This window comes from Cyanobacterium sp. T60_A2020_053, assembly GCA_015272165.1.
GTDB lineage: Bacteria > Cyanobacteriota > Cyanobacteriia > Cyanobacteriales > Cyanobacteriaceae > Cyanobacterium.
The window spans coordinates 1-43,709 of sequence record JACYMF010000056.1; the positions used below are offsets into that span (position 1 = coordinate 1).

Annotated in this window: 43 protein-coding genes and 1 pseudogene; 20 read left to right on the top strand and 24 right to left on the bottom strand. The window is 36.8% G+C overall.

The window, feature by feature from the left end:
- Positions 1–78 precede the first annotated feature (78 nt).
- Positions 79–996 (top strand): glycosyltransferase family 2 protein, encoded by a 918-nt coding sequence (locus IGQ45_07540; protein MBF2057065.1) that lies wholly within the window; start codon positions 79–81, stop codon positions 994–996.
- Between the two features lie 368 nt (positions 997–1,364).
- Here the strand turns inward: IGQ45_07540 and IGQ45_07545 are convergent, their stop codons facing one another.
- From IGQ45_07545 to IGQ45_07560, 4 genes are all read right to left on the bottom strand, one after another.
- Positions 1,365–2,087, bottom strand: coding sequence for a DUF502 domain-containing protein (locus IGQ45_07545; protein MBF2057066.1), 723 nt, complete (start codon positions 2,085–2,087; stop codon positions 1,365–1,367).
- Positions 2,088–2,169: 82 nt separating this feature from the next.
- Positions 2,170–3,360, bottom strand: coding sequence for an amidohydrolase (locus tag IGQ45_07550; protein ID MBF2057067.1), 1,191 nt, complete (start codon positions 3,358–3,360; stop codon positions 2,170–2,172).
- An 89-nt stretch (positions 3,361–3,449) separates the two neighbouring features.
- Positions 3,450–3,629 carry a hypothetical protein gene (locus IGQ45_07555; protein ID MBF2057068.1) on the bottom strand — a complete coding sequence of 60 codons (180 nt, stop codon included), beginning with the start codon at positions 3,627–3,629 and terminating at the stop codon, positions 3,450–3,452.
- Positions 3,590–10,081 (bottom strand): hypothetical protein, encoded by a 6,492-nt coding sequence (locus tag IGQ45_07560; protein ID MBF2057069.1) that lies wholly within the window; start codon positions 10,079–10,081, stop codon positions 3,590–3,592. Before IGQ45_07560 ends, IGQ45_07555 begins: the two co-directional genes overlap by 40 nt.
- 255 nt (positions 10,082–10,336) lie before the next feature.
- On the opposite strand from IGQ45_07560, the gene IGQ45_07565 reads away from it, so the two are divergent.
- Positions 10,337–11,101, top strand: coding sequence for a hypothetical protein (locus tag IGQ45_07565; protein MBF2057070.1), 765 nt, complete (start codon positions 10,337–10,339; stop codon positions 11,099–11,101).
- A 290-nt stretch (positions 11,102–11,391) separates the two neighbouring features.
- Here the strand turns inward: IGQ45_07565 and IGQ45_07570 are convergent, their stop codons facing one another.
- The 5 genes from IGQ45_07570 to thiS all read right to left on the bottom strand — a co-directional run bounded on the left by IGQ45_07570 (position 11,392) and on the right by thiS (position 14,205).
- Positions 11,392–12,801, bottom strand: a complete 1,410-nt coding sequence (locus IGQ45_07570) for a collagen-like protein (GenBank protein MBF2057071.1) — start codon at positions 12,799–12,801, stop codon at positions 11,392–11,394.
- A gap of 63 nt (positions 12,802–12,864) precedes the next feature.
- Positions 12,865–13,176, bottom strand: a complete 312-nt coding sequence (locus IGQ45_07575) for a LapA family protein (GenBank protein ID MBF2057072.1) — start codon at positions 13,174–13,176, stop codon at positions 12,865–12,867.
- A gap of 78 nt (positions 13,177–13,254) precedes the next feature.
- Positions 13,255–13,554: a TatA/E family twin arginine-targeting protein translocase gene (locus IGQ45_07580; GenBank protein MBF2057073.1), complete on the bottom strand. Its 300-nt coding sequence runs from the start codon at positions 13,552–13,554 to the stop codon at positions 13,255–13,257.
- A 115-nt stretch (positions 13,555–13,669) separates the two neighbouring features.
- Positions 13,670–13,873 carry a photosystem II reaction center protein PsbH gene (psbH, locus tag IGQ45_07585; protein ID MBF2057074.1) on the bottom strand — a complete coding sequence of 68 codons (204 nt, stop codon included), beginning with the start codon at positions 13,871–13,873 and terminating at the stop codon, positions 13,670–13,672.
- A gap of 116 nt (positions 13,874–13,989) precedes the next feature.
- Positions 13,990–14,205 carry a thiamine biosynthesis protein ThiS gene (gene thiS, locus IGQ45_07590; GenBank protein ID MBF2057075.1) on the bottom strand — a complete coding sequence of 72 codons (216 nt, stop codon included), beginning with the start codon at positions 14,203–14,205 and terminating at the stop codon, positions 13,990–13,992.
- Positions 14,206–14,508: 303 nt separating this feature from the next.
- On the opposite strand from thiS, the gene IGQ45_07595 reads away from it, so the two are divergent.
- Together IGQ45_07595 and IGQ45_07600 are read left to right on the top strand one after the other, a co-directional pair.
- Positions 14,509–15,591 (top strand): PIN/TRAM domain-containing protein, encoded by a 1,083-nt coding sequence (locus IGQ45_07595; GenBank protein MBF2057076.1) that lies wholly within the window; start codon positions 14,509–14,511, stop codon positions 15,589–15,591.
- 10 nt (positions 15,592–15,601) lie between these two features.
- Positions 15,602–15,892 (top strand): hypothetical protein, encoded by a 291-nt coding sequence (locus IGQ45_07600; GenBank protein ID MBF2057077.1) that lies wholly within the window; start codon positions 15,602–15,604, stop codon positions 15,890–15,892.
- A gap of 107 nt (positions 15,893–15,999) precedes the next feature.
- Here IGQ45_07600 and IGQ45_07605 read toward each other — a convergent pair whose 3' ends face one another.
- Positions 16,000–17,193 carry a tetratricopeptide repeat protein gene (locus IGQ45_07605; GenBank protein ID MBF2057078.1) on the bottom strand — a complete coding sequence of 398 codons (1,194 nt, stop codon included), beginning with the start codon at positions 17,191–17,193 and terminating at the stop codon, positions 16,000–16,002.
- Between the two features lie 77 nt (positions 17,194–17,270).
- Here IGQ45_07605 and pstB point away from each other — a divergent pair, with 77 nt between their 5' ends.
- Entirely contained in the window at positions 17,271–18,077 is an 807-nt protein-coding gene (gene pstB / locus IGQ45_07610; GenBank protein MBF2057079.1) for a phosphate ABC transporter ATP-binding protein, read from the top strand.
- 442 nt (positions 18,078–18,519) lie between these two features.
- Here the strand turns inward: pstB and proC are convergent, their stop codons facing one another.
- Positions 18,520–19,323 carry a pyrroline-5-carboxylate reductase gene (proC, locus tag IGQ45_07615; GenBank protein MBF2057080.1) on the bottom strand — a complete coding sequence of 268 codons (804 nt, stop codon included), beginning with the start codon at positions 19,321–19,323 and terminating at the stop codon, positions 18,520–18,522.
- A gap of 207 nt (positions 19,324–19,530) precedes the next feature.
- Between proC and IGQ45_07620 the strand changes: the two genes are divergently transcribed.
- The 4 genes from IGQ45_07620 (at position 19,531) to IGQ45_07635 (ending at position 23,526) form a co-directional block, all read left to right on the top strand.
- A complete protein-coding gene (locus IGQ45_07620) occupies positions 19,531–20,271 on the top strand; it encodes a hypothetical protein (GenBank protein ID MBF2057081.1) in 741 nt (246 codons plus the stop codon).
- Positions 20,272–20,409: 138 nt separating this feature from the next.
- On the top strand, positions 20,410–21,696 hold the full coding sequence (locus tag IGQ45_07625; protein MBF2057082.1) for a serine/threonine protein kinase: 1,287 nt from the start codon (positions 20,410–20,412) through the stop codon (positions 21,694–21,696).
- A gap of 62 nt (positions 21,697–21,758) precedes the next feature.
- Entirely contained in the window at positions 21,759–23,138 is a 1,380-nt protein-coding gene (locus tag IGQ45_07630; protein MBF2057083.1) for a 16S rRNA (cytosine(967)-C(5))-methyltransferase, read from the top strand.
- Positions 23,116–23,526, top strand: a complete 411-nt coding sequence (locus IGQ45_07635) for a TerB family tellurite resistance protein (protein MBF2057084.1) — start codon at positions 23,116–23,118, stop codon at positions 23,524–23,526. Before IGQ45_07630 ends, IGQ45_07635 begins: the two co-directional genes overlap by 23 nt.
- Positions 23,527–23,772: 246 nt before the next feature.
- Here the strand turns inward: IGQ45_07635 and IGQ45_07640 are convergent.
- Positions 23,773–25,242, bottom strand: a pseudogene (locus IGQ45_07640) (efflux RND transporter permease subunit).
- Complete coding sequence (locus IGQ45_07645) at positions 25,209–25,487, bottom strand: efflux RND transporter permease subunit (protein ID MBF2057085.1); 279 nt, start codon at positions 25,485–25,487, stop codon at positions 25,209–25,211. Before IGQ45_07645 ends, IGQ45_07640 begins: the two are co-directional and overlap by 34 nt.
- 359 nt (positions 25,488–25,846) lie before the next feature.
- Here IGQ45_07645 and IGQ45_07650 point away from each other — a divergent pair, with 359 nt between their 5' ends.
- A complete protein-coding gene (locus IGQ45_07650) occupies positions 25,847–26,482 on the top strand; it encodes a hypothetical protein (protein ID MBF2057086.1) in 636 nt (211 codons plus the stop codon).
- 6 nt (positions 26,483–26,488) lie between these two features.
- Positions 26,489–26,635: a hypothetical protein gene (locus IGQ45_07655; protein ID MBF2057087.1), complete on the top strand. Its 147-nt coding sequence runs from the start codon at positions 26,489–26,491 to the stop codon at positions 26,633–26,635.
- Here IGQ45_07655 and IGQ45_07660 read toward each other — a convergent pair.
- From IGQ45_07660 to IGQ45_07670, 3 genes are all read right to left on the bottom strand, one after another.
- Entirely contained in the window at positions 26,632–26,895 is a 264-nt protein-coding gene (locus IGQ45_07660; GenBank protein ID MBF2057088.1) for a hypothetical protein, read from the bottom strand. The genes IGQ45_07655 and IGQ45_07660 overlap by 4 nt on opposite strands.
- A 207-nt stretch (positions 26,896–27,102) precedes the next feature.
- Positions 27,103–28,122, bottom strand: coding sequence for a WD40 repeat domain-containing protein (locus IGQ45_07665; protein MBF2057089.1), 1,020 nt, complete (start codon positions 28,120–28,122; stop codon positions 27,103–27,105).
- Between the two features lie 157 nt (positions 28,123–28,279).
- Complete coding sequence (locus tag IGQ45_07670; GenBank protein ID MBF2057090.1) at positions 28,280–29,755, bottom strand: TonB family protein; 1,476 nt, start codon at positions 29,753–29,755, stop codon at positions 28,280–28,282.
- A 603-nt stretch (positions 29,756–30,358) separates the two neighbouring features.
- Between IGQ45_07670 and IGQ45_07675 the strand changes: the two genes are divergently transcribed.
- The 5 genes from IGQ45_07675 to IGQ45_07695 all read left to right on the top strand — a co-directional run bounded on the left by IGQ45_07675 (position 30,359) and on the right by IGQ45_07695 (position 34,536).
- A complete protein-coding gene (locus tag IGQ45_07675) occupies positions 30,359–31,714 on the top strand; it encodes an ABC transporter substrate-binding protein (GenBank protein MBF2057091.1) in 1,356 nt (451 codons plus the stop codon).
- 36 nt (positions 31,715–31,750) lie between these two features.
- Complete coding sequence (locus tag IGQ45_07680; GenBank protein MBF2057092.1) at positions 31,751–31,942, top strand: hypothetical protein; 192 nt, start codon at positions 31,751–31,753, stop codon at positions 31,940–31,942.
- Positions 31,943–32,215: 273 nt separating this feature from the next.
- Positions 32,216–33,664 carry a F0F1 ATP synthase subunit beta gene (atpD, locus tag IGQ45_07685; GenBank protein ID MBF2057093.1) on the top strand — a complete coding sequence of 483 codons (1,449 nt, stop codon included), beginning with the start codon at positions 32,216–32,218 and terminating at the stop codon, positions 33,662–33,664.
- A gap of 85 nt (positions 33,665–33,749) precedes the next feature.
- Positions 33,750–34,154: a F0F1 ATP synthase subunit epsilon gene (locus tag IGQ45_07690; protein MBF2057094.1), complete on the top strand. Its 405-nt coding sequence runs from the start codon at positions 33,750–33,752 to the stop codon at positions 34,152–34,154.
- 64 nt (positions 34,155–34,218) lie between these two features.
- Positions 34,219–34,536: a hypothetical protein gene (locus IGQ45_07695; GenBank protein MBF2057095.1), complete on the top strand. Its 318-nt coding sequence runs from the start codon at positions 34,219–34,221 to the stop codon at positions 34,534–34,536.
- 14 nt (positions 34,537–34,550) lie between these two features.
- Here IGQ45_07695 and IGQ45_07700 read toward each other — a convergent pair whose 3' ends face one another.
- Genes IGQ45_07700 through IGQ45_07710 form a run of 3 tightly spaced genes read right to left on the bottom strand, consistent with a single transcriptional unit; the run spans position 34,551 to position 36,341 of the window.
- Entirely contained in the window at positions 34,551–34,940 is a 390-nt protein-coding gene (locus IGQ45_07700; GenBank protein MBF2057096.1) for a HEPN domain-containing protein, read from the bottom strand.
- Positions 34,930–35,568 carry a hypothetical protein gene (locus tag IGQ45_07705; protein ID MBF2057097.1) on the bottom strand — a complete coding sequence of 213 codons (639 nt, stop codon included), beginning with the start codon at positions 35,566–35,568 and terminating at the stop codon, positions 34,930–34,932. Before IGQ45_07705 ends, IGQ45_07700 begins: the two co-directional genes overlap by 11 nt.
- Complete coding sequence (locus IGQ45_07710) at positions 35,568–36,341, bottom strand: TIGR04255 family protein (GenBank protein MBF2057098.1); 774 nt, start codon at positions 36,339–36,341, stop codon at positions 35,568–35,570. The genes IGQ45_07705 and IGQ45_07710 overlap by 1 nt, the downstream gene beginning before the upstream one ends.
- A gap of 98 nt (positions 36,342–36,439) precedes the next feature.
- Here IGQ45_07710 and IGQ45_07715 point away from each other — a divergent pair, with 98 nt between their 5' ends.
- Positions 36,440–37,003, top strand: coding sequence for a DUF4340 domain-containing protein (locus tag IGQ45_07715; protein MBF2057099.1), 564 nt, complete (start codon positions 36,440–36,442; stop codon positions 37,001–37,003).
- A gap of 25 nt (positions 37,004–37,028) precedes the next feature.
- On the opposite strand, the gene IGQ45_07720 is transcribed toward IGQ45_07715, so the two are convergent.
- Positions 37,029–37,367: a DUF86 domain-containing protein gene (locus IGQ45_07720; protein MBF2057100.1), complete on the bottom strand. Its 339-nt coding sequence runs from the start codon at positions 37,365–37,367 to the stop codon at positions 37,029–37,031.
- A complete protein-coding gene (locus IGQ45_07725; GenBank protein MBF2057101.1) occupies positions 37,364–37,654 on the bottom strand; it encodes a nucleotidyltransferase domain-containing protein in 291 nt (96 codons plus the stop codon). Before IGQ45_07725 ends, IGQ45_07720 begins: the two co-directional genes overlap by 4 nt.
- 233 nt (positions 37,655–37,887) lie before the next feature.
- On the opposite strand from IGQ45_07725, the gene dusB reads away from it, so the two are divergent.
- Both dusB and IGQ45_07735 read left to right on the top strand, forming a co-directional pair.
- Positions 37,888–38,886 carry a tRNA dihydrouridine synthase DusB gene (gene dusB / locus IGQ45_07730; GenBank protein ID MBF2057102.1) on the top strand — a complete coding sequence of 333 codons (999 nt, stop codon included), beginning with the start codon at positions 37,888–37,890 and terminating at the stop codon, positions 38,884–38,886.
- Between the two features lie 567 nt (positions 38,887–39,453).
- Complete coding sequence (locus IGQ45_07735) at positions 39,454–40,458, top strand: pentapeptide repeat-containing protein (protein MBF2057103.1); 1,005 nt, start codon at positions 39,454–39,456, stop codon at positions 40,456–40,458.
- A gap of 115 nt (positions 40,459–40,573) precedes the next feature.
- Here the strand turns inward: IGQ45_07735 and IGQ45_07740 are convergent, their stop codons facing one another.
- From IGQ45_07740 to IGQ45_07750, 3 genes are all read right to left on the bottom strand, one after another.
- Entirely contained in the window at positions 40,574–41,998 is a 1,425-nt protein-coding gene (locus IGQ45_07740; GenBank protein ID MBF2057104.1) for a hypothetical protein, read from the bottom strand.
- Between the two features lie 207 nt (positions 41,999–42,205).
- Positions 42,206–42,793: a rhomboid family intramembrane serine protease gene (locus tag IGQ45_07745; GenBank protein ID MBF2057105.1), complete on the bottom strand. Its 588-nt coding sequence runs from the start codon at positions 42,791–42,793 to the stop codon at positions 42,206–42,208.
- Positions 42,790–43,260, bottom strand: coding sequence for a GNAT family N-acetyltransferase (locus IGQ45_07750; GenBank protein ID MBF2057106.1), 471 nt, complete (start codon positions 43,258–43,260; stop codon positions 42,790–42,792). Before IGQ45_07750 ends, IGQ45_07745 begins: the two co-directional genes overlap by 4 nt.
- A 274-nt stretch (positions 43,261–43,534) precedes the next feature.
- On the opposite strand from IGQ45_07750, the gene IGQ45_07755 reads away from it, so the two are divergent.
- Positions 43,535–43,709, top strand: a 175-nt coding sequence (locus IGQ45_07755; protein ID MBF2057107.1) for a transposase, incomplete at its 3' end; no start/stop codon positions are given.

Here is a 43,709-nt window from a genome sequence, read left to right on the forward strand (position 1 = left end):
CTCTGCTTCCCTTTCTCCCTCTGCTTCCCTTTCTCCCTCTGCTTCCCTTTCTCCCCTGTCACCAATACTAAAAAAACCATGACAAATCTTTCCATCAGTGCGGTAATTTGTACATACAACCGAGAAGAATATTTGCGAGGGGCGCTGGATAGTTTACTCCATCAAGATTTGGCTAATTATGAAATTATTGTGGTGGATAATGCTTCAACTGATGGCACTGCCGATATAGTGAAATCTTATTCAGATAATCCCAAAGTAAAATATGTTTATGAGCCAAAATTAGGGTTATCCGTGGCACGAAATACGGGGGTAATTAATGCTACTGGTGAGATAGTGGCTTATCTCGATGATGATGCCATAGCGCCCTCCCACTGGTTACCAACATTATTAGAGGTATTTGAAAATGATTCTGATGTAGTTATTGCTGGAGGTAAAGTTAAATTAATACTACCTGAACCTTATACTGAACTACCAGCATGGATTTCAGAGCAAATGGCAGGGGCGCTGGGTCTTTATGACTTAGGTGATGAAATGATAGCCATTCATGATGCCAGTTTCACACCTAGGGGCTTAAACTACGGTTTTCGTCGTAGTTTTTGGCAAGAAGTGGGCGGTTTTGATGTGAAATTTGACCGAGTTGGAAATAACTTATTATCCAATGGTGACTTAGTCTTTACCGAATTAGCCTTAAAGATGGAAAGAAAAGTTATGTATATCCCCACCGCTGAGGTAGGGCATAATGTACAACCAGAAAGATTAACGAAAGAATGGTTCAAAAGTCGTAGTTGGTGGCAAGGTATCAGCGAATATTATCGCCAACAAGGTAAGAATGTAACTAAAAACAAGCAATTTTTAGGCTCTTTAGAAAGAATTATACGAGGTTCATATAAAAGTATAAAATATATTAATAATCCTAGCACCAGATTTGAAAACATCTTGTATGTTTATGGTCAATTTGGTTATCTTAGTAAACTGTTAAAGATAGGCAAAAGATAAGAGTGAAAAGACAACAGTTAAATTTTTAACTTGTAAGGCAAAGGTTTTAAACCCCTTGTTAACAAAAATGCAAGTTGTTCAATGCGCCTTAACTTTGAACTGTAGTTTAGACTAAATGTAAAGAGGGCGTTGCTGATTTTGAGTATGATTCATATTTATTGGAAATCACTAAACTATTAAATAGTAAGTATTCCAGATTGTTGAGTTTTTATTTTCATACCTTGATTCAGCAATGCCTGATTTTTTTTTCTTTTTTTAATTCCATTTTTATGAAACTCTCGGAGCCTAACTCTGGACATTTGATGTTGTTTTCTATTCCACTTCCTACTCAATGCAAATCATATCTTAATTCAGCAAAGCCCTAAAAATTAGCTTAAATGTTGTTCTCCCTCTGTAACAGTTTTAATGGGAATCAAGTCAAGGGGAGACTTAATTTTTTTAGGAGTAGTGGCATTAGGATTTGGATTATCAGGGTTAACAATACCTCCCGAAATTAAAACTCGAAAAGCATCCTCAATGGATAAATCTACATTAGTAACACCATCTTCAGGTACAATTACATACCAACCAGAGGTAGGATTAGGAGTAGTTGGCACAAAAACACTTAACATCGGTTGTTCAAAACTACCTTGAATTACCGTACTAACTTTACCCGTCACAAATCCCATCGTCCATAAACCCTCTCTAGGATACTCGATAACTACTACCCGACGAAATTTAGTTTGAGAGTCTTGGAAAAGAGTTTCTAAAATTTGCTTGAGAGTCTTATAAACCGCACCAGCAAGAGGAATTGCCTGTAATATTCTTTCGCCAACATCCAACAACCAGCGCCCGACAATATTGCGCGCCATCAAACCGATAAGGAGAATAAATGCTAAAGGCACAGTTAAACCCACCACAAAATTAAGAAAATTAGTGAGAAGGGGATTGAGTCCGTCAAAAGGGTTAATTTGTTTAGGTATTTTAGTTAAAAATTTAATTGCCCAGTTAGCGATAACATAGCTTAACCAAATGGTTGTCGCTAAAGGAATCACTACTAATAACCCAGCAATTAAATCATTTTTTAAATTTTGTTTTAGGCGTTCTAACACAAACTGCTTACTCTATCTTTATTAGTATTAATTACTGTTATTTTACCTCTTCCCTACCAAAAAAATAATTATTCAGCAAACCTTAATTGAATTTTTCCACACAGCGCGCGAAAATTTCTGCACCCATACTAAGGGCAGTTTCATCAAAATCAAAACGGGGATGATGATGGGGAAAATCAAGACTTTTATCAGGATTTGCCGACCCTAAAAAGAAGTAACAACCGGGAATTTCCTGTAAGAAAAAAGACATATCTTCTCCCCCCATGGTTTGACATTCCGGCACAATTCCCAAGGGAGTTTCTACCACCTCCAGCGCCCCTCGCCGTACCAATTCTGCCATGTCAGGATCATTAATGACGGGGGGATATAACTGCCAATAATCGAGGTCATAATCAGCGCCGTGGCTATGGCAAATGCCCTTAATAATCGCCTCAATTCTTTTGCCGATATAACCTTGATAAAGAGGATTAAAATAGCGCACCGTGCCACTCATTTTAGCGGTATCAGCAATGACATTAAGCGCCCTTCCCCCTTCAAAAGTGCCGACAGTTACTACTGCCGAATCAGTGGGTTTAATGTTGCGACTGACGATGGTTTGTAAAGCATTGATAATTTGAGCGCCCACCACAATGGAATCGATGGTTTGATCAGGCATAGCACCGTGGCCACCTTTACCCTTAATTTCACACTTAAAACATTCTACCGCCGCCATGAGCGCCCCTGCCCTTACGCCCACAGTGCCGAGGGGGAGGTTATTCCAGAGATGTAAACCAATAATGGCATCCACCTCTGGATTATGTAAAACCCCAGCTTCAATCATGGGTTTAGCGCCCCCTGGACCTTCTTCGGCTGGTTGGAAGATAATTTTTACCGTGCCACGCCAATCATGGGGGTGATGGTGTAAATAATGGGCAATACCTAAGGCAATGGCAGTATGTCCATCATGACCACAGGCGTGCATAATGCCCTCATGGTGGGAACGATAGGATACTTTATTTAACTCTAACACAGGCAGGGCATCCATATCAGCACGAATGGCTAAAACTTTGCCGGGGTGGGCGCTATGAATAGTAGCAACGATACCAGTTTGAGCAACCCCTGTTTGATGTTTAATACCCCATTCATTGAGTTGAGAGGAAATAAATTGGGCAGTTAAATGTTCTCGAAAACCTAATTCTGGATATTGATGTAAACGGCGCCGCCATGATACTAATTGAGGTTGTAAATCGGCAATAGCTGGTCTAAGGTGACGGGCGCTGAGGGTAACTGACATGAGATTTTTAAATTTTCTTTCTATATTAACAAACTAAACAATGGACCATTGATAATGGGAGGAATGTAGAATGCAGAAGTAATTGTTTTCTAAATTCTAACTTTTCTTCCCCTGCTACCCTTTCTTCCTCTGCTACCCTTTCTTCCTCTGCTACCCTTTCTTCCTCTGCTACCCTTTCTTCCCCTGCTACCCTTTCTTCCCCTGCTACCCTTTCTTCCTCTGCTACCCTTTACCCCATCCCAGCAATCATCAGCGCAGCTTCCTTCCAGCGCCCTTGTTTACGCAAAATATTAGCAGCTTTTACCTTACTACCAGCCTGTAACCAAGCCTCAATAGCTAAATCCCACTTTTCTTGTGCCTCACAGCAAATCGCTACTTGTGGCCAATCACCAAGACGGCGCCAACAATCTTCAGCCAAATCCCATTGTAGCGCCCGTTGATAATTAAACCCAGCGCCCTTCAACCCCTCATCATTATTTAGTTTTAACCATACCTGCGCCCCTTGAGAATAATCCCCTAACTTTTCTAAACATACCGCACCCCGTGACCAATTTTCTAGTTTTTGCCAACATTGCCAAGCCTGTTGCCAACATTCCCCCTTTTCATAAGCCAAACCTGCTTTTTGCCATTGCTCAATTTTACGCCAATTATCTCCCGATTCCTGCCAATTACTCTCATTTTCTGCCATTTCTGCCACTTTATCCCATTGTTGCAATTGAATGTAGCATTTTTTGGCTTCTGTATAGTCTTTTATTTTTTCGCTAATTACCGCCGAATTTAGCCATTTATTAGCCTGTTGATATGCTTTAGATGCTTTTTGCCATTTTTCTTGTTTTTCAAGGTTATACGCTAATTTTAGATAATTTTTATCCTCAGACCAGATTTTTTCAGCATCAGCCCAAAAACTACCATTTTCAAAACATTCAGCCGACTTTGCCCTTTCTCCTGCTTTAAACCAATTTTCTGCCGAATTTAACCAAATTTGCTCATTTTCCCAGATTTTTGCCGCCTCTTGCCAATTTTTTTCCCCCTCATAACATCTTGCAATGCCTGAACGTATGTTCAGATGTACCCAGACTTGTCTTGCTTTTTGCCAAAGTTGCGCCTTTTCGTAACATAGCGCCGCTTTTTCTCTTTCCTCAGCTTTCAGCCAAGCATCACCAGCGAGGGAATAATTAGCGAGATTTTCCGCGCAAATTGCCACTTGAGAGAAATTACCGAGAAATTGCCAACAATCTAAAGCATTTTGCCAAAGTTGCGCCTTTTCGTAACATAGCGCCGCCTTTTCCCTTTCCTCAACTTTCAGCCAAGCATCACCAGCGAGGGAGTAATTAGAGACATTTTCCGCACAAATTGCCACTTGAGAGAAATTACCGAGAAATTGCCAACAGTCTAAAGCATTTTGCCAAAGTTGTGCCTTTTCATAACATAGCGCCGCCTTTTCTCTTTCCTCAACTTTCAGCCAAGCATCACCAGCGAGGGAGTAATTAGAGACATTTTCCGCACAAATTGCCACTTGAGAGAAATTACCGAGAAATTGCCAACAGTCTAAAGCATTTTGCCAAAGTTGTGCCTTTTCATAACATAGCGCTGCTTCCTTATGACAGTTTATTTTAAGCCAGAAGGGCGCTGATTTTTCCCACTCCTCCAAATCTTGCCAAATTTGTGCCGTTTCCTGCCATTTTTCCTGTTGCTGACACACCAAGACTAAACGAGGATAATTTTGTAACTCACGCCAACAATTTTCCGCTTCCGATAACATTGACGCTTTTTCAAAACAAAGCGCTGCTGATTCTAACTGACTTATTTTAAGCCAAATATAACCAGCTTTATCCCAGCGCCCCAATTCCTGCCAAATCTCACCGGCTTTATCCCATTCTTCTAGCTTTTCCCAGAGAGTAGCAACCTTTTCATAATTTTTCAGTTGTTGCCATATATTTATAGCTTTTTCCCATTGTTGTGATTTTTCATAAGCAAAAACAGATTTAAGTAAAGGATTAACTTGTTGCCAACTTTCACCAGCTTCTAACCATTTCCCTTCCCTTTCATAGCAAATAGCCACGGAAGCAAATTGTTTGATTTCTAGCCAACCTTCCCTCGCTTTTTCCCATTCCCTTGCCAATTCATAACAAAGGGAAGCATGAGAAATTTTACCGAGATTTCGCCAAAGATTTCCAGCTTCTAACCATTTTGATTGCTTTTCGCAAAGTTTAGCGACTTGAGTATAATCTTCTAAATCTCGATAGATATTTTCTGCCAGTTGCCAATGTTTACCTTTCTGATACATTTCTCCTGCCTTGATTTTTTCTCCCAGTTGTAAATAAATTTCGGCTACTTTTTCCCATTGTTGTAATTTTTTATAAGTTTCAATAGCAAGGGAATAATTTTTTGACTGGTAAGCAATTTCGGCTACTTTCTCCAAATTATTTAACTCTAACCATATATCTATAGCTTTCTCCCATTGTTGACAAGATTCAAAAGCCAAAGCAGATTTTTCTTTCTCCCCTATAGATAAGTAAAGAATAGCTAAATCAAAAAAGCGCCCTTCACCGTTATAAAATTCTATTAACTTTGACTTATTATCTAACCTCTCCCATAATTGGATTGCCTTCTCATAATCACCCGATTGAAAAGCAACATCTCCAGCCTTTTCAAAATTATTTAACTCTAACCATATATCTATAGCTTTCTCCCATTGTTGACAAGATTCAAAAGCCAAAGCAGATTTTTCTTTCTCCCCTATAGATAAGTAAAGAATAGCTAAATCAAAAAAGCGCCCTTCACCGTTATAAAATTCTATTAACTTTGACTTATTATCTAACCTCTCCCATAATTGGATTGCCTTCTCATAATCACCCGATTGAAAAGCAACATCTCCAGCCTTTTCAAAATTATTTAACTCTAACCATATATCTATAGCTTTCTCCCATTGTTGACAAGATTCAAAAGCCAAAGCAGATTTTTCTTTCTCCCCTATAGATAAGTAAAGAATAGCTAAATCAAAAAAGCGCCCTTCACCGTTATAAAATTCTATTAACTTTGACTTATTATCTAACCTCTCCCATAATTGGATTGCCTTCTCATAATCACCCGATTGAAAAGCAACATCTCCAGCCTTTTCAAAATTATTTAACTCTAACCATATATCTATAGCTTTCTCCCATTGTTGACAAGATTCAAAAGCCAAAGCAGATTTTTCTTTCTCCCCTATAGATAAGTAAAGAATAGCTAAATCAAAAAAGCGCCCTTCACCGTTATAAAATTCTATTAACTTTGACTTATTATCTAACCTCTCCCATAATTGGATTGCCTTCTCATAATCACCCGATTGAAAAGCAACATCTCCAGCCTTTTCAAAATTATTTAACTCTAACCATATATCTATAGCTTTCTCCCATTGTTGACAAGATTCAAAAGCCAACGCAGATTTTTCCTTCTCTCCTATAGATAGATAAAGATTAGCAAGTTGAGAAAAATTTTCCCGTTGAGAATAAAAACGAATCAACTGCGACTTATCATTTAATAATAGCCAACACTTTTCAGCCTTATGCCACTGCTGACATCTTTCATAAGCCAAAGCCGACTTTTCATATTGCTTAACTTGTTGCCAAGCAAAACCACATCTTAACCACTCCTGTAACTTATGCCAAATTAAAGCAGATTCTTGCCACTTATTTTGACACTCACAACATAAAGCAACTTGAGAGAAATTCCGTAACTGTCGCCAACACTTTTCAGCCTTGCGCCAATTTTGTTGCCTTTGATAACAAAGCGCCGCCTTTTTAATTTCCCCTGCTTGTAAAAAACAATCCCCTGCTTGCTGCCATCGCTGTAACTGTTGCCATAACGGCGCTGCCTCTTGCCATTTCTCTTGTTTTTCACAAACATCAGCAACCTTTGCCGTTTGATGTAATTGTCGCCAATAAATTTCTGCCTTTTGCCACTGTTGCGCCTTTTGATAACACAAGGCAACTTTTTCTAACTCTCGAATTTGTAACCAATTTTCCGCAGCGCTTTCCCATTTACCAATACCTTCCCAAACTTCTGCTGACTTTTGCCATTGTTTTAACCTTTGCCACATTAAAGCAAGGGGTTGTAATCTTTCTTCTTGTCGATAAACTTCCTCAGCGAGAAGATAGTATTTTTGCGCGAGGGAATTTTGTTGACTATTTCTATATATATCCCCAATAGTTTCCCATTGTTGATTTTTTTCCAGACAACGAATATAACCTTCTCTATCTTCTGCTTTTTGATAACAAATTCCAGCGAGAGAGTAATAACCTTTTTTTTCTAAATAGTTACCTCTTTGTTGCCATTGCGGAGGAGTTAAATGTTGCCATTTTTTCTGCCATAGATTGGTTTCTACTTCCTGCCATGCCAAGATAGCTTTTTCCCATTGTTGTTGTTGATGCCATAAATCGCCACTTTCTTCCCAGTTACCGCTTAATTCAGCAAGATAACTATTAATGTATGGAGTTGATTTTTTCTCGCCAATAGTTTGATACATTTCCAGCGCCATTTGCCATGCGCCTTGTTGTTGATACTTTTTGGCGAGGTTAATAATTTCTTCTCGGTTGTGTTGATTAAGGAGGGGGTTAAGAGTTTTGATGCCTGTTTTTTTGATGTAATTGTCTAGGGATGGGTAATGTTGATAGATGTCGAAATTGTTTTCATAGAAAAATAGTTTCCCTGTAATACTATTCAAGCTAGGAATTAAATATTGATTGATAAGGTGATGACGAAATTCTTTATCTATTGTCTGTAGGTTGCTAAAGAAATTCCAGATGATAACATTCTCGAATTGATAGTTATGATTTTCGTCTAGGGTAATGATTCGACTGGATTTGGTTTGAGTTGTGGTGAGTTTTATTTTTTCTTCTTTGTCAGTGACAATAATAATAGTATCCCAACCCAAATTTTCTAGTTGAGTGATAATTTTATCTTCTTCTCCTATCAACCAGTAACATTTTTCGATGGTGTTAATAATGGCTTCGGGATTCTGTTGATTTTCGGTAATGTTTTTTAGTTGATTTTGTAAGTTAATAATTTCAGCATCATTGACTAAGTTAACTGTTAATTGATAATGGTGGAGGGCGCTGGGATATTTTTCGCTATTATCATCTTTATTATTACCATTCCCCTGTTTATCTTTGTGATGTTGATAAATTAATAAATCATCTGCTTCTATTTCTTTCTTTAATCCAGTGTCTTGATTATGTAATAATTCTTGTGGTTGTTTATCCAAATCTATTGCCTGTTGCCTGTTGCCTATTGCCTCACTTTGTAATACATCCCCAAAATTATTTTTTATATCAGTTGTCAAAGAATTATCTAACCCTTCCTCTTGATTAATTGATAAACTCTTATGCTTAGTAACCAATAACTTCCCTTGCCGATATAAATTAACTGGGGAAAATTGCTGAATTAAACTGTCAAAAAAGAATCCTTTGCGTCCTTTGCGCCTTTGCGAGATATAATCAAAATCTAATTCTCTGTAACTATAACCAATAGCAGGTAAACCATCATTACCTAATTTAACTAAAGAAAAAAGTAAAAGCGCCCCTCGCCGAGACAAATTATCTAAATCATCCACCAAAAGATAATCATAATAACCAGCGAAATTTTTTGGTAACTGAGACAAAAAGTCGGTAGTAATATCATTTACATCCCAATAACTATTACTAGCTAACCACTGCTGATATTTTTGTGCCAAAATATATATCTGCTGATTATCCACTGAAAATCGCTGATTAACCTCCCTCTCGTAATCAGGGAAACTAATTAAACCCTCATCAGTAAAAGAATAATTAATACATCCCTTGAGAGTGAAAAAGATTTCCTGCCAAAGATAGCGCGCTTCCACTGCTGTCAAATCATAACTAGATAAAAATTCCTCTCGAAAACGCCGATAATCCACAAAATGCCGTTGACGATAATCACTATCCCTAAAAATACCCAATTCCTGCGCCGTGTTTCTAAGGAAATTAATATAACCAGCAATGTCAAGATAATCTCTCGTTGAAGCGGTGATTTTTTGCGCCAAATTACTCAGACGATAATGACTAATTTTATCTGTCGTCACCAAAGCAATTTTACTGTCTGCATTTTCCACAGCAGTCAAAAAACTCTTATATAGTAGTGTCTTACTCTTTCCCGTCTGATTATCTCCCGTCAAAGCCAAGGGAAATTTACTGGTTAATACCTCTCGCTGTTGCGCTGAAACTAAGGGAAAAAAGTTTACTTGTCGTTTTTCATCTCTTATGTTATAATAGAATTGGTCTGAATTTTTGATAGTGAAGTGGAGGGCGCTGAGTCGTAAATTGTTATTCGCCCTAAATAAACTAATAACATGGCTAGGTAGCTTAAACTTATCCTGCTCAAAATTAATGTCAATATCAATAATCTGATGGGGTAAATTATCCCTAACAACAATAGGTTGTTTTAACTTTGTTTTATCAGTAATACTTAAAAATTTAATCAATTTAGTTTCTTTTACCGCTACGGCGATAAACTCTAAACGATAATTATAATTAAGACGGTAAATATTGCATATACTGTCATTACTTTTTTTCTCAATCCCCTTAATAAATAGCTGATGACTAATGATATTGTTAAAATAACTAAACAACTCCTCACGATAACTTTTCTCTAAGGGGTAAATTTTCTGATATAGAGATAAATCTATAGTGTAGGCTAATGCTTGATTTTGATAGTTCATCATTATTGTAGTGTCAGCAATATAAAAGAGCAAAGGGAATTATTATTATAAATGAGAAAATTTTTATTTTTAAGATAATATAGACCTTATCAAATGAAGATTTGGACAATGATTTTCTATCAAATTTACTAGAAAATACTATTTTCTCACTGTATTTCGGATTTCTAGCCCTATTTTTAGAGGGGACTTAATTAATCTATCATAACTACGGTAGAAGCTATATAATATAAGTGAAATAGTTAAGATTAAATTAGAACTATGAACAGGATTAATAAATTAGTTTTTAGCCTGTTAATCGCTTCAGCATCTATAGCAGGAATCATCAAACTACAATTACCCTATATTAGTGATAGTGAAGGTGCAATCAGCGCTGAAGAATATCAAAGACTGGAAAAAAAAGAATCTTTACAAGTATTATTACTGAATAAATTACCCGATTTTGGTTACAATAACCTAACGGCTAATCTAGTTTACCTTAATTTTATTCAATATTATGGGGATGCAGAGGCTAGGGAAGTTACGGGTTATCGATTATCCCCTGACTACTTTAAGACGGTAGTGGCGAAAGACCCTCGTTTTGTGACTTCATATTATATCATGGAACCGGCGACAACATTGTTTGCTGGTGAACCAAAAATTAGTCATGATTTGATAGTAGAAGGGTTAAAAATCATCCAACCGACACAACCTTTAGCCCATCAACTATGGATTTATAAAGGCATTTTAGAAATTTTATTTTTAGGAGATTTAAAGGAAGCCCAAAAATCCTATCAAATGGCAGCCAAGTGGGCTAAAATAGAAAACACCGAGGAGAGTCTAAGTGTAGCACAAGTTGCGGAGGGAACAGCAAAATTCTTGGCAACTGAGCCTGATAACCGTAAAATTGCCGGTTCTTCTTGGTTAACTATTGCCCTTAATGCAAGGGATGAAGCTACAAGGGAAAGGGCGCTGGCAGAAATTGACAAGTTGGGGGGGAAAGTAATGGTGGAAGGTAATCGGGTTTTCGTGCGCTATGACAATTAGGTTGTGCTGAAAAAGTATTTTGGTGAGGAGAGGTGTCAGGTTTCGGGTGTCGGGGTGTCGCGGTGAAATGCTTATAAATTAAAGAGTTAAGCCAAATAGTTATGTTTAATAAGTTACTCATTTGTCTCAATAATTTTCGATTGGGGTAAAGAAAAGAGGGCATTTTTTGGGAAAAAAGGCTATTTTTGGCACTTTTTAAATATTTTATTGTACTTAAAACCTTCGTTTTAAAAGAGTTTTGAATAGACTTCTCCAAACATTGGGCTAGAAGCCCGATATACGATAAAAAATCAGCGAGAAGGTCTGAGAATTGTTCTTTCTGTCATCGTTTGAGTAGCGCTACGGTCTCCTAAACTCCGAATTACCTCTAAATCAACCTTAATGGCAGAATCACCTTGTAAATGACGCTCAGGGATGGGCAATTCTCCAATATTAACTACAAAACGGTTATTTTCATAGCGGACAAATTGAGGGGGAATTTCCGCGCTGTAGCGCTCGGTGTAGTCATTGACTTCTCTAAAGCGCGCTTCAGCGGATAACGATGTACTATAGCGAAGGCGAAAACGAGTGTCAATTAAATCAGATTTTTGAGCCTCATCGACAATTTCCCATTTAACATCTTTGCCCACTCCCCTAATACCTTGACTTTTTAGCTGGGTAGCTTGGGAGGCTTGGAGGGCATTAAATACAAATATTTCTGTAATGCCGTTTCGGCGGTTGATGGTTTGCTGAAACCATAAATCATTGGGGGTATTGACGGCAACTTGTCCATTTTCATCTAAGCTAAGGGTGACAGTGCGCCCTCCAAACGGTTGAAAAGGCTGAGGTGCATTCCAAATCAACACTACCGCATTTTGTAACCTCTCAGCGAGGGCTAAATACTCATCATTAATTATTGAACCTTGAGCAAATAACGCCCCAGCGCCCTTCCTCGTTGCCCAAATATTCTTAGAGAGGCTAAAACCACGCTCTTTTAATTCTGTCATGGTAACAGATGCCGATAAACGGTCGGGCGCTAAAGGTTGATTACTATTAATAAGTGTTAATTGCCCTAAATTACCATCGCGCCCATTTCTACCATTGCGCCCTCCCTGTCCCGTTTCGCCATTAGTACACTTATATTCTTGAGTAGTACAATTATAATTAGCACTGCCGGGGCTACCGCTACAGGTTTGCACAGTCCAAAATGGTTGTAAACAGTCACAACCCTTGCCTCCAGCGCCCCCCGCCCCACCCATACCGCCTTTACCACCACCGGCATTAACGGTAATAGCTTGTAAATAATTAGGATCAGTGGCATAAATGGTAAGATTACCACCTTTACCCCCATCACCCCCATCACCGCCATCGCCACCGTTACCACCCGTGGCACCCATTAAATTTTGGGGTTGTTGGTTAGGTTGGGGTTGACAATTGGCACGGCGCCCATCTTCCCCAGCTTCACCACTACTACCATTTTGCCCCACCAGAGTTAAATTAAGGGGGGAGCCATCGGCAAAAATGGTTATACTTTCACTATCACGCCCTGATGTGCCGTTATTACCGTTACCGCCATTACTACCGTTATCGCCAAACCTGACTAAGCTAGAGGCAAGGGCGCTGAGGTTACACCAATTAATATTATTAGTAATACTGGGATAAATAATATCGGGAATTAGTAAAAAAGCGAGGGTAAAAGAAGTATTTTTCAGCCAACCCATGTCTATTTGTGGTTAATTTTACTCAATTTCTCTCACAGATTATCACAATTTGTTAATGGTGGATCAATCCCAATCAAAAATTGGGTCTTTTTCGTCTTTTTCCCAATCCCTGACAAAAGTAGTTGACTTAGATTTTCTTTTTTGAGCGGTTTTTTTAGATGGGGGAGTATTTCTTTTCGTGAAATTTAGCAAAGCGCCCACCACAAAACCCAAAGCTACAGCAAAGGATATTAACACCCCAGAGGGAATAGGAATGGATTGCCATACAAAAAAATTGAGGCTAACACTTACCACATTTTGAATGGATAAAACTGGTATTAATACTAGCCAAAATGCAAAAATTAGGGCAATTAGTAAGTTACTAAATAAATTCATTTTTAGCCTTTTTAAAAAATTAATAAAAATGTAACTTATTATTACGGTACAATTAAAATATTTATTACATTAAAATTTTTAATTATTGTCATTGAAGTTTTCATTATTATCCTCCTTAGAAACATTATTATTGTTAGCATTACTAACTTTTTCTAATTGTGGAGGTGCTTCAATTTGTGCCTTCATCGACACTGATTCTTCTAACTGCTGTGCTTCTTTTTTAAACTCCTCTTGAAATTCCCGTGAAGCCTCCTGAAAACCTTTTAAAGTCTTGCCCACAGTCCTACCTATTTCTGGTAATTTTTTTGGTCCAAAAACCAATAAAGCTACTACAAAAATTACCGCCATTTCGGGAAGTCCAATGCCAAAAACATTCATAGTTTAAATAAGTAAATTAGTAATTTTTTCATGGTAATATGGGAAAGTCAAGGGGATTAAATTAAGCCCCTTGTTCGTCAGATTACAACTTTTAACTTGCTGACTTAGGTAATAATTATCGACCTAAACTAGACCAATCTACCACAATGCCATCAAGTAAGAGAGAAGAGTTGTAAATTTGTAAGATAATCAAGAGGAAAACGAGGAATAAAATCATAAACACACCCATCAAAGGGGTGGTACTCCAACCGGGGGCAACTTTGCCGTATTCGGAGTTTAAGGGTTTTAGTAAATCACCTAAAGGGGTACGCTGTGACATAATTTATTTTATATTTTTTTACTTATGTTTAATTTGGTGTTAGTTTTTTTGATTATACCAAAGTTAAGGAAAGTATGAATTATGAATTAATGGTTAGGTGAAGAACTAATTATCAATTATCCTCCGCCGACAATAGTAACGACTTCTAATTTATCTCCAGCTTTGACCATGGTAGTATCCCAATATTGACGATGCAAAATTTCACCGTTGTATTCCACGGCGATTAATCTGAGTTGAAAGTTTAAATTCGTTAAGGTTTGGCTGAGGGTGAAGGGCGCTGAGATTATTTTTTCTTCTCCATTAACGCTAATAGTTATAGTTTTTTGATTCATTTTCTCTGGTTTTAATAGTAATTTTTGATCAGACTCTTTCAAAAAATAGCATTTTTTATGGTATCTCGTTCTTCTAGTCTAATTAGCCAGTATATGTATTGAGAATACGTTTGAAGAAAAGGGCAAGGGGCGCACATCTAGGGTGTTTATGGTAGATTTAATCAATTTTATTCGAGAACTTATCGTAAAAACTCTCCCCGTCATCTAATCAAACAGACGTTAAAATAAATTAAGAATTAGTATATCTATCACTGCAAAAAAATGATAGAGAGATATAATTAATTATTCAGTATTATTATTATTATGATTGACGCTATTATTATTCTAATATTTGTCTTAGCCTGTGCCGGAATCGGCTTTGACGTGATTCAAGTATTGCCTAACGATATTCAAGGGCAAATTTCTAATATTCAAGCATTGCAATGGTTAATTGCTGGTTTTGCTTCTGTTATCGGTTTAGCTTTGGGTTTGGTTGCCCAAACTACTTATCGCCGTTTAGAGCAAAGAATCAGAAAAACTCCAATTGAAGTTATTATCACTAGGGCAATCGGTTTGGTAATTGGTCTTTTATTAGCTAACTTAATGTTAGCGCCCATCTTCCTGTTACCCATTCCCTCCGAATTTGGCTTCCTCAAACCCATGTTAGCTATCTTGGGTAGTGTGATTTTTGCCGTGTTGGGAGTATCCCTGGCTGATACCCACGGGCGCACTTTTTTACGCCTTATCAACCCTAACAGTATCGAGTCTATGTTAGTGGCGGAAGGCACTCTTAAACCTGTTGCTACCAAAATTTTAGATACCAGTTGTATTATTGACGGGCGCATTCAACAACTTTTAGATACAGGTTTTATTGAGGGGCAGATTTTAATTCCTCAGTTTATCTTAAATGAATTGCAACAGTTAGCGGATGCCACCAATGATCAAAAACGGGTGCGCGGGCGCCGAGGGTTAGATATTCTTAATCAAATGCAGGAAAGATACCCCCACATAATCGTCATTCACCCCGAAGAATATGAAAATGTTATCACTGTTGATGCGAAGTTACTTCATCTAGCGCACGACATCAATGCCACTTTAATCACTAATGATTTTAACCTCAGTAAGGTAGCCAGTTTACAAAAAATCCTCATTCTCAATATCAATGATTTAGCCCAAGCTATTCGCCCTATTTATCTACCCGGAGATTATATCGATCTCAAAATCCTCAAAAATGGCAAAGAACCTAGTCAAGGTATTGGTTACTTAGATGATGGTACTATGGTGGTAGTAGAGGATGCTAATGATCATGTAGGTGAAGAGTTGAGAGTAACTGTCACCTCAGCCCTTCAAACTTCTGCTGGGCGCATGATTTTTGCTAAGACTAACAATTCTATGGTAAATTACTAAATCTGAATTTATGAAAGTAAAGTTATTTCGTTCTCTAAAGTCAATGTACCGTCAGGAATCAATTTCAGCTTTTATCTTTATTTTCGGGGCTGTAGATGCTTTGATGGGGGGTTTTAGTCATCATTGGACTTTACTTTCTTTTGGGGTATTTATCTTCTTAACTGGGGTGATGGTGCGCTGGTTACAAGAAGAAAAACAGAAAAAAATCAAAAACCTCAATTCTCCTCGTCGTTATCTTCCTTCCAGCGCCCCTCCCCAACCTCTTCCCGTCTTGTATCGTAAAAGAGATTATCGCCCTTAATTTTATGGGAGAAAGGGTGAAAGGGTGAAGGGGGAGATTATAACTCATAATTCATAATTCATAATTCATAACTCATAATTCATAATTCATAATTCATAATTCATAACTCATAATTCATAACCCAGCGCCCTCAACTGTTGCTCAAATTTTTGGGCATAATCGGGACTTTGCTGTTGATGTAATATTAAGGCTTGTTGCAAATACTTGAAACTATCTTCATATTGTGCTAGATGATATAAGAGTAAACCTAAATTTTGATAAGCTAAGGCATAATCGGGTTTAAGTTGAATGGCTTGTTGATAAGCGCCCTTCGCCTCGGCAAATTTGCCCGTAGCTTTGTAACAAATACCAAGATTATAATAAGCCACCGCAAAGTTAGGCATAATCTTAATACATTCATGGAATAAAACCAGCGCCCGTGACCATTCCTGTACTTGAGAGGATAGGCTACCATAATTAAAATATGCACCTATTTTCAAAATGGGCAAAATCGGCGCTTTGATAGCTTTTTGATAATGTTTTTCTGCACCTTCGGCATTTCCCTGAGTTACCAAAGCATTGGCAAGATGATAATGCAATTCATAAGTAACGGCAGGGGCGCTACCATGTAATTTTAAGCCCTTAGTGAGTAATTTAAAACCCTTTTTCGTTTCTCTTAACTGTAGATACAAAGCCCCCAATTTACTACACACATAACTATCATTGGGGTGATGTTGCAAATAACCCTCCATAGCTGTTTTTGCCCGTTGTGCCTTATTTTGAGCTTCAATTACTTGCGGTTGATAGCCATAATGATTAATTGCCACCTGCGGTAAATCCACGATGCGCCAATGGGATTCCTGTTGACAAATTTCTAACACCGCATCATCAATTAAGGCATGGTAAGGGCGAGAAAATTTGATGTTATGGTGGCGCCGAAATAATCTCGATAGCTGAGAGTAAGGGGAAGATACCGTGCCAATTTCCTGACGTAATAAATTAATTACTAGAGTATTATCATCTTCCACCGCTTCCTTGATGAGGGGAATTATTTTGTTATCTAATACCTCATCAGCATCTAATACCAATATCCAATCACCGCTAACTTTTGTCAAAGCAAAATTACGGGCGCTGGCAAAGTCATCTTGCCACCCATAATCAAAAACCAGCGCCCCCAGCCCCTCCGCTATTTCTTTTGTGTTATCCTGAGAGCCAGTATCCACCACGACTACTTCATCCACAAGGGGAAGGGCGCTGGTAACACAAGCCGATAAATTTTGCGCTTCATCTTTGACAATCATACAGAGGGAAATTTTAGCCATACTTTTGTTAAATTGTTCTTAACCTACAATCGCTGGACTCGCATTATAATGACTTTAACCCAAAAGTAACTAAAAAAATGAACCCTGAATTAGAAAAAAACACCACAGAAGCAGTGGTAAAAATTGAAAATGTTGACGTTTATTATGGTACTCATAAAGCCGTAGCTGGAGTAAATATCGACATCCCCAAAAATAACGCTGTTGCCTTCATTGGACCTTCAGGATGTGGTAAAAGTACCATTCTGCGATGTATTAACCGTATGAATGACTTGGTTGCCAGCGCCCGTGTCGAAGGTAAAATAACCTTCAAAGACAAAGATATTTACGCTAAAGGAGTTGATCCTGTGGGCTTGAGATGTAAAATTGGCATGGTATTTCAAAAACCAAATCCCTTCCCAAAATCCATCTATGAAAATATCGCTTGGGGCGCTCGGCTCAATGGCTATCAAGGTAACATGGATGAATTAGTAGAACAATCTTTGCGTAAATCTGCGTTATGGGATGAAGTCAAAGACAAACTAAAACAAAGCGGTTTAGCTTTATCTGGGGGGCAACAACAGCGCCTTTGTATCGCGCGCACCATCGCCGTACAACCTGATGTTATCTTGATGGATGAACCCTGTTCAGCATTAGACCCTATTTCTACCCTCAAAGTGGAGGAGTCTATCCATGAATTGAAAGAAAACTACACCATTGTAATCGTTACCCACAATATGCAACAAGCCTCAAGGGTATCTGACTTAACTGCTTTTTTTAATGCTAAAGCGGTAGAAGGAAAAGGGGGTAAATTAGGTTATTTAGTGGAGTATGACAAAACAGAAAAAATCTTCCAAAATCCTGCCGAAGAAGCCACTCAACAGTATGTTAGCGGGCGCTTTGGCTAATGGTGAAGGGCAAAGGTGTCAGGTATCAGGTGTTAGGTATTAGGTTAAAGAAAGGTTTAAAGTCTGTTCTACATAACAAAAAGTGTCATAAATTGACTTTTTTTTCTAAAAATACTCTATTTTTTCTATCCCAATCAAAAATTATGGTGAAGGGCAAAGGTGTCAGGTATCAGGTGCTAGGTATTAGGTTAAAGAAAGGTTTAAAGTCTATTCTACATAACAAAAAGTGTCATAAATTGACTTTTTTTTCTAAAAATACTCTATTTTTTCTATCCCAATCAAAAATTATCGAGACAAATGAGCAATTTATGAAAAATAACTATTTGGCTAAACTCTTTAATTTGTGAGAATTTCACCTGAAGCCTGACACCTGAAGCCTGACACCGCGACACCCGAAGCCTGACACCTTTCCTCACCAAAATACTTTTTCAACACTGCCTAATTAGGATAACTCAACCGAGCGCCCGTGAGCCGCCTTGACAGCTTCGAGGAGGGCGCTACGAAACCCGTTAGCTTCCAAAGTCGCTACCCCTGCAATGGTTGTACCGCCGGGGCTAGTAACTTGATCTTTTAATACTGCTGGGTGTAAATTCTTCGTTTTAATTAACTCAGCCGTGCCTAAAACTGTTTGTATTGCTAAACGTTGGGCAATGGCACGGGGTAAACCCACCGCTACTCCTCCATCACTTAGCGCCTCAATCATCATAGCCACAAAAGCAGGACCTGATCCTGATAATCCCGTCACCGCATCCATCAAATTTTCTGGCACTTGTACCACTTCCCCAATACAATTAAAGATTTTTTCGGCTATAGCCAAAGACTCTAAGCTAACATGATCATTGGGAGTAATAGCCGTCATGCCTTGTCCGACGAGCGCTGGAGTATTGGGCATTACTCGAATAATACCAGCGCCCTCCAACACTGCTTCTAATTTGTATAGGGGAGTACCAGCCAAAATAGAAAGTATCAAAGCAGGATAATTCCCCATATAACTTGCCAACTGAGAAGCAATGAGAGAAAAAATTTGCGGTTTAATGGCTAATAATAGCACTTCACAATTACCGAATACCTCCAGATTATTTTCCGTTGTAGCGACTTGGTAAGTGTTGCGCCAAAACTCCCGACGACTGCTTTGAGGCTCACTAATTTGCACTTGTGAAGGTTGATATAAATTTTCTGCCAGTAAACGAGATACAATCGCCTCTGCCATCACCCCACCACCAATAATACCTAATGAAAATGACACAATGTTTGACCAAAATAGACAACAACACTATTTTACAATCAAGTAGCAGTTGATTAAAAAATGAACAACGGATTAAAAGAGCAAAGGAAATTATTAATTCATAATTCATAATTCATAATTCATAATTCTTATCTCACCATTGATAATTGAAGACTTTTAAGCTAACCTGAGAGAGAAATCTTAGAACAATGTATTATTTTTAACAAAATGGTAGCAACACCCAGCGCCCCTAGCCCCACTCAAAACCTCAAGGAAATCGAAGAATTAACCATTTCCATCGGTATCAAAGGCTTAAATCCCACCATGTTAAGTGCCGAATATTTATCCATGAGTGGTATTGTGCCCAGTGATTGGGAATTAGCCAAACAACCTGTTTTAAATCCCCGTGGCTCTCAAGTTAATTACAAAAATGGTGTTAATATTGTGGCACAACCCAACGTCATTAATTTTGTCGAGGGAGTTGGCACAAAACAACTTAATGAACTTAGTTTTGCTAATCTTGCCTTACAATATATTGATAAATTAGCTAACGCTGAATATCAAGGCTTAAGCATTAATCCTAAAATTATCGTACCTTTTCAAGGAGATGAAAGCGTTGGAAAAAACTTTATTAATCAAGAATTATTAAAGCCGGGTAATTGGAGTACGTTTGAGGGCGCTAGTCCTCAATCTGCCATTAATTTATTTTATCAACTAACTGACTATAATCTTGGTATTAATATTAATCCTGCTCGATTACAGCAACCAGATAATCAAGTTATTCCTGCTGTACTTTTTGCAGGTAGTTTTACTTATAATTTGACGGTATTAGAAGGAGTAAATAGATTAAATAATCTTAAAGAAAAAATTAATAAATGGCAAGACAATTTAACAACTTTTAGAAGTCTAATTAATGAGAAGTTTTTGAAAAAAGCAGTTTCTCAGCAAGAAAGTTTATTTGATAACTAAGTTTAAAATATTTTTGAAGATATTTCGGGCTTCCAGCCCGAATTTGGTCAAATCTTTCACGCCATTTTAGTCTCTTAGTTATCCTAATTGATTTAATATTGCTATATACTGATAATACTTATTTTGACATTGTGATCCATGCCTATCCCAGAAAAAAATAACGAATCATCAGCGCCCTCCCCCTCACAAGAAATTCCCCTAGAAAATTTTACCAATAGAGAATTTCAGCGCCCTTCTAGTGCAGATAGTTATATTGGTGAAAGATGTGGAGAAAATGATCGTTATCAAATAGTCAAATTATTAGGAAAAGGTGGCATGGGTAAAGTGTATTTAGCCGTCACTGAAACCCCTGAAGGTCAAGATCAATTAGTAGCAATTAAATTTCTTAATAAAGAATGTTTAACTGCTGAAAATAAAGAGGAAATTAAGCAACGTTTTAACAGAGAAATAGGCTTTTTAATTGAATTAAATCATCCTCATATTGTACGGTTTTTAGATAAAGGAATTTATTCTGTAGCACATCAAGGAGAAGTTTATTTAATTCCTTTTTATGTAATGGAATATTTACAAGGAAAAACTCTCACTCAATACCTAATAGAGAAAGGAAAAATAAGTTTTGAAGAAGCATTACCCTTGATGATACAAGTGTTAGGGGCGCTTAGACAAACTCATAAACATGGCATTATACACCGAGACCTAAAACCAGATAATATATTTTTAGTTCCTACTTTTAATAACAAAAATATTGTTAAAATATTAGACTTTGGGATTGCTAGAAATCTTAATACCATGAGTATGGTTAGACTAACTAATGTTGCGGATTATTTCGGTAGCCCATATTACATTTCTCCTGAACATATTAAAGGAGTTTTTGAATTAGACACGCGCACTGATATTTATACATTAGGACTGATTTTTTATGAAATGTTAAGTGGAGAAAAACCTTTTGAGAATTATGAGGATATGCTTTTAACAAAAGGATGGTTAGGTGTTCATAATAATAAAATACCTAAACCTTTAATCACCCGTCAAGGTTGTGAAAATTTACCTATTTTAGTTAACGATATGATTATGAAATGTTTAGAAAAAAATCCTAATCATCGTTATCAACAGGCAGAAGATTTACTAGCAGATTTAATCACATTAAACCCAAAAAACTCCCCAGTTGTTTCCAATCAATCTCCTATGTCAGTATCATCAACTATTCTTGTCAATCCCTCCTTAACAACAATATCAGAAGAAAAAATTATTAGTAATAAAAATAATATTTACTGGCTAATTTTGACGTTTATTTTAGGGATAATAACAGGTTTTTTAATTAGTCTTACTATTCAATCTATCTCATCCGATAATCAAGAAAAAGCTCAACTTAATATAGGTGAAACAGGCATCTTGCCTGTGTTTGTAGAGAGGAAAGTACGGTAAAACAGGCATATTGCTTGTTTTAATGTACAATGAAAAATCTTGAATATCATATTAACTAATTAATGAAAAAAAATATATCAGCTAGACAAGGAGCATTTTTAGCCTTACAAAATATTTATAAAAATAAAGCCTATACAGATATAGCTATTGAAAAGATTTTTAAGCAATATCCCGATATTAAAAATATAGATAAAGGATTAATGTCAGAATTAGTTTATGGCATAATTAGAAGAAAAAGAACCCTCAATAGTTTAATTAATCAATTAGCCACAAAAAAAGCCAATCAACAACCTTTAGGCTTACAAATTATTTTACAAATTGGCTTGTATCAAGTGCGTTACTTAGATAAAATTCCTCCTTCTGCTAGTGTTAATACCAGCGTAGAGTTAGCCAAAAATAATAACTTAGGTAAATTATCAGGAGTAGTTAATGGAGTATTGCGCAATTATATACGTTTAGCAGAAATAGAAGACCCTTTAATTTTACCATCAGAAATTATCCCTAAACTAGGAGTAAAATATAGCTTTTCTGACTGGATAGTCGAACTTTTTTTACAACAATTAAATCTCAAAGAAACTAAAAAATTATTGCAGTGGTTTAATGAAACTCCTACCCTAGATTTAAGAATTAATCCTCTCAAAACTAACCAAGAAAATGTCCAAAAAAGTCTCAGTGATGCAGACATAAAAAGTCAATCTATCCCTCATTTACCCCAAGCCCTAAGAATAGCCCAAGCCGTAGGTAATATTAATAATTTGAGTGGATTTAACGATGGTTTATTTACAATTCAAGATAGTAGTGCCCAATTAGTAACCCATTTCCTTAATCCTCAACCCCATGAAACTATTATTGATGCTTGTGCTGCTCCCGGGGGCAAAACTACTCACATCGCTGAATTAATGAAAGATACAGGGACAATTTTTGCTTGTGATGATACTCCTAGCCGACTAACTAAAATTACTGAGAACATTAATAGACTGGGTTTAAAATCAGTACAGGTAATCAACTTAGATACTAGCACCAGCGCCCCTCACCCCAATAGTAAATATGATCGTATTTTAATAGATGCGCCTTGCTCTGGATTAGGCACATTACATAAACGCCCGGATATAAGATGGCATCAAAAACCAGAGCGTATTAAAGAATTAGCCGAATTACAATTTAAAATATTAAGTAATATGTCGCAATATGTCAAAGAAAATGGCATTTTAGTTTATGCGACTTGTACCCTCAATCCCTTGGAAAATGAAGAAATAATCGATAAATTTTTAGCAAACAATCCGCAGTGGTATGTAGTCACAGAAAAAAATGATCTTACGGAGAATTTTCCGATAACATCAAAGGGGGCGATCAAAATATTTCCCCATCGTCATAATATGGACGGTTTCTTTATGATTAAATTAGCGCAAGGAGTGCAAAATGAATCAAGCAGACAAAACTAAACAGCTAATGAAAATTGTCATTGGTGCCGCTTGGATAGATGGCATTATCCAAGAAGAAGAAAGAGAATATCTCAAAAAAATGGCACAAGAAAAGGGCTTAAATGATGACCCAGAAATTAAAAGTTTACTATCAGAAATTAAATCTGTTTCTCACCAAGAATGTTACACATGGTTAGAGGAATATTTAGGTCAAAATCATCAAAAAAAAGACTATCAAAATTTATTAGAAGCGATTAGTGGTCTAGTCTATAGCGATGGTAATATTGATGTTCAAGAAGCAAGATTATTAAATCAAATTGAAAATTTTGACCCTGAAAATCAAACACCACAATCTATTTTTACTTATCTATTAAGTTCTGTGAAAAAAATTTACCGTAAAGCTCTTTAAATGGGGTTTAATCAACAATAAAGTCGTGAGGGCAAATTCACAATTGACAATTCTGAGGCTTTATCACCTCATATTACTATCTTTAATATCAAGTAATTTACCCACCGTGTAATGAATTACACGGCTAACAAGATTACGTTCAATAAATTGAACTAAGATTATTTTTAATTGATTTATAGGTATTTGAGACTTTCCCCTTTTTCCTACTTCAACGACACCACTTTTTCAGTAACCCCTAATTGTCAATTATCCATTGTCAATTGTCAATTTTGTTTCACGATTCCACTTTTTCAGCAACACTGAAATACTTTCTGCTTCATCTCCAATCAAATTATCCTCACTGATTTGACGAGAATCAAGCCAAGAAAAATTAAAGGGCTCATGAAGGATAAGATAAAGGCAAGGAATCAAAAATAAAGTTAACAGAGTTGCCAAGGATAAACCCCAAAATACTACAATACCAAGAGGTTGGAGAAATTCACCACCATCTCCAGCGCCCCTCGCCAAAGGATACATCCCCAAAACTGTCGTAATAGTCGTCATCAAAATTGGGCGCAATCTTTGCGCCGCCGCTTGAATCATACAATCACGGCGAGACGGTTGTAAAACTTGCGGATTTTCCTGTTGCTCTTGATATAATTGATTAGCTAACTCCACCATAACAATAGCATTATTAACCACAATCCCCACCAATAACACAGCGCCCACAATCACAGTAGCGCCCACCGGCGTTTCCGTGAAGTATAAACCATAAATCCCCCCCGACAAAGCCAAAGGTAAAGTAAACATAATTACCAGAGGATCAATTAAAGAATTATACTGCACTGCCATCACCACGAACACCAAAAATCCCGCTAAACCGCCTAAAATCGGCAAAGACGATTGTAACTCATCATTACTTTGACGGGCATAACTAGGTAAAATTCTGACTCCACTGGGTAAATCAACATCTTTTAAAATTGTCTCAATTTCAGCTAAAGCGCCCCCCAAATTGGCATCTTCCGCTAAATCTCCCGTGATAATATAGACTTGACGCTGATTAATTCGCTTAATTTCGGAGGGCGCTGCACCTTTGGTAATGGTTGCCACTTCTCGTAAACGAATAGGTAATATTAACCGAACCTCTTAACACATTTTCGTTGGTATTTGCACCAAATAAAAATCCTCCCGCCGTAGTAAATGCGTACTCTGTTTCCGTTGTTCTAAAATCACCTCATCAATAATGCCTAAAACTCGCCGATTCGTAGCGAGGGTAGTTTGCGGGGGAAAACGCACAAAAACATTAACTTGTCCCGTATTAATAGATGGTAAAATTTCTTGAGGTAAACCTTGGGCAATATTAAAGCTAATACTACCGACAATTAAAAAGATTCCCACCACAAAAAACCAACGAATTTTCATTAAAAACGTTAGGGTTGATTTATAACCCTCATTAACTTTCAAAAAGCCTTTATTAAACCAATAAATCGGGAAAAAACGATCCACTCGACTACGCCAAGGAATAGCCAACAAGCGAGAAGTTAACATGGGTATCAAGGTTAAAGCTACCACAATGGAAGCACCGATGGCAAAACTGATGGTTAACACCAATTCACTGAAAAGCAGAGATAGTAAGCCACCAATTAATAAAAATGGTAACACTGCTACTAAATTGGTGCTGGTAGAAGCAATTAACGCTGATTCTACACTACGGGCGCTGTTGACAGATTCGTTAATGCCTCTTCGATAGGGCGCGTAATTTCTTCTACGGCAATTTCTGGGGCAATACCATTAGTATTAAGTCTCACACCAATACGAGGATAAGTAATCGACGGCAATAAATCCACCGAGATATTATTAACAAAAAATACCCCAATGACTATTACTGCTAACGTTAACATCATCGTAGCGATATGACGACGGATAGCAGTACCACTGATACTAAAAGGGTGGAGGGCGCTATTTTTTGTTTCTGCTGACATAACCTTATGAAGTGGAGATTTTCAGCACTACCTTAACATATCTTAATGGTGGAGTGCGCTGGTTCATCAAGTAAGAAGTAAAAAGTAATATCAAGTTCAGATAATTAGTTATTAAAAAATGGTATCTTCGCAATTTCCTCACCGTGTAATCAATTACACGGCTAATATATCTCGTTCAATAAATTGAACTAAGATTATTTTTAATTGATTTATAGGGTTTTTCATCATGATGAGGTACATTTTTTTATTGCTGCCTTTCAACGAAAATTTTTGTACCTCACCAAAACGGAAATTGCTATGTCAGTGATTAAACGAACTTGATATAATACCAAGATAATATTAATCAAGTATTAAAAATTATGGCAACTACTGCGGATGATGTTTGGAGAATACTAGCAGAATTAAGTACGGCTCAAAAAGAAACCGAAAGACGTTTTCAAGAAACAGAAAGACGCTTTCAAGAAACAGAGCGTATATTGAAAGCGCAATCCTCAGAAACAGATCGACAAATTAAAGAAGTCAGTCAAGAAATTAAACAGGTTAGTAAGCAAATCAAACAAGTTAACAAACAAATTGGGGAATTAGGTAATCGCTTGGGGGAGTTTGTGGAGTATAAACTGAGCCCCTCGGCGGTAAAATTATTTCGTCAATGGGGAATTAATGTCCATGAATTACATCCGGGAGTGACGGTGCAAAGGATAGACGGCGGTTTGGAAATTGATTTATTAGTTGTCAATGATACAAAAGTGGTAGTAATTGAAGTCAAAAGTAAATTAACTCAAACCGATATAGATGAACATTTAGAGCGTTTAGATAAGTTTAAAAGATTCATGCCTCGCTATCAAGATAATAGCGTTTATGGGGCGGTGGGCGCTATGGTGGTGAGTGATAAAGTTGCCCGTTATGCTTATCAGAAAGGTTTATTTGTTTTAGCACCCAATGGAGAAGATGTGATAATTACTAATAACTCAGAATTTAAACCTCACATTTGGTAAAACAAAATGGATAATCAGCAAAAATCTACACCTCAAAGCAAGTCACAAAACTCAACAGAAAATCAAGAAGAAATCCTTTGCCCTCATTGCAAACGCACCGCCACTAACGGCATCAAATGTAAGGGGATATGTGTTGCAGACAGTGATTATTAAACCTCACCCATGCGCTTGAGTAAATGTGCTAGTAACATTAACCCTGCATTGCCAACAGTTAGGATAATTACCCCAGCGACTCCCATCATCCCATCATCACGAAATACAGAGATAACTAAAATCAAAAGTGCTGTTTTGGTAGAGATACTCGCCACTGCTAACATTTTTTGCCACACATTTTCATCTCGCCACGCTTGATACATGGGTATAACTAATGCGCCAATCATCAAAAGAATTATTGTATCGGTAAGAGAAATCATAGTTAGGGTTTGCACTTATGAATGGTATCGTTAAGGGAATTTAGAATTAATAATTTTTGATAGGGAAGAAAAAAATATGGTATTTTTAGAGAAAAAAAGTTATTTTTGGCACTAATTTAAGATTTTATCGTCTTTAAAACCTTTGTTCTAAAAAGGTGTTAATTTTCTTATCTTTGCGCCTTTGCGCCTTTGCGAGAGACAAAAATTTTATTCATTGACAATATTTTTTTGCCATAAGTAAATATCTGTGTTGAAACCAGCCGTAGCTAAAATATTGCCATCTGCACTGAAAGCGAGAGATTGCACCCAATCGTGATGATAGGGAATAAAAGCTATTTGTTGGCGGCTATTATAATCCCAAATTCTCACGCCGTCATTACCGCCACTGGCAAGGGTATTGCCATCAGGAGATAAAGCCATAGTGCGTAAACGGTCACTATGTTGTCCAAAGTTAGCAAGGGGTTGCAAGGTTTGACTATTCCATACTTTTACTTGTCTTTCTTCGGCGCTGGTAAGTAGTTGTTTCCCGTCAGGGGTGAAAATTAATCCATTAATCTTACTTTGATGAGGTGTAAATTGTCTAATTTTTTGACCTGTGGTTAAATCCCAGAGGGTGACTTTGCCACTCAAGCTACCACTGGCTAAAATGCGCCCGTCGGGATGAATGGCAAGGGCGCTGGTAGCTTCACCAATGCCTGTTAAATTATAGGCAAGGCGTTTAAATTCTAAATTCCAAACTTTAATACCATCCAGCGCCCCACTCACCAATATTTTACTATCGGGGGAAACAGCTAACGCTAAAACATTATTTTGATGGATGAAAAAACTTGATTCTAAAGCGCCCGTCTCCCCATGCCAAATGCGTATATCGGAGGCTTGACCGGCTGTAATGATTTTTGTGCCGTCGGGGGTATAAATAAGGGCGTTAACGGCTGAACCATGCGCCCTCTGCTGTTTAATTTCTGTGCCTTGCTGTACTTGCCAAAACCTCATTCTAGGGTCACTATAACTACCGACACTGACAAGGTTATTATTAATGGGGTTAAAGGCTACTCCATAAACGGGGGATTGGTGTTTAGCGAGGGTATGAGTTAATTTTAGGTTGCCCCAACTATTGAAGGTAGTTTGATTTTGATTGTTGACGGTGACGGGCGCATTTTGAGCTAAAATAGCTGTCGGTGCGGACAGTATTAGAGTTAAACTGAGGTAAATTGGTCTTAATTTCATTGATCCCACAAAGGCTTTGCTCTTTTAATAGTTTAATATAGTAATTCTCTATGAATTATAATCTCCCCGTCTCCCTTTCTTCCTCTGCTTCCCTTTCTCTTCTATTTCCCCTTTGCCTCTTGAACTTTTTCCTTCCCCTCAACTCCCTCAACAACCCCTAATTAGTTTGCAATAACTCTCTAGGGGAAGGAGTGGAATCTTCCTCAATGGAAAGAGGGGGAATTATCTCTGTTACTGGCGTCTCCGTAGATGGGGTAATTACAGGTAATGACTCTTCTAAGGTTGGCGGTTGTTTAACTTCCACTTCCTTTGGAGTAGGGGTAGCAGATGGAGTAGCAGGGGGTGACGGGGTGGTAGAGGGTGACGGAGTGGCAGGGGGTGACGGAGTAGCAGGGGGTGACGGGGTGGTAGAGGGGGATGGAGTGACAGGGGGTGACGGGGTGGTAGAGGGGGATGGAGTGGCAGAGGTAGGAGAGGTTTGAGGGGATGTGGTTTGATTGTTGGTTGTTTCACCTACATTAGATATGGAAAGGGAGGGGCAAATATCGGGATTGTAGGCAAAGTTTATATAAACATGATAAGGTTGATTATTGCCTGTGGTGTTGGTAAAACCATAGGTTTTAACTTGTTGTAGCGCCCGACTATTCAATAAAGGATAACCGGCACTTTTAATTAAAGCGGTGTTAACAATTTCCCCTTGAGGATTAACACTAACTCCATAGGTAGCAGTGCCTTCCAGTTTTGCTATACAAGCATCTTGGGGATAATTTCCCGTCAGAGTGATTTCTTGAGGGCTAGGGTTTTCTACTTCTTGTAGCCATGCGACATAATTTTGTGTGGCTTCTTCTGCTGTAGTATTGGCAGTTTCTGCGGTTAAACTTTGTCTTAATTGTGTCACTCGTTGCTGTAAATTTTCATTAACTGGGGTGGAGGGCGCTGGATTCACTGCTATTTGACTGGGAGGGCGGTTATTAAATACATCCCTAGCATCAGGAATGTCAATATTGTTATTGCCCTGAAAAAGATTACGGCGAATCTCGGCTTCTTCTTCTGGGGTTTTGGGGGTAATTTCAATCACCCTACCCCTCGATGTGATCATTTCTTGAAAAGGATCAAAATTAGAGTTATCCTCTGGCAACGTTTCCATAGGTAAGCGAGGCGGAGGAGTGATGCTACTTAAATCCATGGGAGGAGGTGCCGTAAGATTCAGCGCCCCTCCCCCCGGATTATACTCTGGGATATTGGTATAAGCATCATAATCAGGTAAAGCGGGAGGAGTTGGTAAATTTACCCAAAAATTATCTCCCGTTGGTAGTGACGGTAAAGTATTCAAATCTGCCATGGCAAAATCAGGCGCAGCAAAATTGGGTAACTGAATGGGGTTAATGTTATCCCAACCACTAAAACTTTGGGGTTGAGGGTTCAAATCTGGTAGTCTTGTTTGCTCCAACGCCCCCAACTCAATAATTTGCGTATCTCCCCTATCAACATTATTGCTACTATTCAAACTCAATTGCGGTAACAATAAAATAAAAAAACCGCCGTGAAGCGCCACGGAAACTAATAACGGTAAATTTAGTTTACTCACCAAGTTATTTAGCCACGGTGAAGGGCGCTGGATTGTCGTTACCATATTCTCCTCAAAACTTAACCTTACAATGTCAGTATTTTAGCTTAATCAATTTTAAATTGCTTTTCCCTTCGACTACCAATAACCAAAAATTATTTTAAGTATATGAAAAAAGAACTTTAATTTATCGACAATGCCTCACACTCAGAGATTTACTAAATCTTAGATTTTCTATATAAACGGATATAAAATGACATAAAAGGACAAATAAATAAAAAGTTTGTGAAAGTATTCGATTTCGGTTTCAGAAAAGTAATATTTGATGTACGATAAAGGGAGATTTTGGTTGCCCCTTTTGGGGAAGTACCTTACAAAAATAGGATAGTAATACTATTAACGCTTCCGTGGGTGAAGCAGTCTGTTAAATCAGATAACATAAGTGTCTTAAAAATATTTTTTAAGGCTTTGAGGGATACCTCCTTTTGAGTATTTTACTCAAATGCTATTGCAGTTTATTACGGTATATGCCGTTTTATTCTGCATAAACGTATCAGATATACTGTCTAGAATGGACAAAAAGCAATTAGTTTCATATTATAAATAGTTTTAAGGCTATGCTTTATCTATTTGATGGAAAACTATTCATACACTAAGTAAAAGTATTAAATGTCTTACTTATCTCGTCGTAAATTTATTTTAACTAGCAGTATTTCCGCCACTGGCGTATTACTAAAGGGATGTTTGGGTGATAAACCAGAATCCAACAACGAAAATACCACGCAGATAACACCTTTATCTCAAACAGCAGACATCAGCCCTGAAATGATGCCCGAAATCAATAGCATAAGATTAGGTTATTTTCCTATTGTGGAGAGCGCTGCTATGATTGTTGCCCAAGAAAAAGGGTTTTTTGCTAAATATGGCATGACCAAAATAGAATTGGTTAAACAACCAAGTTGGGCATTTGCGAGAGATCAAGTAGTCAAAGGTGGAGTACAAGGTGGGATTGACGGTGGGCAATGGCAAATGCCCATGCCTCACCTAATTACGGAAGGAATTATCACCAGAGGTGAAAAAATCCCCATGTATGTTTTGGCAGAACTGAATACCCAAGGTAACGGTATTGCCATTGCAGGAACTCATGCCGGAAAAGGCTTACACTTAGACATTACGAAAGCAAGAGACTACATCAAAAGTTTTCCCCGTAATGAAGGAAGAAAATTTAAAGCCGCCCACACCTTTGCTAATGCGAATCAAGACTTTTGGATACGTTACTGGTTTGCTTCTGGGGGAATAAATCCTGATACTGATATTGATTTATTAGCCATACCTCCTGTAAATACCGTACAGGGAATGCTTGATGGTACAATGGATGCTTTTAGTACAGGTGATCCTTGGCCTTATCGCATCATTGCCGAAAATATTGGACATATGGGCGCCCTCACCTCACAGATATGGAAATTTCATCCCGAAGAATATCTTGCCATTCGTGCCGACTGGGTGGATAAATACCCCAAAGCTACCAAAGCTATTTTAAAAGGTCTTATGGAAGCCCAACAGTGGTGCGATGATGTCAATAATCAAACGGAATTAATTAGTATTCTCGCCCAAAAAATTTATTTTGATGTACCTGTAGATATTCTCAAACCTCCTTTTAATGGTAACTATGCCATGGGAGACGGGCAAGCAAGTATTAACGATTTAACCATGAGACCCTTATATTGGAAAGATGATCTCGGTAGTGTTTCCTATCCCTATAAAAGTCATGATTTATGGTTTTTAACAGAAACATTAAGATGGGGATTTCATCGAGCAAAACTTAATGATTTTGAACAAATTAAACAGCTTATTGACAGAGTAAATCGGGAAGACTTATGGCGAGAAGCTGCCACAGAAGCTGGATTTAATAGTGATATTCCTGCTGGTACTTCAAGGGGTATAGAAACATTTTTTGATGGCAAAATCTTTGATCCTGAAAATCCTCAAGCATATCTTGATAGTTTAACAATTAAAAATATATAGCAATAAAAAACAAATTACTAAAATTAACTAAAAATTATGTTTAAAAGATTCACTTTCAATCAATTTGTAAAATTAATCAAAAATGAAATTAATAATCTCGCTGATCAGATAATGAATAATCAAACTTCTAACTGGCTTGATAACTTTATTCTCTCCAACTCTGAGGAAGAATTTTTTTTACAAGCAATTAAAGATCAAAAGGGCAATGGGAAAATTGACAATGGATAATTGACAATTATGAGGTTTTAATATTCCCGTGTAGTATATGTAATCTTGTATTTTAACTGCATTTTTATTAAAGAAAGCGTGATTTTGCGTATTTTTTGATGCTTGTAGTATGTCTTAACCCTTATGAATCAACACTTCTGAGTTTATTCAGCAAACCCTAATTAATTACTGAGAAAAGTAGTAGAAGATTGATCCACACCGTGATAATCTTGAAAGTGGCAAATCTTATTATAAATTAAACTTTACGAAAGTAAATAACACAAAATAATCAGCATGGTAGCAACACAAGAAAAAACAAACGTTGGTAAAATTACCCAAGTAATCGGGCCAGTGGTTGATGCTGAATTCCCTAGCGGCAATCTTCCCCGTATTTATAATGCTTTACGCATCGAAGGCACAAACGAAGCAGGTCAATCCGTAGCCGTTACCTGTGAAGTACAACAACTTTTAGGGGATAACCAAGTGCGCGCGGTATCCATGACTACCACGGATGGTTTAGTTAGAGGTATGGAAATTGTTGACCTCGGTAAACCTATTAGTGTTCCCGTCGGTAAAGCCACTTTAGGACGAATTTTCAACGTTTTAGGTGAACCTGTCGATAACAAGGGACCCGTTAATGCAGAAGAAACTTTCCCTATTCACCGCAAAGCGCCCGCCTTCACAGATTTAGTTACTCAACCTACGGTATTTGAAACTGGTATTAAAGTAGTTGACCTTTTAACTCCTTATCGTCAAGGTGGTAAAATTGGTTTGTTTGGGGGCGCTGGTGTTGGTAAAACCGTTATTATGATGGAATTAATTAACAACATCGCTATTCAACACGGAGGTGTATCTGTGTTTGGTGGTGTGGGTGAGCGCACCCGTGAAGGTAATGACCTTTACAACGAAATGATCGAATCTAACGTAATCGATGCGGAAAACCCTGAAAACTCTAAAATTGCTCTCGTTTATGGTCAGATGAATGAGCCACCCGGAGCGAGAATGCGTGTGGGTTTATCGGCTTTGACTATGGCGGAGTATTTCCGTGATGTGAACAAACAAGACGTATTGTTATTCATTGATAACATCTTCCGTTTCGTTCAAGCCGGTTCAGAAGTATCAGCGTTACTTGGTAGAATGCCCTCTGCGGTAGGTTATCAACCCACTCTCGGTACTGATATGGGTGATTTACAAGAGCGTATCACTTCCACCAAAGAAGGTTCTATCACCTCTATTCAAGCGGTTTACGTTCCTGCGGATGACTTAACTGACCCAGCGCCCGCCACCACTTTTGCTCACTTAGATGGTACAACTGTATTGTCTCGTGGTTTAGCATCCAAAGGTATTTATCCTGCGGTTGATCCGTTAGGTTCTACCAGCACCATGTTACAGCCCCATATCGTAGGGGAAGAACACTACAACACGGCGCGCGCTGTGCAATCTACTTTACAACGCTACAAAGAGTTACAAGACATTATCGCTATTCTCGGTTTGGATGAATTATCCGAAGAAGATCGTTTAGTGGTGGATCGCGCTCGTAAAATTGAGCGTTTCTTGTCTCAACCTTTCTTCGTAGCAGAAGTATTCACTGGTAGCCCCGGTAAATATGTATCTTTAGAAGATACGATCAAAGGTTTCCAAAAAATTCTTGCCGGTGAATTAGACCATTTACCTGAACAAGCCTTCTATTTAGTTGGTAACATTGACGAAGCCATCGCTAAAGGTGAAAAACTCAAAGGCTAAATCCAAATGTCCCTCTCCCAAAGGAGAGGGGTTGGGGTGAGGGTCAAAAAAATTACAATTTAAAATTAAATTTGCATTTATTATTATGACTTTAACAGTAAGAGTAATTACGCCCGATCGCACCGTTTGGGATCAAAATGCCCAAGAGGTAATTTTACCTAGTGGCACTGGACAGTTAGGGATTTTAACCGATCACGCTCCTTTATTAACTAACCTTGATATTGGGGTGTTGCGGGTGCGCACGGAGAAAGAATGGCAATCCATCGCCGTTATGGGTGGTTTTGCTGAGGTAGAAAATAATGAGGTTAAAGTATTGGTGAATGGTGCTGAATTAGCTAGTGCCATTGATCGTGAAGAAGCCCAAAATCTCTTTAATGAAGCTCAAGCTCAGTTAAATGAGGCTAATGGTAAAGGTGATCGTTTATCCATACTCAAGGCTAATACTAATTTTAAGAAAGCTAGAGCTAGACTTCAAGCTACCAATAAATAATGATGATATATTTTCCCCTCTCCTGTGGGAGAGGGGTTAGGGGTGAGGGTAAAAATAGGAAATCATGACGAAATCTGAGCTTGTGAAGGTAATGGGGAAGGGTGAAGGGCGCTTTCAAGAGGAAAGAAAAAGAGATTTATATTTATTGTTAGAAAACTTGACGTTACAGGAAGAAGCTACCATTAAATTAATTATCGAATGTCTTTATGACATCGGCATGATTAATATGATTAATCGCAAAATCCAGCGCCCTTCCCTCAACAGAATCGCTAAATTTTTTATTAATACTCCTAAACCCATTGCCAAAATCTTAGCTTGGCGTTGGGTGAAAAAGAATCTTCCTCAACAGGTAGCAAATTGGTTATATCGTAAAGTAAGTTAATTAAAAAATTTTTCTTAAAGGCTTTTTTCTTTAATTAATTCATTTATTTTATCAATGATACTTGTAGCTAACTTTAAAGCGAATTTTGCTTTACTTCCTAAACCAATAAAAACGTCTTCATAATCAGCTTTATTTCTATCTAAACGTAATCGACTTAAATCATTTCCTATTTCTCTCATTTTTCTATTTTGAGAATCATAAGTTTTAAATTCTTCAGCGACAGTCTGATGTTCATTTTCTCCTCGTCTTGATTGAAAATCTAAATAATCTTTTAAATAATTTCTGGCGTAACAAAAAACAGCATAATAAGCTCTACTGATGGCAGATCGTTGTTTTGCCTCATTAGTTTCACTTTCAATGAGTTCTTGTGCTAATTTTAAATATTCTGACCAATCAAATTTCATCAAAATCAATATGAATATTCAATTTGTTACCTACTTGAGCAAAAATATCTAACCACCAGTCATGATCTAATTGTTTTAGTTTGTCAAATGCTTGATCAACGTTTAATTTTGTATGAATAGTTATGCTTAAATTTTCCCAGTTAGCTATTTCTGGGTCAGTAATAATATTCAAACTAATTTTATCATTATTAAAGTATTTTTTTATCTGTTTTTCTGCTTCTACTACAATCAAAAATAGCTCTTGATGTCTGTATAAAAAATCAAATACTTCCCATTGATCGTCAATTATATACTTTTTTGTTATTTCATTTAATATAAATCTTAATGAAGAGTTATCTATAATTAATCTACTATATATTTCTCCTAAATATTCTAATAAATTAGCTTTAGGTTTAAAATCATCTAATAATTGATTAGTATAAATACGTTGATTATTAATTTTATTAGAAAAATTTATACGATGATAAGTAGTTGATATGCTAGGCTGAATATCGCTATAAAAATACAAATCATGATTTGTTAGTCTTGTTGATATTGATTGAGATTTGCTTTGATTTTGTCGTGAGAAATCATTAACAGAATTCTCTGAAGTATTGATAGTATTTTGACGATATGATGTTGCTTTCATTATTGAAACCTCCCTAATAATTCACCATCAACTAAGGCGAAGAACCAATTATGAGTTACATGATGAGCTTCTTCTAACCATTGATCTAATTTAGTTGAAATATCTGGCAAATCATTTTCATTTGATTGAATAGTTGTTTCCCATATTAAAGCATCACTAATTATTTTTCCTGTGTTATCTGTTTTTTTTCCTTGAAATATTCTAAAGTTTAGAATACCTTTGGGTTTTTCACATTCAAAGGACAATGTTAAGTCTAATTGCACTGGTTTTTTCTGAAGATAGGTATTCTCAAAAAGTGCTGTATTCAGAGATATATTTAATTGCATTTTTTCCTGTAAAAAATTATATATATCTTCTTCCGAATTAATATCTATAGCGTCAACATATTTCAGCATTAAGTTTTTCGTTTTAAATTCTTCTTGATTAGGAACAGAATCATGCAATTGACTAACAACATCCATTACTCTTGGTTTAAAATCATTCCATAAATAATTCTCTGTATCATTTATCGTCAAAATTCCTGTTCCTAATTGTATAAGAGGCCATGTTTTCTCGCTTTTAAATCGATGTTTAACTAATCCTTCTGCCATCATTTCTGGCACGTTAGCAAAGGGTAATGGTTCATAATGAGGATAATTTGTTTTTAGTCGATCGAATAATCGTCCTAGTATTAATTGTGTATTTGCTTCTGAGGGAAACTGAGATGACTGATTAATTTGCCATCGAATTTCAAATATTGCCTCAATTAGTGGTTTATTGGCGAGATGTTCCACAGTGTTTTACAGTTACATACTTTATTAAGATAGATTATCATAATATGATTATACTGAATCTGATCTCAGAATTCATCTATTTTTTGATCTGACACTAAATGAAATTTAACATCAATACGGTAATTCTAGTGGGAGGGGCGCTGATACTTGGAGGTGTAGTATATGGTTTACAGATCAAATCTCCATCAGAATCAAACAATAATGGTAGCTTAGTCAAGCAAGAAGATAGATTATTTCCCTTCAATAGAGAAGATATTACTGAAATTACCATCAATAAACAGTCACAAACCCTAAATTTTGTTAAAAGCAGTGGAGAAAATTCTATTTGGGAAATGACACAACCTGAAAAAATAAAAGCAAATGATGCTTCTATGTCATTTCTTCTTAACTTATTTCCCGAAGCGACAAAGCAACCACAAATCGAGGTTACAGAGAAATTATTGAGTGATTATGGCTTAGAATCAGCGCCCTCCACCCTAACCGTTAAAATTAATAATGGGGATAATTACGAAATCAAATTAGGTAATAGTAACTTTGATGATACAAAAGTATATGGCTTAGTTAAATTTCCCAATTCTGGAGAGGAAAACATTTTTTTATTGTCAAAAAGTTTCGTTTATGCCATTGATCGTGATTTGTCAGAATGGCAAGATAATCAATAATACAATACTTTTTTAATAACTTTTTTTATGTTGATATATTTTTTAATATATCGTTTATTTGTTGTTTTAGATGGGCTAAATCATTTTCGACAATTTCCCAAACAATTTCTAAATCAACTCTAAAACATTCATAAATAATTAAGTTACTAAAATCAGCTATTTTTAACCATAAAACTTGAGGATATTTAGCTTTAAATACTTCAGAAGTTGCTCGACTAGCTTCCCCAATAATTTGTAAGTGGTGAATAATCCATGTCTGGATTAATTCATCTTCAAAGAAAGCTCTTTTTCCTCTTACTGAATATTTTTCTATACTGTCAAGGCATTCTTGAATGTCTCTAATTCTTTCACTATCATCTCTCATAAACTAATTGCCTCCTGAAATACTCTTTCTTTGATTCTTTCTTTTAAGCCAACCGCTGTAACAACATCAACTTTTTTTTCCAAAAAATTTTCTAAATCACGAATTAACCCCACAGGAAACCAAGGAGTAATTTTTTTGATGTCATAATCAATCAGGAAGTCAATATCGCTTTTTTCGTCAGCTTCTCCCCTTGCCACTGAGCCAAATACACGCACATTATACGCGCCATGTTTCGAGGCAATGTTAATTATTTCTTCTCGTTTTTCTCTTAGTAACTCTAGGTTCATTTTCTTTGAATATCTTTTCTTAATTAACAATATTTTTATAATAAATTATTACAATATAAAAGTGTCAGTATCTAAGCAAGAGTTGGTTAAAAAGTAGAGTTATGAGAGTAATGAATTATCAATTATTAATTAAGGTTTGCTGAATAAATCAAAACCCTTGTCAAATAAAGATTTTAATTTATAAGCCTAAAAACCTTTGCCCCTTGCCCTTTGCCCTTTGCCCTTTTAACTAAATGTCCGAATTATTAACAAAATTATCACAACCTCTGAAAATAGGTAACGTTACCCTAAATAGTCGAGTATTTCAATCGCCCTTATCGGGGGTGACAGATTTAGTTTTTCGCCGTTTGGTGAGACGTTACGCGCCCTCCGCCATGACTTATACGGAAATGGTCAATGCCACAGAATTACAGCATTTCAAGACATTACCGAGGATCATGGAAATCGATCCTGATGAGCAACCTATCAGTATTCAATTATTTGATTGTCGCCCTGATTTTATGGCACAAGCAGCGCGCCTCGCCGTAGCAGAAGGGGCGAAAACTATCGATATAAATATGGGTTGCCCTGTGAATAAGATTACCAAAAAAGGCGGAGGCTCACGTTTATTGCGACAACCGGATATTGCCGAAGCCTTAGTAAAAGAGGTTAGAAACGCCGTTGATGTGCCGGTGACGGTGAAAACTCGTCTCGGTTGGAATGATGAGGAAATCAATATTATTGAGTTTGCCCAAAGAATGCAAAACGCTGGGGCGCAAATGATTACCATTCACGGGCGCACGAGGGCGCAGGGTTACACGGGTAAGGCACGATGGGAGTTAATCGGTGCAGTGAAACAAAATCTTGATATTCCCGTTATTGCCAATGGCGATATTTTTTCGTGGCAAGATGCTTTACGTTGCTTAACGATGACGGGCGCTGATGGGGTCATGTGTTCTCGTGGTACACTGGGTTATCCTTTTTTGGTGGGGGAAATTGATTATTTTTTGCACACGGGGCAAATTCTTCCTCAACCTACCATTAAAGAGCGTTTAAACTGTGCCAAAGAGCATTTAATCGGCTTATGGGAGTATAAAGGTTATAGGGGGATTTTACAATCTCGGAAGCATCTCAGTTGGTATTGTAAAGGGTTTGAGGGCGCTGGGGAATTGCGAGATCGATGTTCTCGTATTGAATCAGTCACGGAAGGGTTACAATTATTGGACGATGCTATCGCAATGCTAAATCATTAGTAGCGCATGTGCAAATATTTAAAAATATCATCATTGAGTCTTAACAAGCAGGGCGTTTTCAAAGTCAGATAGTTAGAACCTTTCTCCCACTATTTTTTGATAATAATTCATTGTCAATTATCAATTATCCATTGTCAATTTGCCCTCAGCACATCACTTTTTCAGCACCACCTATAGCGTTTTTCATGATAATGAGGTATGTTTATTATTCTCAAGTCCCCCTTTTTAAGGGGGATTTAGGGGGATCATCTTGTACCTCATAAGGGTGGAAATTGCTATATATAGAGTTTTGTAACGAAAAATAAACTTTAAATAACTTTGTTTTTATTCTGAAAATAATTAATAATTAATCACGGTAAAAAAAACTATAATAAAAGAAGGTAAATTTCTTAGTTATATCTTTAACAATATAGATATTTTTAGTGAAAGTTTTTTTTTAAAATAAATAAGTTTATCAGCTTTAATAAGTTAATTATTTTAATTTGCTCAAATTGAAATAACTAGATAAAAAAGTAGTAAATTAATTTTTAAATAAGTGCATATTACCAAATTTCAGGAGAAAATATCATGTTAATTAGTGATATATTAAAAAAATATAACGAGGGTTTTAGGGATTTTCGGGAGATAAATCTCAGTAAAAGTAACCTCAGTGGTATGAAATTAAGTTATGCCAACCTATCCCATTCTAAGTTAACAGAAGCGCAGTTGGCATGGTCAGATTTAGAGCGTTGTTTTCTTGTGGAATCGGATTTGCGTGGTGCTTTTTTATATGGTGCTAATCTTAGCTTTGTGAAGTTGAAAGAGGCGGTATTGATTGAAGCTGATTTGACTAAGGCGAATTTGAGTGGTGCGCAGTTACACAAGGTTGATTTACAGGGTGCAACTTTAAGCGGTGCTGTGTTAACTTGGGTAAGTCTTTATATGGCAAATTTACCTTCTGTGAATCTTTGTGGCGCTAATTTGTCGGGAGTGAATTTGCGTGGTGCTAATTTGGAGGGCGCTAATTTGAATTGGAGTAATCTTGACGGCGCCCGTCTCAGTGGCGCTAACCTAAAAGGTGCTAAACTATACGGCATTAAGCTCAAAGGTGCTTTTCTTAATGGTTTGGATTTACATAGCGTCAATTTTAGTGGGATGAATTTGGAAAATGCTAAAATGAGTGGCATGAAACTTTACGGCACTGATTTAAGTGGTAGTAACCTTGATTCTGCTTATATGCGCCGTAGTGTATTGGATCAAGCTAATCTGAAAAATGCTAGTTTAAAACAAGGGCAGTTGAAAGGTGCGCAGTTTGTTCAAGCTAATTTGATGAAAAGTAACCTCATGGAAACTGATTTGCGCACGGCAGATTTAAGTTACACCAATCTTAATTTTGCTAATTTGACGGGCGCTGATTTAAGCGATGCTAATTTTCATGGTGCTTATTTATGGGGCGCTTGTTTGAATGGGGCAATTTTAAGGGGCGCTAATTTGACGGGCGCTAATCTTCGGGATGCTGATTTATCTGGAGTGGATTTGTCTGAAGCTATTTTGACGGGCGCTACTATGCCTGATGGCAAAGTTCATTTTTAATTATCGTTTTCAAAGATTAATTATGGTTTGCTAAATAAATCAATTAAGATATATTTTTTGTTAATTCTTTCACTTAATACCTAACACCTGATACCTGACACCTTTACAGCAGATCCTAATTATAAACTAAAATAAGTTTTTGTTGGGCGTTGTAAATTTCTAGGGTAAAGTCATATTTAGAACTAATATAACGATAGTTTTTTTCTACTTGATTGATATGATTAATGAGTGCTTCCATCATGGCATTTTCATTAGTCGTACTGATTTGAGCGATGGTTGCCACATTAGTTAAATACTGAGGATGAAGAAAAACTTTAATGGTTTTATTTTCTACTAAATAATCGCAAATTTTTTCACTACTTTGACATACTCTAGTTAATTCTTGTTTGGCTTTTTCTCGATTAATTGCTAGTTTTAATTCTTTTTCTGCTAAAACTAATTTTTCTTTTGCTTCTTTTTGCAAAGTTTCCATGTCATTTTTCAGTAAACTTTCTGGAGAAAATTCTGCTAAGATTACTTCTACTTCTCGCCAATTTTTAACGGCATTTGTCCACTGATTATTATTTTCTGAGTCTTGGGCTTCTTTTACTTTTGTTTGGGCTTGTTGATAAATATTTTGAGCGTTTTCTTCTTGTTTAATTCTCTCTTTTACTATGTTCAATTCTTGCACATAACGATCTGTTAATTCTGGTTTGAGGGGCGCTGGTTTTGTCTCATCATCAATTCCTTTAATCTTATTAATAGCTTCTTGCCATTTGAGGGATAAATTTTCTAAATCTGCTAAACTTTCGATGTTGTCTTTTAATATTTGATTTTCCTTTGCTATTACTTCTGCTTCACTCAACAAATTTTCAGCCAGAATGGCTTGATTTTTTTGATATTGTACTAAGGTTAATTCGGCATTATAATCATCATTTTTATTATTTTTTAGTTCTGCAAAAACTGGCGATTTAACAGTGCTTTTAGATGCCAGCGCCCTCCGCCATATATCTTCTACTTGCTCCCATTCTGCCACTGAAAGGGGTAATTTTGAGGACATTTGACGGGCGCTGATAGCTTGTTTTTCAGCTTCCACTAAATAATTAATATCATTAGTAATAATTTGATACTCTGTAATTAAATTTTGGGCATTTTGATGATGTTTTGACCAAGCAGGAATAGTTTTTAATTGTTGAATATTTTGATTAATTATGGAAGCTAAAATCAATAATTCTTCTTCAGTATAATTAGGATTGATATTAGTTAAACTATCATTGATATTATTTTCAGTAACGGTGATTAAATCACAACTATCTAAAACACAAGGGCGAGATAAACTATAAGCAATACCGCCACCACCTACAATAACTAATCCAGCAATTAACGAGATAAAACCCACTGAAAAGTTAGCGGAATTAACAGAATAATAAACTTTTTTAGGCTGAAGTTTATTTAATAAATCATTTGACACCTCTTCTTTATTTTCTGAGGAAATCAGAGGATATTTTTTGCGGTATTTTTTGAGATATTTTACTAGATTAATTTCAAGATTTTTATTCATAATCAGGTGGTGCTGAAAAAGTATTTTGGTGAGGGGAGGTGTCAGGTTTCGGGTGTCGCGGTGTTAGGTTAAAGAATTGACAAAAAACTTATGTTTATTGATCTTTTTCTGGTACAAGAGTCTATGGAGGGAAGGGTTTTAAACCTGAAACCTACTACCTGCTACCTGAAACCTCCCTTAACTTAACATTTGAATCAGTGCGTATCGTCATTTAGTAACGACTTTGGCAGCGCCCACCCCCCCGACAAAACCGAATAAATGTCCTAACCAAGAAATATTGGGGCTAGAAGGTAAAACCCCCCAAATCATACCACCATAAAGGAAAATCACGATGAGAGAAAGAGCGATGGAGGGCGCATTACGCTGAAAGTAACCGCGCATCAAGAGAAAACCCAGATAACCAAAGATAACACCACTAACACCCATGGTCACAGAATAAGGTTTGGCAAATAACCACACTCCAACGCCACTCACCAAAGCAGAAATGGCACTAACGATGTAAAAATCTTTGGTATTTTGAAGCATCACAAACCAAGCTAATATGGCAAAAGGCGGAGTATTACTCAAAAGATGAGCAAAATTAACATGGAGGAAGGGCGCGAGAATAATTCCCCTCAAACCGACAAAATTGCGAGGGGTAATACCCAAATAATTTAGACGATTACCAAAATAAGCCTGATTGATAATTTCTACAGCCCAAAAAATTACCAAAAAAGTAGCGATAATTTTAAACTGACTGCGTAACTCCTTAACAAAAGCCTTCATCTCTTCACTGCTACTCATATTTTCCCTCATGATGATAAAACTAACTCCATTTTATACCTTGTAAAAAATATCTCGTCATATTTGACCGTTTCCATTTCTATTACTCTAAAACCGCAACGAGTAAAAACGGCATGAGAAAAAAAACTTGCTTCTGTATAAAATCGTTTAATTCCCTTTGCTTTACCTTGATTTAAAACATATTTTAGTAATTTTGTACCATATCCTTGCCGAGTAAAATCGGGATGAAGATAAAAAGAGGCAATATGTCCATCATCTCTTAAACCGCAAAAACCAATAACTTGATTTTCCTGCAAGATAACATAAGTTGCTGGAGAAAAAATAAATTCGTAGAACTTATTACGGTGGGAGGGCGCTTTTGCCCAGGCGATCACTTGTTCTGGTGTATAGAGGGAGGGCGCTAGTTTCAATACCGATTGGCGATATATTTCTCTCAATAAGTCAAATTCACTGGGGAAAACTAAACGAAATGAAATCATCTTAATATGTTATTTTAGAAACTAAGTTGTCGATTAACAACTAAAGAAATAAAATTAAAAAACATCCTCATAAGGAAATCAGGGAAATAATTGAATATGCCCAGAAAAGAGGATGGATTGTAAAAGAATCTCATGGTCACGCTTGGGGTATTGTATATTGTCCTTATAACAATAATAGCTGTCGTGGTGGCAAGTGTTGTAAAGTAAGTATCTGAAGTACACCTACTAACCCTGAATATTTTGCCAAACATCTTAAAAGAGATTTAAACAAGTTTTGAAAAATAAAGCTGAGTTAAGTGGCTGTCAAATTATTGATGTGACAGAGGAATTTACCAGCAAAACTTGTACAAAGTGTGGTCATGTTCACAGTAAATTAGGTGGTGCTAAAGTTTTTGGCGTTGCATCATTGCGGGATGATATGCAATTTTCTGATAGGTTGAAACAACTGT

Bases quoted from the DNA above. Each gene is read 5' to 3' on its own strand.
- IGQ45_07540 (MBF2057065.1), top strand. From the start codon at position 79: ATGACAAATCTTTCCATCAGTGCGGTAATTTGTACATACAACCGAGAA.
- IGQ45_07550 (MBF2057067.1), bottom strand. From the start codon at position 3,360: ATGTCAGTTACCCTCAGCGCCCGTCACCTTAGACCAGCTATTGCCGAT.
- IGQ45_07560 (MBF2057069.1), bottom strand. From the start codon at position 10,081: ATGATGAACTATCAAAATCAAGCATTAGCCTACACTATAGATTTATCT.
- IGQ45_07565 (MBF2057070.1), top strand. From the start codon at position 10,337: ATGAACAGGATTAATAAATTAGTTTTTAGCCTGTTAATCGCTTCAGCA.
- IGQ45_07570 (MBF2057071.1), bottom strand. From the start codon at position 12,801: ATGGGTTGGCTGAAAAATACTTCTTTTACCCTCGCTTTTTTACTAATT.
- IGQ45_07575 (MBF2057072.1), bottom strand. From the start codon at position 13,176: ATGAATTTATTTAGTAACTTACTAATTGCCCTAATTTTTGCATTTTGG.
- IGQ45_07580 (MBF2057073.1), bottom strand. From the start codon at position 13,554: ATGAATGTTTTTGGCATTGGACTTCCCGAAATGGCGGTAATTTTTGTA.
- psbH (MBF2057074.1), bottom strand. From the start codon at position 13,873: ATGTCACAGCGTACCCCTTTAGGTGATTTACTAAAACCCTTAAACTCC.
- thiS (MBF2057075.1), bottom strand. From the start codon at position 14,205: ATGAATCAAAAAACTATAACTATTAGCGTTAATGGAGAAGAAAAAATA.
- IGQ45_07595 (MBF2057076.1), top strand. From the start codon at position 14,509: ATGATTGACGCTATTATTATTCTAATATTTGTCTTAGCCTGTGCCGGA.
- IGQ45_07600 (MBF2057077.1), top strand. From the start codon at position 15,602: ATGAAAGTAAAGTTATTTCGTTCTCTAAAGTCAATGTACCGTCAGGAA.
- IGQ45_07605 (MBF2057078.1), bottom strand. From the start codon at position 17,193: ATGGCTAAAATTTCCCTCTGTATGATTGTCAAAGATGAAGCGCAAAAT.
- pstB (MBF2057079.1), top strand. From the start codon at position 17,271: ATGAACCCTGAATTAGAAAAAAACACCACAGAAGCAGTGGTAAAAATT.
- IGQ45_07620 (MBF2057081.1), top strand. From the start codon at position 19,531: ATGGTAGCAACACCCAGCGCCCCTAGCCCCACTCAAAACCTCAAGGAA.
- IGQ45_07625 (MBF2057082.1), top strand. From the start codon at position 20,410: ATGCCTATCCCAGAAAAAAATAACGAATCATCAGCGCCCTCCCCCTCA.
- IGQ45_07630 (MBF2057083.1), top strand. From the start codon at position 21,759: ATGAAAAAAAATATATCAGCTAGACAAGGAGCATTTTTAGCCTTACAA.
- IGQ45_07635 (MBF2057084.1), top strand. From the start codon at position 23,116: ATGAATCAAGCAGACAAAACTAAACAGCTAATGAAAATTGTCATTGGT.
- IGQ45_07645 (MBF2057085.1), bottom strand. From the start codon at position 25,487: ATGTCAGCAGAAACAAAAAATAGCGCCCTCCACCCTTTTAGTATCAGT.
- IGQ45_07650 (MBF2057086.1), top strand. From the start codon at position 25,847: ATGGCAACTACTGCGGATGATGTTTGGAGAATACTAGCAGAATTAAGT.
- IGQ45_07655 (MBF2057087.1), top strand. From the start codon at position 26,489: ATGGATAATCAGCAAAAATCTACACCTCAAAGCAAGTCACAAAACTCA.
- IGQ45_07660 (MBF2057088.1), bottom strand. From the start codon at position 26,895: ATGATTTCTCTTACCGATACAATAATTCTTTTGATGATTGGCGCATTA.
- IGQ45_07665 (MBF2057089.1), bottom strand. From the start codon at position 28,122: ATGAAATTAAGACCAATTTACCTCAGTTTAACTCTAATACTGTCCGCA.
- IGQ45_07670 (MBF2057090.1), bottom strand. From the start codon at position 29,755: ATGGTAACGACAATCCAGCGCCCTTCACCGTGGCTAAATAACTTGGTG.
- IGQ45_07675 (MBF2057091.1), top strand. From the start codon at position 30,359: ATGTCTTACTTATCTCGTCGTAAATTTATTTTAACTAGCAGTATTTCC.
- IGQ45_07680 (MBF2057092.1), top strand. From the start codon at position 31,751: ATGTTTAAAAGATTCACTTTCAATCAATTTGTAAAATTAATCAAAAAT.
- atpD (MBF2057093.1), top strand. From the start codon at position 32,216: ATGGTAGCAACACAAGAAAAAACAAACGTTGGTAAAATTACCCAAGTA.
- IGQ45_07690 (MBF2057094.1), top strand. From the start codon at position 33,750: ATGACTTTAACAGTAAGAGTAATTACGCCCGATCGCACCGTTTGGGAT.
- IGQ45_07695 (MBF2057095.1), top strand. From the start codon at position 34,219: ATGACGAAATCTGAGCTTGTGAAGGTAATGGGGAAGGGTGAAGGGCGC.
- IGQ45_07700 (MBF2057096.1), bottom strand. From the start codon at position 34,940: ATGAAATTTGATTGGTCAGAATATTTAAAATTAGCACAAGAACTCATT.
- IGQ45_07705 (MBF2057097.1), bottom strand. From the start codon at position 35,568: ATGAAAGCAACATCATATCGTCAAAATACTATCAATACTTCAGAGAAT.
- IGQ45_07715 (MBF2057099.1), top strand. From the start codon at position 36,440: ATGAAATTTAACATCAATACGGTAATTCTAGTGGGAGGGGCGCTGATA.
- IGQ45_07720 (MBF2057100.1), bottom strand. From the start codon at position 37,367: ATGAGAGATGATAGTGAAAGAATTAGAGACATTCAAGAATGCCTTGAC.
- IGQ45_07725 (MBF2057101.1), bottom strand. From the start codon at position 37,654: ATGAACCTAGAGTTACTAAGAGAAAAACGAGAAGAAATAATTAACATT.
- dusB (MBF2057102.1), top strand. From the start codon at position 37,888: ATGTCCGAATTATTAACAAAATTATCACAACCTCTGAAAATAGGTAAC.
- IGQ45_07735 (MBF2057103.1), top strand. From the start codon at position 39,454: ATGTTAATTAGTGATATATTAAAAAAATATAACGAGGGTTTTAGGGAT.
- IGQ45_07740 (MBF2057104.1), bottom strand. From the start codon at position 41,998: ATGAATAAAAATCTTGAAATTAATCTAGTAAAATATCTCAAAAAATAC.
- IGQ45_07745 (MBF2057105.1), bottom strand. From the start codon at position 42,793: ATGAGGGAAAATATGAGTAGCAGTGAAGAGATGAAGGCTTTTGTTAAG.
- IGQ45_07750 (MBF2057106.1), bottom strand. From the start codon at position 43,260: ATGATTTCATTTCGTTTAGTTTTCCCCAGTGAATTTGACTTATTGAGA.